The sequence below is a fragment of the Rahnella ecdela genome, assembly GCF_019049625.1.
Classification (GTDB): domain Bacteria; phylum Pseudomonadota; class Gammaproteobacteria; order Enterobacterales; family Enterobacteriaceae; genus Rahnella; species Rahnella ecdela.
The window spans coordinates 1-57,671 of sequence record NZ_JAFMOY010000128.1; the positions used below are offsets into that span (position 1 = coordinate 1).

53 protein-coding genes (1 of these 53 running past the window's edge) are annotated in these 57,671 nt (G+C 51.0%); 23 read left to right on the plus strand and 30 right to left on the minus strand.

Features of this window, described 5'->3' with window-relative positions; genetic code table 11:
* Window positions 1-98 precede the first annotated feature (98 nt).
* Entirely contained in the window at window positions 99-965 is an 867-nt protein-coding gene (locus J1784_RS14780) for a TolC family protein (protein WP_217149865.1), read from the minus strand.
* Between the two features lie 1,192 nt (window positions 966-2,157).
* On the opposite strand from J1784_RS14780, the gene J1784_RS14785 reads away from it, so the two are divergent.
* Entirely contained in the window at window positions 2,158-2,742 is a 585-nt protein-coding gene (locus tag J1784_RS14785; protein ID WP_217149866.1) for a hypothetical protein, read from the plus strand.
* Window positions 2,743-2,856: 114 nt separating this feature from the next.
* Here the strand turns inward: J1784_RS14785 and J1784_RS14790 are convergent, their stop codons facing one another.
* Together J1784_RS14790 and J1784_RS14795 are read right to left on the minus strand one after the other, a co-directional pair.
* On the minus strand, window positions 2,857-3,471 hold the full coding sequence (locus J1784_RS14790; protein ID WP_217149867.1) for a helix-turn-helix transcriptional regulator: 615 nt from the start codon (window positions 3,469-3,471) through the stop codon (window positions 2,857-2,859).
* 602 nt (window positions 3,472-4,073) lie between these two features.
* The gene (locus J1784_RS14795; protein ID WP_217149868.1) at window positions 4,074-5,270 is read right to left on the minus strand and encodes a BaiN/RdsA family NAD(P)/FAD-dependent oxidoreductase; all 1,197 of its coding nucleotides are present in this window, start codon (window positions 5,268-5,270) and stop codon (window positions 4,074-4,076) included.
* A 320-nt stretch (window positions 5,271-5,590) separates the two neighbouring features.
* Here J1784_RS14795 and pitA point away from each other — a divergent pair, with 320 nt between their 5' ends.
* Entirely contained in the window at window positions 5,591-7,096 is a 1,506-nt protein-coding gene (pitA, locus tag J1784_RS14800) for an inorganic phosphate transporter PitA (protein WP_217149869.1), read from the plus strand.
* A 96-nt stretch (window positions 7,097-7,192) separates the two neighbouring features.
* Here the strand turns inward: pitA and uspB are convergent, their stop codons facing one another.
* The gene (gene uspB / locus J1784_RS14805; RefSeq protein WP_013573525.1) at window positions 7,193-7,528 is read right to left on the minus strand and encodes a universal stress protein UspB; all 336 of its coding nucleotides are present in this window, start codon (window positions 7,526-7,528) and stop codon (window positions 7,193-7,195) included.
* 339 nt (window positions 7,529-7,867) lie between these two features.
* On the opposite strand from uspB, the gene uspA reads away from it, so the two are divergent.
* Window positions 7,868-8,308 (plus strand): universal stress protein UspA, encoded by a 441-nt coding sequence (gene uspA / locus J1784_RS14810; protein WP_014333460.1) that lies wholly within the window; start codon window positions 7,868-7,870, stop codon window positions 8,306-8,308.
* A 99-nt stretch (window positions 8,309-8,407) separates the two neighbouring features.
* On the opposite strand, the gene rsmJ is transcribed toward uspA, so the two are convergent.
* Window positions 8,408-9,154 carry a 16S rRNA (guanine(1516)-N(2))-methyltransferase RsmJ gene (gene rsmJ / locus J1784_RS14815; RefSeq protein ID WP_217149870.1) on the minus strand — a complete coding sequence of 249 codons (747 nt, stop codon included), beginning with the start codon at window positions 9,152-9,154 and terminating at the stop codon, window positions 8,408-8,410.
* 9 nt (window positions 9,155-9,163) lie between these two features.
* A complete protein-coding gene (gene prlC / locus J1784_RS14820; RefSeq protein ID WP_217149871.1) occupies window positions 9,164-11,224 on the minus strand; it encodes an oligopeptidase A in 2,061 nt (686 codons plus the stop codon).
* 181 nt (window positions 11,225-11,405) lie between these two features.
* On the opposite strand from prlC, the gene J1784_RS14825 reads away from it, so the two are divergent.
* The 4 genes from J1784_RS14825 (at window position 11,406) to J1784_RS26640 (ending at window position 14,487) form a co-directional block, all read left to right on the plus strand.
* Complete coding sequence (locus tag J1784_RS14825; RefSeq protein WP_217150037.1) at window positions 11,406-12,248, plus strand: 23S rRNA (adenine(2030)-N(6))-methyltransferase RlmJ; 843 nt, start codon at window positions 11,406-11,408, stop codon at window positions 12,246-12,248.
* Window positions 12,249-12,424: 176 nt separating this feature from the next.
* Entirely contained in the window at window positions 12,425-13,777 is a 1,353-nt protein-coding gene (gene gorA, locus J1784_RS14830; RefSeq protein ID WP_217149872.1) for a glutathione-disulfide reductase, read from the plus strand.
* Window positions 13,778-14,047: 270 nt separating this feature from the next.
* Entirely contained in the window at window positions 14,048-14,293 is a 246-nt protein-coding gene (locus tag J1784_RS14835; RefSeq protein ID WP_217149873.1) for a hypothetical protein, read from the plus strand.
* Window positions 14,294-14,352: 59 nt separating this feature from the next.
* Window positions 14,353-14,487, plus strand: coding sequence for a hypothetical protein (locus tag J1784_RS26640; RefSeq protein WP_274387329.1), 135 nt, complete (start codon window positions 14,353-14,355; stop codon window positions 14,485-14,487).
* Between the two features lie 57 nt (window positions 14,488-14,544).
* On the opposite strand, the gene cho is transcribed toward J1784_RS26640, so the two are convergent.
* Window positions 14,545-15,396, minus strand: coding sequence for an excinuclease Cho (gene cho / locus J1784_RS14840; protein WP_217149874.1), 852 nt, complete (start codon window positions 15,394-15,396; stop codon window positions 14,545-14,547).
* Window positions 15,397-15,530: 134 nt separating this feature from the next.
* Window positions 15,531-15,839 carry a putative antibiotic biosynthesis monooxygenase gene (locus tag J1784_RS14845; protein ID WP_217149875.1) on the minus strand — a complete coding sequence of 103 codons (309 nt, stop codon included), beginning with the start codon at window positions 15,837-15,839 and terminating at the stop codon, window positions 15,531-15,533.
* Between the two features lie 139 nt (window positions 15,840-15,978).
* Between J1784_RS14845 and J1784_RS14850 the strand changes: the two genes are divergently transcribed.
* A complete protein-coding gene (locus tag J1784_RS14850; protein WP_217149876.1) occupies window positions 15,979-16,887 on the plus strand; it encodes a LysR family transcriptional regulator in 909 nt (302 codons plus the stop codon).
* 70 nt (window positions 16,888-16,957) lie between these two features.
* Here the strand turns inward: J1784_RS14850 and J1784_RS14855 are convergent, their stop codons facing one another.
* Window positions 16,958-17,377, minus strand: a complete 420-nt coding sequence (locus tag J1784_RS14855) for a DoxX family protein (protein ID WP_217149877.1) — start codon at window positions 17,375-17,377, stop codon at window positions 16,958-16,960.
* Between the two features lie 66 nt (window positions 17,378-17,443).
* Window positions 17,444-18,085, minus strand: coding sequence for a hydrolase (locus J1784_RS14860; RefSeq protein WP_120507765.1), 642 nt, complete (start codon window positions 18,083-18,085; stop codon window positions 17,444-17,446).
* 327 nt (window positions 18,086-18,412) lie between these two features.
* Between J1784_RS14860 and J1784_RS14865 the strand changes: the two genes are divergently transcribed.
* Together J1784_RS14865 and J1784_RS14870 are read left to right on the plus strand one after the other, a co-directional pair.
* Complete coding sequence (locus tag J1784_RS14865) at window positions 18,413-19,243, plus strand: alpha/beta fold hydrolase (RefSeq protein ID WP_217149878.1); 831 nt, start codon at window positions 18,413-18,415, stop codon at window positions 19,241-19,243.
* A 217-nt stretch (window positions 19,244-19,460) separates the two neighbouring features.
* Window positions 19,461-19,643, plus strand: coding sequence for a 4-oxalocrotonate tautomerase (locus J1784_RS14870; RefSeq protein ID WP_120132848.1), 183 nt, complete (start codon window positions 19,461-19,463; stop codon window positions 19,641-19,643).
* Window positions 19,644-19,746: 103 nt separating this feature from the next.
* Here J1784_RS14870 and J1784_RS14875 read toward each other — a convergent pair whose 3' ends face one another.
* The 3 genes from J1784_RS14875 to msrA all read right to left on the minus strand — a co-directional run bounded on the left by J1784_RS14875 (window position 19,747) and on the right by msrA (window position 21,572).
* Entirely contained in the window at window positions 19,747-20,409 is a 663-nt protein-coding gene (locus J1784_RS14875) for a hypothetical protein (RefSeq protein WP_217149879.1), read from the minus strand.
* Entirely contained in the window at window positions 20,406-20,771 is a 366-nt protein-coding gene (locus J1784_RS14880) for a hypothetical protein (protein WP_217149880.1), read from the minus strand. The genes J1784_RS14875 and J1784_RS14880 overlap by 4 nt, the downstream gene beginning before the upstream one ends.
* A gap of 258 nt (window positions 20,772-21,029) precedes the next feature.
* A complete protein-coding gene (gene msrA, locus J1784_RS14885; protein ID WP_217149881.1) occupies window positions 21,030-21,572 on the minus strand; it encodes a peptide-methionine (S)-S-oxide reductase MsrA in 543 nt (180 codons plus the stop codon).
* 221 nt (window positions 21,573-21,793) lie between these two features.
* Here msrA and J1784_RS14890 point away from each other — a divergent pair, with 221 nt between their 5' ends.
* Both J1784_RS14890 and J1784_RS14895 read left to right on the plus strand, forming a co-directional pair.
* Entirely contained in the window at window positions 21,794-22,429 is a 636-nt protein-coding gene (locus tag J1784_RS14890; protein ID WP_120507768.1) for a carbonic anhydrase, read from the plus strand.
* A 183-nt stretch (window positions 22,430-22,612) separates the two neighbouring features.
* Window positions 22,613-23,737, plus strand: coding sequence for a GNAT family N-acetyltransferase (locus J1784_RS14895; RefSeq protein WP_217149882.1), 1,125 nt, complete (start codon window positions 22,613-22,615; stop codon window positions 23,735-23,737).
* A 12-nt stretch (window positions 23,738-23,749) separates the two neighbouring features.
* Here J1784_RS14895 and J1784_RS14900 read toward each other — a convergent pair whose 3' ends face one another.
* From J1784_RS14900 to J1784_RS14915, 4 genes are all read right to left on the minus strand, one after another.
* The gene (locus J1784_RS14900) at window positions 23,750-25,597 is read right to left on the minus strand and encodes an ABC transporter ATP-binding protein (RefSeq protein ID WP_217149883.1); all 1,848 of its coding nucleotides are present in this window, start codon (window positions 25,595-25,597) and stop codon (window positions 23,750-23,752) included.
* Between the two features lie 246 nt (window positions 25,598-25,843).
* Entirely contained in the window at window positions 25,844-26,233 is a 390-nt protein-coding gene (locus tag J1784_RS14905; protein ID WP_217149884.1) for a hypothetical protein, read from the minus strand.
* A 32-nt stretch (window positions 26,234-26,265) separates the two neighbouring features.
* Complete coding sequence (locus J1784_RS14910) at window positions 26,266-26,652, minus strand: hypothetical protein (protein ID WP_217149885.1); 387 nt, start codon at window positions 26,650-26,652, stop codon at window positions 26,266-26,268.
* Window positions 26,653-26,956: 304 nt separating this feature from the next.
* Entirely contained in the window at window positions 26,957-28,456 is a 1,500-nt protein-coding gene (locus J1784_RS14915; RefSeq protein WP_217149886.1) for an MDR family MFS transporter, read from the minus strand.
* Between the two features lie 83 nt (window positions 28,457-28,539).
* Here J1784_RS14915 and J1784_RS14920 point away from each other — a divergent pair, with 83 nt between their 5' ends.
* Entirely contained in the window at window positions 28,540-29,241 is a 702-nt protein-coding gene (locus J1784_RS14920) for a TetR/AcrR family transcriptional regulator (protein ID WP_217149887.1), read from the plus strand.
* Window positions 29,242-29,373: 132 nt separating this feature from the next.
* Entirely contained in the window at window positions 29,374-30,588 is a 1,215-nt protein-coding gene (locus J1784_RS14925; RefSeq protein ID WP_217149888.1) for an MFS transporter, read from the plus strand.
* On the opposite strand, the gene J1784_RS14930 is transcribed toward J1784_RS14925, so the two are convergent.
* From J1784_RS14930 to dcp, 3 genes are all read right to left on the minus strand, one after another.
* The gene (locus tag J1784_RS14930) at window positions 30,560-30,763 is read right to left on the minus strand and encodes an isocitrate lyase/phosphoenolpyruvate mutase family protein (protein WP_238485537.1); all 204 of its coding nucleotides are present in this window, start codon (window positions 30,761-30,763) and stop codon (window positions 30,560-30,562) included. The genes J1784_RS14925 and J1784_RS14930 overlap by 29 nt on opposite strands.
* Before the next feature lie 14 nt (window positions 30,764-30,777).
* Complete coding sequence (locus J1784_RS14935) at window positions 30,778-31,836, minus strand: bifunctional transcriptional activator/DNA repair enzyme AdaA (protein WP_217149889.1); 1,059 nt, start codon at window positions 31,834-31,836, stop codon at window positions 30,778-30,780.
* Window positions 31,837-31,986: 150 nt separating this feature from the next.
* Window positions 31,987-34,140: a peptidyl-dipeptidase Dcp gene (dcp, locus tag J1784_RS14940; protein ID WP_217149890.1), complete on the minus strand. Its 2,154-nt coding sequence runs from the start codon at window positions 34,138-34,140 to the stop codon at window positions 31,987-31,989.
* A gap of 187 nt (window positions 34,141-34,327) precedes the next feature.
* On the opposite strand from dcp, the gene J1784_RS14945 reads away from it, so the two are divergent.
* Complete coding sequence (locus tag J1784_RS14945; RefSeq protein WP_217149891.1) at window positions 34,328-34,984, plus strand: Qnr family pentapeptide repeat protein; 657 nt, start codon at window positions 34,328-34,330, stop codon at window positions 34,982-34,984.
* A 146-nt stretch (window positions 34,985-35,130) separates the two neighbouring features.
* Window positions 35,131-36,384, plus strand: coding sequence for a putative hydroxymethylpyrimidine transporter CytX (cytX, locus tag J1784_RS14950; protein ID WP_217149892.1), 1,254 nt, complete (start codon window positions 35,131-35,133; stop codon window positions 36,382-36,384).
* A 530-nt stretch (window positions 36,385-36,914) separates the two neighbouring features.
* Here the strand turns inward: cytX and ygjK are convergent.
* Together ygjK and ygjJ are read right to left on the minus strand one after the other, a co-directional pair.
* Window positions 36,915-39,296: an alpha-glucosidase gene (gene ygjK, locus J1784_RS14955; protein ID WP_238485538.1), complete on the minus strand. Its 2,382-nt coding sequence runs from the start codon at window positions 39,294-39,296 to the stop codon at window positions 36,915-36,917.
* The gene (ygjJ, locus tag J1784_RS14960; RefSeq protein WP_217149893.1) at window positions 39,296-40,378 is read right to left on the minus strand and encodes a protein YgjJ; all 1,083 of its coding nucleotides are present in this window, start codon (window positions 40,376-40,378) and stop codon (window positions 39,296-39,298) included. The genes ygjK and ygjJ overlap by 1 nt, the downstream gene beginning before the upstream one ends.
* Window positions 40,379-40,589: 211 nt before the next feature.
* Between ygjJ and ebgR the strand changes: the two genes are divergently transcribed.
* The 4 genes from ebgR to J1784_RS14980 all read left to right on the plus strand — a co-directional run bounded on the left by ebgR (window position 40,590) and on the right by J1784_RS14980 (window position 46,764).
* Window positions 40,590-41,570 (plus strand): transcriptional regulator EbgR, encoded by a 981-nt coding sequence (gene ebgR / locus J1784_RS14965; RefSeq protein WP_217150039.1) that lies wholly within the window; start codon window positions 40,590-40,592, stop codon window positions 41,568-41,570.
* 134 nt (window positions 41,571-41,704) lie between these two features.
* The gene (gene ebgA, locus J1784_RS14970) at window positions 41,705-44,761 is read left to right on the plus strand and encodes a beta-galactosidase subunit alpha (protein ID WP_217149894.1); all 3,057 of its coding nucleotides are present in this window, start codon (window positions 41,705-41,707) and stop codon (window positions 44,759-44,761) included.
* The gene (locus tag J1784_RS14975; RefSeq protein ID WP_217149895.1) at window positions 44,761-45,213 is read left to right on the plus strand and encodes a beta-galactosidase subunit beta; all 453 of its coding nucleotides are present in this window, start codon (window positions 44,761-44,763) and stop codon (window positions 45,211-45,213) included. The genes ebgA and J1784_RS14975 overlap by 1 nt, the downstream gene beginning before the upstream one ends.
* Before the next feature lie 51 nt (window positions 45,214-45,264).
* The gene (locus tag J1784_RS14980; RefSeq protein WP_217149896.1) at window positions 45,265-46,764 is read left to right on the plus strand and encodes an amino acid permease; all 1,500 of its coding nucleotides are present in this window, start codon (window positions 45,265-45,267) and stop codon (window positions 46,762-46,764) included.
* Between the two features lie 78 nt (window positions 46,765-46,842).
* On the opposite strand, the gene mqo is transcribed toward J1784_RS14980, so the two are convergent.
* From mqo to J1784_RS15015, 7 genes are all read right to left on the minus strand, one after another.
* Complete coding sequence (gene mqo / locus J1784_RS14985; RefSeq protein WP_217149897.1) at window positions 46,843-48,495, minus strand: malate dehydrogenase (quinone); 1,653 nt, start codon at window positions 48,493-48,495, stop codon at window positions 46,843-46,845.
* A 384-nt stretch (window positions 48,496-48,879) separates the two neighbouring features.
* Window positions 48,880-50,529: a malate:quinone oxidoreductase gene (locus J1784_RS14990; RefSeq protein ID WP_217149898.1), complete on the minus strand. Its 1,650-nt coding sequence runs from the start codon at window positions 50,527-50,529 to the stop codon at window positions 48,880-48,882.
* 288 nt (window positions 50,530-50,817) lie between these two features.
* Window positions 50,818-51,606, minus strand: coding sequence for an anti-sigma factor family protein (locus J1784_RS14995; RefSeq protein WP_217149899.1), 789 nt, complete (start codon window positions 51,604-51,606; stop codon window positions 50,818-50,820).
* Window positions 51,603-52,058: an RNA polymerase sigma factor gene (locus J1784_RS15000; protein WP_238485539.1), complete on the minus strand. Its 456-nt coding sequence runs from the start codon at window positions 52,056-52,058 to the stop codon at window positions 51,603-51,605. The genes J1784_RS14995 and J1784_RS15000 overlap by 4 nt, the downstream gene beginning before the upstream one ends.
* 80 nt (window positions 52,059-52,138) lie before the next feature.
* On the minus strand, window positions 52,139-52,681 hold the full coding sequence (locus J1784_RS15005) for a tetratricopeptide repeat protein (RefSeq protein ID WP_217149900.1): 543 nt from the start codon (window positions 52,679-52,681) through the stop codon (window positions 52,139-52,141).
* A 30-nt stretch (window positions 52,682-52,711) separates the two neighbouring features.
* Complete coding sequence (locus J1784_RS15010; protein WP_217149901.1) at window positions 52,712-53,308, minus strand: cytochrome b; 597 nt, start codon at window positions 53,306-53,308, stop codon at window positions 52,712-52,714.
* Window positions 53,309-53,408: 100 nt separating this feature from the next.
* On the minus strand, window positions 53,409-54,467 hold the full coding sequence (locus tag J1784_RS15015) for a GGDEF domain-containing protein (protein WP_217149902.1): 1,059 nt from the start codon (window positions 54,465-54,467) through the stop codon (window positions 53,409-53,411).
* 240 nt (window positions 54,468-54,707) lie between these two features.
* Here J1784_RS15015 and J1784_RS15020 point away from each other — a divergent pair, with 240 nt between their 5' ends.
* Window positions 54,708-55,454: a flagellar brake protein gene (locus J1784_RS15020; RefSeq protein WP_217149903.1), complete on the plus strand. Its 747-nt coding sequence runs from the start codon at window positions 54,708-54,710 to the stop codon at window positions 55,452-55,454.
* A 3-nt stretch (window positions 55,455-55,457) separates the two neighbouring features.
* Here the strand turns inward: J1784_RS15020 and J1784_RS15025 are convergent, their stop codons facing one another.
* Window positions 55,458-56,216 (minus strand): SDR family NAD(P)-dependent oxidoreductase, encoded by a 759-nt coding sequence (locus tag J1784_RS15025; RefSeq protein ID WP_217149904.1) that lies wholly within the window; start codon window positions 56,214-56,216, stop codon window positions 55,458-55,460.
* A gap of 126 nt (window positions 56,217-56,342) precedes the next feature.
* Here J1784_RS15025 and J1784_RS15030 point away from each other — a divergent pair, with 126 nt between their 5' ends.
* On the plus strand, window positions 56,343-57,242 hold the full coding sequence (locus tag J1784_RS15030) for a LysR family transcriptional regulator (RefSeq protein WP_217149905.1): 900 nt from the start codon (window positions 56,343-56,345) through the stop codon (window positions 57,240-57,242).
* Between the two features lie 84 nt (window positions 57,243-57,326).
* On the plus strand, window positions 57,327-57,671 hold the beginning of the coding sequence (yhjD, locus tag J1784_RS15035; RefSeq protein ID WP_217149906.1) for an inner membrane protein YhjD. 780 nt of this gene lie beyond the right edge of the window; only the first 345 of its 1,125 coding nucleotides appear in the window; the start codon lies at window positions 57,327-57,329; its stop codon lies beyond the right edge, outside the window.

Genomic DNA, 57,671 nt, shown 5'->3' on the forward strand with positions numbered 1-57,671 from the left:
CTTTTTATTCCGCCCTGGCCGGAGAGGTAATACTTCACGACAGCAATACGGAATTCCAGTGTGTAATTGGGCTTGCCCATAAATTGCACCTTACTCAGTTAGTGTCCAACTTTTGGGGTGCAGTTCAGATAGAGCGGCGCGTCCACTTGTAACTGGATTTGATTATTCCAGTAAGGATTATTATTCGTTTCGTAGCGCGTCCGGCTGGCCTGCAAACTCAACGTAGGTAAATAATTCGATTTAGCCTTACTGACTTCATAGGAGGCGGATTCCTGTTGTGTCTGAGCAAATAAAACCGTTGGGATTTTCGAATAATCGATATTTTCCGGCACTACCGGATTATCAAAATCACTCGCGTTAAATGGCTGATAATATTTCGCCTTCACACCGGTCAGCGATTCTAATTGTGCTTTCGCCGCCGATAAACTCGCCTGATATTGTTTAAGTGTTGAACGCATCCCTGAAATACGTGATTGAGCCTGCAATACATCGGAGCGGGTACTTAATCCCGCGTCCGCACGCAAGGACGACATTCTTCTGACATCTTCCAGCGCAAGGATATTGTCCTCAACCGTGCGAGTCAGATCCTGATATTTCAGGACGTCCAGATATGCGGTCGCGGTCTGTTCAGCAACGTCAGACAAGGTAGCCAGTAATTTATAGTGGTAGCTTTCCTGCGTTGATTTCTGCTGGCTGACATTAGCGTTCGTTTTGCCAAAATCATAAACCAGCTGAGAAAGCGTCAAACCATAAGCGGCCGCATTATTCAGGCTGTTAGAGAAATCCTGCTGGGTTGAGTTACCGGTATTCGCTGTCAGACCGACCTGCGGATACCACGCGCTTTGCGCTTCGCGGATCTGCGCCTGGCCGATCCCGAGCTGATATGCTTGCTGTGTCACGGAAGGACTGCGTGAAAATGCCTGCAAAATGGTTGATTTCAGATCAACCGAATCGAGCTCTCTCATTGCCGGCGCATTAGCCCATGCATTGACACTTTTTGTAACACTGGCAGGAACCGACACAGGCAATGTCAGAAATACAATCAAAACGCTTAACTGTATGGCAAAAATCCTAACCATCTTTTTCATCTGACACTCCTGTCATTTTCCTTGGGAGAACGTCCTCGCGCCGTCTTTGCGCAGTCCTCCAAACCCCTGCTCCATGTGACTTCTGAGACCATTATTACAATGTTTGCGCAGCAGAAAAAGTGGTCAAAAAATACGTAAACAGGTTGAAATACCATCCATATAAAGAATATTCCTATTAATCGCATTCATGAGATGAATGTGATTAATGTTATAAATCAGTATGTTGTTTTTAGAAAAAAATGGAAAAATCTGATCGTCTTAGAAGAGGATTTACAGGGGAAATTAGCTTCTTACCGGAGAAAGGTTTTACAAAAGTCAGTCATATCTTAGAAGAATTTGCAAAATCCTTACAAATAAACGCCTCTTATTTCCCGTTTAACAGTCATTCGTGGCCGTGATTTGATGAGAAAAGGAAGAATAAAATAAATCTTAACCTGAAGGTTAAAAAGAAACATTTTCTTAACAACGATTTAAATACAACGTAAAAATAACCGATAATAACGCGCCGAAATGATTAAAAAACGGCTAACAATCACCCCTAAGTATTATCAACACCCTTGATGACCAGAGAGATATAAAAACGTAACCGGTGAAGTATGGTGAGACGATATACTTTCGAAATTTACTGAATTCGAAAGCTCAGAAGAATTCATAAAAGGTTTGTGACTGACGGGATAACCTTCAGACAACAAATTTCAGTTCTGTTAATAGTTTTATTTTGAGAAGTTAGAGAGAACGGCGGATTTCTTTTCTGGTGTCTAAAAGTGTCAATTTTTGTACATTAACTTAAGAATGTTTAAGTATTAAACGACGAAATTAAAAATAATCCTAAATGTGTAATTTATTATGTTATCTAAACTAAAAATAACATCTATTATCAGCAGGTTGCGCAACTGGTTTAAAAATGTTTATTTACATGATAATGAGATGATAATTTTTGGTTACGTTGACGACTGCATTCTTACCCGATAGTATACCGGAAAGCTTATTTGGTAATAATAACGGAGATGTATTATCAGGTATACGCAATGATCTCTACGGAAGCCGCTGCATTTAAAGGAATGGATTAATGATGCGCATTGCACTTATTGACTCATGCACATTGACATATGTAGGATTAAAAAACCTATTTTCTTTAATCCACACAACTGCAGGCATAACGTTCAATCATATCAGTGCGGAAGCAGCGCTGGATAAAAACGCAGAAACATTCGACATTTATATCATAGAACCCGGAGAAATTGGCTTCGAGTTTAATATTGATAAATATATCTATAATTTAAAATCAATTACCAAGCAGGAAAGCAAATTCATCATCTTTAGCAACAACATCATTGTTAACAGCAAGTTAGCTGACTTTTGTTTATGCAAAGAAAACTCATTCTCAAAAGTTTACTTCTTCTTTGACAGCTTACTGCAAGGGAAATACGACGCGATCAGGCCTTTCGTCGAGGACTATTTACTGAGTAAAAACGAGGTCATTTTGCTGCGCTGTCTGTCTAAAAATCAACGCATGAAAAGCATTGAGAAGATCACCGCAATCCCAATATCGAACCTTTATTACTATAAATACAGTGCGATGAGAAAACTCAGTCTTAAAAGCACCAAAGAGTTGTTTCATTATCTTAACCGGGTACTCAATCACTCAGTCTGACACCAGGATTTTAGTATTTTGACCAACAAAAAAGCTATCGTGTAACGATAGCTTTTTTTATGTCTTATAACAGCGAAGTTTTAGATTACCCTGGTAAGCAGATCTGCGTGCTGGTTACTGCATCAGATACTTGTACAAATCAATCGAATTTTTAAGCCCTAATTTTTTCATCGCATTCCGTTTATGGGTACTGATCGTCTTATTGCTCTTCCCCATCTTTTCCGCCACACCGGAATTCGTCTTCATGCTTTTAATTTCACACAATACTTCACGTTCCATTGACGTCAGACACATTCTGGCTGGAACAAAGGCTTCATTTTTCTTTCTGTTTAAATAGGGACTGATAGTCATCTGATAATTAAGGTCAACGACGCCGGTAATGAGCATCTTTCTGAGCACCGTCAGTTCTTCCTGTTCAGAAATGAGCATATCAATATTCTCTTCAACAAGCCGTGTCAGTCTGTCGTATTGTTCAATCTTAGTGATCACAATAACGCGCGGTGGCTTATATAGAAAATCCATTCTCCGGAGGAACTTAATCACAGAGTTAAAGTTATCAACGTTATTATTTATCTCAATAATAATACAATCTACATTCATACCAATTCCCGACTCGTAGAAGTCATTCAATGACGAAAACAAATGCACTTTAGAATTGACGTGATGAAGAATCGAAGAGAGCGTCAGCATCTCATAATAACCAGAGTGGATAACAACCGTTTGCTTCATTTTTCATTCCGTTGGTAGTACTTTCCGTTGTAAATCCTTTCTGAGGAAAAATCCTAATCCTCCTGAATACGAAGCAATCTTAGTGGGGCCGTTTTGACATGTCGATAGCGGGGAAGCCGGGTGGGAAAACTTAGGAATTTTCTAAATTTATTATATAACTCTGTGAATCTCGAAGTTATTAAAAATTAAAAACCACTCCTTAACATTTTTATAGCACAAAACACCATGATATAATAATAACCAGTCACTTTGTCTATTTAAATTCACCGCGGATTATTTTGACTGTCTGATTGACAAGATTTTCAGGATCATTATGTTGAGCAGATAAATGGCAGATATTCAGTAAAACTCAATCCACATTAAACAAATCACAATATTTATTCACTTCGGTTAGGAATTTTATAGTTTTTTAAATGAAAAAAATCAGAAAAGAAGTTTGTTTAATTTTTAGCACAAAATAACAAGTCTTCTACGTAACAAAAGGGGGTATCCATCGCGAAATCACAGGGGGGCATTTATGATTATGAGGGAGATTGACCCGTTCAGCGCAAACGGCTGAACGGGGGATTACTGGCGTAAGCAATATCTTTTTGCTGGCAAGCTTAACGGAAAGCCACCAGATCCTGCGCACATGCCCAGGCAGAACTCCAGGCCCACTGGAAATTGTATCCGCCGAGCCAGCCGGTCACATCCACCACTTCGCCGATGAAATACAAACCGGGGACTTTCGCCGCCGCCATCGTTTTAGATGACAACTCTTTGGTATCGACCCCGCCGAGCGTGACTTCCGCCGTGCGATAACCTTCGGTACCATTTGGCTGCACCTGCCAGTTTTGCAGCTGCTCCACCAGTTCAGCTTGTTGCGGAACGTTCAGCTGTTTAAGCGTGACATCCGGCAGTTGCCCCAGAGTTTGTAAACATTCGACCAGACGCTTCGGCAGTTGCATCGCCAGCGTATTTTTCAGGCTCTGGTTCGGGTGATCCTGCCGCTGCGTATTCAGAAACGCCGCCAGATCTACATCAGGCAGTAAGTTAACGCTCACAAACTCGCCAGGCTGCCAGTAGCTCGAAAGCTGTAAAACGGCCGGTCCTGACATGCCGCGATGAGTAAACAGAATGCTTTCCCGGAAAACGGTACCGTCTTCGGCGGTCATCACCGCAGGCACAGAGACGCCGGAAAGCGTCTGTAAATGCTCGAGCAGCGGTTTATGCAGGGTAAAAGGCACCAGACCGGCGCGGGTCGGCAACACTTTCAGGCCAAACTGCTCCGCCAGCCGGTAACCAAATGGCGAAGCACCGAGCCCCGGCATGGAAAGTCCGCCGCTGGCCACAACAAGTGAGTGAGTACTCACAGTTGAGCCGTTCACTTTGATAATAAAGCCTTCTTCCGTTTTCTGAACGTCAGTGATTTCACTTCTCAGACGTACATCGACATTTCCCAGTTCGCACTCTTTATCCAGCATCGCCACAATCTGCTGCGCGGACTCATCACAAAATAGCTGACCGAGGGTTTTCTCGTGCCAGGCAATGTCGTAACGGTTGACCATATCAATGAAATCCCATTGGGTATAACGCGCCAGTGCGGATTTACAGAAATGTGGGTTTTCAGAAAGGTAAGCAGCGGGCTCGGCATAAAGGTTAGTGAAGTTACAGCGTCCGCCGCCTGACATTATAATTTTACGTCCGGTTTTTTTGCCATTATCCAGCAGCAGAACCCGGCAGCCACCCTGTCCGGCCTGTGCCGCACAGAACATTCCTGCCGCACCTGCACCAATGACGACCACATCAACCTGTTCCACTTTTGGCCTCTCTTTATGAATATTCGACTACGTTTTAGATAGGGTTTCCCCTTTCTGAAAGGGCGTTCTGCCCCTGAGTGGCGCGAATTGTAAGGGACAGACGCATCTTAAACCAGCCAGACAGCTTGCTTTCTGAACGTCGTAAGTAAATGTTTCAGCCAGCAAAGGAGGAATAACTTTTTGATAATTAAAAATTTAATTGAAACACGTCCGATTATTGGACTGTTTTTAGTCAAAAAAATGTCATATTTTCCTTTTCCCCTTACCCTGTTCTCGCAGATAATGCGCGGCGTTCATGACCACTAACTGGCGTAACAATTATGCTGCATCTATTTGCCGGGTTGGATATTCATACCGGTTCGTTATTGATTCTCGCGTTACTGTTTGTTCTGTTCTACGAAGCCATTAACGGCTTCCATGATACGGCCAACGCAGTAGCAACCGTCATCTATACCCGGGCAATGCGTTCGCAATTAGCGGTCGTGATGGCAGGGGTATTTAACTTCTTTGGCGTCCTGCTCGGTGGTTTGAGCGTGGCTTATGCCATCGTCCATTTACTCCCAACCGATTTGCTGCTCAATGTAGGTTCCGCACATGGCCTTGCCATGGTGTTCTCTATGTTACTCGCGGCGATCATCTGGAACCTCGGCACATGGTATTTTGGTTTGCCGGCGTCCAGTTCCCATACCCTTATCGGCGCCATAATTGGCGTAGGGCTGACAAATGCATTAATGACTCATACGTCTGTGGTCGATGCATTAAACATCCCTAAAATGATGGGTATTTTTGCTTCGCTGATTATCTCTCCGCTGGTCGGGATGATTATCGCCGGTACCATGATTTTCCTGCTGCGCCGTTACTGGAGTGGCAACAAGAAACATGCCCGTATCCATCTGACACCGGCGGAACGTGAGAAGAAAGACGGCAAGAAAAAGCCGCCATTCTGGACGCGTACCGGTCTGATTTTATCGGCTATCGGCGTGAGTTTCTCTCACGGCGCTAACGATGGTCAGAAGGGTATTGGCCTGATCATGCTGGTTCTGATTGGGGTAGCACCCGCCGGTTTTGTGGTGAATATGAGCGCGACTGGCTACGACATTACCCGTACCCGCGACGCCGTAACCCATCTCGGCCAGTATTATCAGCAACATGTTGATGCCGTGCCGCACGTGATTGCACAGACGCCGATGGTGCCTGCACCTGACGTGAATATCGCACCGACCAACGAGCCTAAAGTGTTCCACTGCGACAGCAGCCACGCACTTGACGCTATTGGCCGCGCGCAAACACTGCTGACCAATCTTCAGTCTTACAGCGACCTGTCACCGGAAGAACGCAGCCATATGCGTCGCCTGTTGATGTGTGTTTCTGATACTGCGGATAAAGTGGCCAAGCTGCCGGAAACCTCCGCAGCGGACAAACGCTTCCTCGGCGAGCTGAAAACAGACATTCTGCAAACTGTTGAATACGCGCCAATCTGGATAATCATTGCTGTCGCTCTGGCGCTGGCACTGGGAACCATGATTGGCTGGAAACGCGTGGCAACTACCATCGGTGAGAAGATTGGTAAGAAAGGCATGACTTACGCACAAGGCTTGTCTGCACAGGTGACAGCAGCTGTTTCCATCGGCGTTGCCAGCTATACAGGTATGCCGGTTTCCACCACACACGTGCTGTCATCTGCGGTTGCAGGGACCATGATTGTGGATGGCGGCGGTGTGCAGTCGAAGACGGTGAAGAACATCGCAATGGCATGGATCTTAACCCTGCCAGTGTCGATTGTGCTTTCCGGCGTGCTGTACTGGCTTGCGCTGAAGCTTATCTGATAGCTTTCTGAACGGCATTAAAAAGGCGACCATGCTCAGCAGGTCGCCTTTTTTGTTTCCTTTTCCACACATCCTCCCTCACGTTTGTTTCAGTTTCTAATACCAGATAAGCATTGCTAACATGCTGATTAATATTAATCCAACCAGTGCAGTTGTCAGGATAAACTGACCGCGGACCCGTTCACAACGGCGGATAAACTCAGGATCGTGATGTTCAACATAGCGCTGAGCATAAATATAACGCACCAGTCTTATCTGCTTGCTGGGCTGACCGTGCGATGTGAAAAACCCTCCGCCATCGACGTACTGATACAGCAGCGGATCGCACCCCCGCAGAACCACCAGCAATGCGCGCAAGGAAGAGTAATAGCGCAGCATATTCACGACACACACAAAACATAAAGCCCAAAACAGCGCAACGGGACTGATCATGATTCCCCCTCAAGGCGAACTGACACCGCGCAATGCACCGCCAAAATAGCTGCGCATACCCGACGTTTCGCCCTGCCTTTCCGCAATTTCACACCCCCGGGCAAACTGCGCCCGCCCTCTTTTCGTACCACAGAAGATTGCCAAAGCAGCAGAAGCCTGCATTATTGAGTGTAGGAAACGAATCCCGAACTGTTCATATTATTTGCATCTATAGATGCCCGGATTTGGAAATGGGATCTGTATGCTTGATTTCTCTCACCATTTTGGCGCTATACTGAAGTCATGACATTCGCATGATGCTGATATTGCTATTAACCGACTTATGGAAGGAGTTTTCTTATGGCTTACAAACACATATTGATTGCTGTTGACCTCTCACCTGAGAGCAAAGTTTTAGTCGAGAAAGCGGTTTCCATGGCGCGTCCGTACAACGCCAAGGTGTCCCTGATCCACGTCGATGTGAACTATTCTGACCTGTATACCGGTCTAATCGACGTCAATCTGGGTGACATGCAGAAACGCATTTCCGAAGAGACTCACCACGCGCTGAATGAACTGTCGCAAAACGCCGGTTACCCGATTTCAGAAACCCTGAGCGGCAGCGGCGATTTAGCGCAGGTGCTGGTGGATGCCATCAACAAATACGGCGTGGATTTAGTGCTGTGCGGCCATCACCAGGATTTCTGGAGCAAACTGATGTCGTCTGCGCGCCAGCTGATCAACACTGTTCATATCGACATGCTGATCGTGCCTTTGCGCGATGAGGAAGAAGAAGCGTAAGACGTATTATTGCCTTAACGCTGACATAAAAATGCCCGCAGGTGAAAACCGGCGGGCATTTTTTATGACGATAATGGAACTGGCTAAAGCGGCAGCGCGTTACAGCGGCGTATAAATATCAAATCTGTGACTCTTGGTCACAACAGCGGCCTGTGCGGCGATATCGGCCATTGGAGGGGCGTAGTCCGGGCGTTTCACCACAATGCGTTTGGTCGCTAAGCGGCGTGCTGGTTCCAGCAGACCGTCGGCATCTTCATCCGGGCCCACTAATCCCTGAAACACCCGCATCTCTTTCTTCACCAGCGCACTTTTTTGTTTGTGCGGATACATCGGGTCGAGATACACCACTTCCGGCTTTGGCGACAGTTCAGAAAGCGCGGTCAGGCTGGAGGCATGCAGCAGTGTCATGCGTTCACGCAGCCACGGGCCAATCTCCGCATCGCGATAGCCACGCGCCAGCCCGTCATCGAGCAATGCCGCGACGACCGGATTACGCTCCAGCATCCGCACTTTGCAGCCCAGAGACGCCAGTACAAACGCATCGCGGCCCAGTCCTGCTGTCGCATCCACAACATCCGGCAGGTAGCTGCCTTTGATACCGACGGCTTTAGCTACCGCTTCACCGCGTCCGCCGCCGAATTTGCGACGATGCGCCATCGTGCCACCGACGAAATCGACAAAAATCGCGCCGAGTTTTGGTTCGTCGCGTTTGCGTAATTCCAGACGTTCAGGCGTCAGCACCAGCGCCATAATGGCATCCGGATCGGACGTCAGATTCCAGCGCTGCGCCAGAACAGATAAGGCGCCTTCATCGGCGCCTTCTTCACACAGTAAACACACACTCACAGGCAGAGATTATCCTTTGATTCCGTAGTGGCGCAGCATAGCATCCAGCTGCGGCTCACGCCCGCGGAAGCGTTTGAACAACTCCATCGGCTCTTCAGAACCCCCACGCGACAGGATGTTATCCAGGAACGACTGACCGGTTTCGCGGTTGAAAATTCCTTCTTCTTCGAAGCGGGAATAGGCGTCCGCAGACAACACTTCCGCCCACAGATAGCTGTAGTAACCGGCCGCATAACCGCCGGCAAAAATGTGGCTGAAGGCATGCGGGAAACGCCCCCATGACGGTGACGGCACCACGGCAACCTGTTTCTTGATTTCTGCCAGCGTTTGCAGGATTTGCGCGCCTTTGGTCGGGTCATATTCCGCATGCATACGGAAATCGAACAGACCGAACTCCAGCTGACGCAGAATAAACAGTGCTGCCTGATAATTTTTCGCCGCCAGCATTTTATCCAGCATCTCTTTCGGCAGCGGTTCGCCGGTTTCGAAATGACCGGAGATAAACGCCAGTGCGTCCGGCTCCCAGCACCAGTTTTCCATAAACTGACTTGGCAGTTCGACGGCATCCCACGGCACACCGGAAATACCGGCTACGCCCGGGGTGTCGATGCGGGTCAGCATATGATGCAGACCGTGACCGAATTCATGGAACAGCGTGGTGACTTCGTTGTGCGTGAACAGCGCCGGTTTGTTGCCGACCGGGCCGTTAAAGTTACAGGTCAGATACGCGACCGGTTTTTGCAGTTCGCCGTCCGCTTTGCGCATGCTGCCAACGCAGTCATTCATCCAGGCGCCACCGCGTTTATGCTCGCGGGCATACAGGTCGAGATAGAAGCTACCGCGCAGGTCGCCGGTTTCGTCGAACAGGTCGAAGAAACGCACGTCTTTATGCCAGGTTTCGACGTCTTTACGCTCTTTGGCGGTGATGCCGTAAATACGTTTCACCACTTCAAACAGCCCTTCCAGCGCACGCTGTTCGGGGAAGTAAGGGCGAAGTTGCTCGTCGTTGATGGAGAACAGATGCTGTTTCTGTTTTTCACCATAGAACGGCAAATCCCACGCTTCCATTTCATCCACGCCGAAATGTTTTTTAGCGAAAGCGCGCAGCTGCGCCAGCTCCTGCTCGCCCTGCGGACGCGCACGTGTTGCCAGACCACTCAGGAAGTCGATCACCTGTTTCGGGCTTTCGGCCATTTTAGTGGCGAGCGACATATCCGCGAACGAATCAAAACCTAACAACTGAGCCAGTTCGTGGCGCAGCGCCAGTTCTTCAGCCATCACTTCGCTGTTATCCCACTTACCGGCATTCGGGCCCTGATCTGACGCACGGGTCGCGAACGCACGGTACATTTCTTCGCGCAGCTCACGGTTTTCGCCGTAAGTGATCACTGGCAGATAGCTCGGGATATCCAGCGTTAACAGCCAGCCTTCCTGCTCTTTCGATTCCGCCAGCGCTTTCGCCGCGGCCAGAGCGCTTTCCGGCAAGCCTTTCAGGTCATTCTCATCCGTGATGAGTTTGCTCCATCCCATCGTGGCATCGAGCACGTTGTTGCTGTAGGTCGAACCCAGTTCAGACAAACGCGCGGAAATCTCGCCATATCGTTTTTGTTTGTCCATCGGCAAACCAATGCCGGAAAGCTCAAAATCACGCAGGGCGTTATCAATGGCTTTTTTCTGTGCCACGGAGAGCGTGGTGAAATGTTCGCTGTCTTTTAAATCACGGTACGCCTGATACAAACCGGCGTGCTGACCGGTCCAGGTGCTGAACTCAGACAGAATTGGCAGGCATTGCTCGTAAGCCTCGCGCAGTTCCGGGCTGTTTTTCACTGCATTGAGATGACCGACCGGCGACCAGATACGGCCCAGAAGATCGTCACTTTCGGCCAGTGGCTGACACAAATTTTCCCACGTATAAGGCGCGCCCTGCGCAACGACGCGTTCAATCGTCTGACGACTTTCTTCGATCGCAGATTTCATCGCAGGGACAATATGTTCAGGCTTGATCGCAGAGAAAGGTGGCAGGGAGAACGGTTTTAAGAGCGGATTCGACGCGTTTTGCTGTTCAGTCATAAGGCCAGTCCTTCGTAATAGCGTTTGGGGCTGATGCGCCTGTGGCGCACCACGCCGTGAATTCGGGTCGTCTTAAAGATGACGTAACTTCTAACATGCGGTCAAGTTATCGGGAAATCAATGGGTGGCGGCGGGATAGTCTTTAATGGATAATGCCGCGAAGCCGCAGGAGAAGCCGCACATGTTGAGTTACCGCCACAGTTTTCACGCAGGCAACCATGCCGACGTATTGAAACACACCGTTCAGAGCCTGATCATTGAATCTCTGAAGGAAAAAGATAAACCCTTCCTTTATCTCGACACCCACGCGGGTGCCGGGCGCTACCAGCTGAGCGGCGAACACGCCGAACGCACTGGCGAATATCTGGAAGGCATCGCGCGCATCTGGCAGCGGGACGATATTCCTGAAGAACTGTCGGCATATATGTCGGTCGTCAATCACTTCAACCGCAATGAGAACCTGCGTTATTACCCGGGTTCGCCGCTGATTGCCCGTCAGCTGCTGCGCGAAGACGACAAACTGCATCTGACCGAACTGCACCCGAGCGATTTCCCGCTGCTGCGCAGTGAATTCCAGAAAGATGACCGTGCCCGCGTTTCGCGTGCCGACGGTTATCAGCAGCTGAAAGCCCAGCTGCCGCCGCTTTCACGTCGTGGTCTGATCCTGATGGACCCGCCGTACGAAATGAAAACCGATTATCAGGACGTTGTAAAAGGCATTCAGGAAGGCTACAAACGTTTTGCCACCGGTACTTATGCGCTGTGGTATCCGGTCGTTATGCGCCAGCAAATCAAAAAAATGCTGCGTGATCTCGAAGCGACCGGCATCCGCCGTATTCTGCAAATCGAACTGGGCGTGCGTCCGGACAGCGATCAGCGCGGCATGACCGCTTCCGGCATGATTGTGATTAATCCGCCGTGGAAACTCGAGCAGCAGATGAACAACGTGCTGCCGTGGCTGCTGAAAGTGCTGGTACCTTCCGGCACCGGTCACACCACGGTTAACTGGGTAGTGCCTGAGTAAGTAAAGCTTTTCCCCTCGCTGAGGCCTTTTTCTAAGGTCTCAGCTATCAAACCTATTGCAGCCATCGATCCAAACTTTGCGACAAAACGCATTCACGCGCTAAACTCACAGACAATTTTTAAGATTAGCGACGCTGGTATGGCGTTCTTCATTTTTGACAACTCATGGAAAATCCGATGACCAAACATTATGACTATCTGGCAATTGGCGGCGGCAGCGGCGGTATCGCATCAATCAACCGTGCAGCCATGTATGGGAAAAAATGTGCGCTGATCGAAGCTAAAGAGCTGGGCGGCACGTGCGTCAACGTGGGTTGTGTCCCGAAAAAAGTCATGTGGCACGCCGCGCAAATCGCTGAAGCGATCCGCAATTACGGCCCGGATTACGGCTTTGATACCACCGTTAACAGCTTTAACTGGAAAACGCTGGTCGCCAACCGTACCGCCTACATCGACCGCATTCACACCTCGTACGACAACGTACTGGGCAAAAATAAAGTGGACGTGATCAAAGGTTTTGCGCGTTTCGTTGATGATCATACCGTTGAAGTAAACGGTGAGAAGATCACTGCGGATCACATCCTGATCGCCACCGGTGGCCGTCCGAGTCACCCGGATATTCCGGGTGCAGAATACGGTATCGATTCAGACGGTTTCTTCGATCTGACCGAAATGCCTAAACGCGTTGCGGTTGTCGGCGCAGGTTACATCGCAGTAGAAATCGCCGGTGTGATGAACGCGCTGGGTGCCGAAACGCACTTGTTCGTGCGTAAACACGCCCCGCTGCGTACTTTCGATCCGCTGATCGTGGAGACCCTGGTTGAAGTGATGGAAACCGAAGGTCCGGCGCTGCATAAAGAATCCATTCCGAAAGAAGTGGTGAAAAATGCCGACGGCAGCCTGACGCTGAAACTGGAAAACGGCAAAGAGTTTGAAGTCGACAGCCTTGTCTGGGCGATTGGCCGCGAGCCGGAAACTGACAACTTCAACCTGAAAGCGACTGGCGTGAAAACCAACGACAAAGGTTATATCGTCGTCGATAAGTTCCAGAACAGCAGTGTAAAAGGTATTTATGCAGTGGGCGATAACACCGGTGCGGTTGAACTCACCCCTGTTGCCGTTGCCGCAGGCCGTCGTTTGTCTGAGCGTCTGTTTAACAACAAACCTGACGAGCATCTCGATTACAGCAACATCGCCACCGTCGTGTTCAGCCACCCGCCAATCGGCACGATCGGTCTGACCGAACCACAGGCGAAAGAGCAGTTCGGCGAAGACAACGTGAAAGTGTACAAATCTGCTTTCACCGCGATGTACACCGCTGTGACACAGCACCGCCAGCCGTGCCGCATGAAACTGGTGTGCGTCGGTGCTGAGGAGAAAATCGTCGGCATCCACGGCATTGGTTACGGCATGGATGAAATGTTGCAGGGCTTCGCGGTCGCACTGAAAATGGGCGCAACCAAGAAAGACTTCGACAACACCGTCGCTATCCACCCGACCGGCGCGGAAGAATTTGTGACCATGCGTTAATTCGCATTACGCAGTAAAAAATAAAGGCCTGAGATTTTTGATCTCAGGCCTTTTTGCTTTCCGTCATTGAGTTCAAGGATTTTCAATATGAATTTTTAATAAAAGTAAAAAAACTTAAAATTTAAAACCTTTTGAATTCATGTTGATATATAGAAAACCTTAAAAAACCCAACTGAACTAGTTGCTTAGCTAATTAAAGCAGCGCTTCAAAACCTTATATTAAAAAAAGACAGCACAATTCCCGTGCTGACATTAGAAGGAATTAATGACATGCCTAATTCAGATTGGAAATTAGTGAACACCGGTTCCAATGAGTCGTATGAATTAAAGCACTGGCTCGATAAAAATGAATATTCAACGTGTAAGGATAATTTCGATACGTTGAGTAAGGTCATTGGCGAAAAAATAAAAAAAGGCCATTCAGATAAAATTATTAAGTGGTCTGAACTTAATTCTGCACTAAAGACCCAGCCACATTGGTTCAGCGATTTGGCTCCCATGGTACACCAAAAGTAATAACACACTCTCTTAGCAGTCATTCCCTTGCTAACTTAAAATATACTTAGGAGATTGAGATGAGTATTAAAACCGGGCCAAAACCAATTGCTGAATCAACAGGAAAAGAAGACAAAAGACAAAGAGTCACACCAGAAAACAAACCTAAACATCCGGACTTGAAAGAACATCATCACAAGAAAGATGAATCATAGACAATTCGTATTTTCCTGTTACGAGTGGGCGAATTGCTCACTCGTTTTTTATTCCCCTCAATCCAATAAAATAATCTTCGGGCTGTCTGCCGCGAACATCGGCTTGCAGAGAATTTTATAACTGTCGCGGTCAAAATGCGGCACGGCGATGTCAAACTCTTTTGCGGCTTCCAGCGTTTTTACCGTCCCCAGATAGAACCAGTGATTAATGACGTGATAATCCGTCTGGCCTCTGGCTTCTTCAACAATCGCGATTCGCCCCGGATATGGCCAGCTGCGAATTTTCAGCGCGCTGAGCGCTTCCCGCAGACGCGCCTGATGAGCCTCCGGCGATTCTTTACCGCAACACACACCGGCGCATTTCCCCAGCGAGAAGCGGAAACACGCCCGGTTTTTGGCCAGTTTTTCCAGCCCCAGCGCGCCGTAACACAGCTTTTCCTGATCGGCGATATCACGAATTTTTTCAATTGCCGACATCTTCGTTTTAAACAGACCAAACAAGTCTTCGCTATGGGAGAAATCCACGTCGTCACTAAAGACAATTTGCGCGCTTAATTCCTGAAGCCTGATTGAACAAAGCTTGCGGGCGTTACGCAGACGCTTATTAAACAGCGGACGACGGGTTTTAATCAGGTCCGATTCCAGCAGCAATGCGCCGACTTCACCGATCGTTTCGATGTGTTCGATATCGCGGGTCATGTGCAGAAGTTTAGCTTCGGCGGGATTGCGAAAATGCGACATTACGCGGCTGCGGATATTCACGCTTTTGCCGATATACAGCGGAAAAGCGTTATCGTCGCCGTAAAAAATATAGACGCCGCTGCCATTGGGTAAGTTTTCTAAGGTATGACGAAGATGTTCAGGGTACTGATAGAGCTCGGTAAAAAGCTCTTTTTCGGGATTCCACAAAATAGCTGACCTGTTTTCTCTGCTCACTTCTTCAATAAAAATTCCGTATGAAAAACAGGCGAATCATACTGTCGATTTATACAGCCTTCAACCTTTACAGGACAAACTTTGTGTAAATTTAGGGCGATGGGAAATTATGCCTGCGTGCGCATCTCAATATATTCCTGCCCGCTCAGTAAGTTGGCTAAGGTCGCCTCACGGATTTCACGCTGATCAGATTGTATCCACTGATACAAATTATCAATGTTATCGAAGCGCACCAGCAGCGTGTAAATGGTTTCGCCATGAACTGGCCGCAGCATTTTAACACTCTGATAACCGGTAAACCTTGCGGCATCGACCATCAGGTTTTCCAGCCATAAATCGTATTCCGCCAGCTTATCCCGCTGTACGCCGTGGGTCATCACCAGGGTAATGTGGTCAGGTTGATGAGGATAAGTCACAGGATGTTCCTTCTGATTAACCGGTGTTCTGGTTAACTGAATGTTGCGTTATATTCATAAACGATACGAAATCGGCACGGCTATTGATAACGGAAATATTTTGGGTAGTTGTTAAACAATTTTTGGGGTGGGGAAAATAATGCGATTAAGCCTTGAAGCGCTGCTGATCCTGGATGCGCTGGACAGACACGGCACCTTTGCCGCAGCGGCCGCCAGACTGTTTAAAACCGCTTCAGCACTGAGTTATACCGTGCAGAAAATGGAAAGTGACCTGAACATCAAACTCCTGGACCGCTCCGGTCATCGCGCCACATTCACCCCTACCGGTCGACTGATGCTGGATAAAGGCCGCGTACTGCTACGCGCCGTCAGCGAGCTGGAGCAACAGGCGCAGTACGTCGAAAGCGGCTGGGAAAGCAAACTGACCATCAGCGTTGATGCTTCCGTGCCGTTCGCGCTGCTTGCGCCGCTGATCGACCGCTTTTACGCAGAGCATCAGCATACCCAGTTATTATTCCGTCACGACGTGCTCGCCGGTTGCTGGGAAGCGCTGAGTTATGGCGAAGCTGACATTGTATTTGGCGCCGTGCAGGAACCGCTCACGCGCAGCGGCATTGAATACCGCCCCATCGGCTGGCTGGAATATGTGTTTGCCGTTGCACCGCATCACCCTCTCGCCTCGATGCCGGAACCGCTGGTGCGCGAGCAAATCCGTCAGTATCGTGCGGTGGTGGTTCACGACACGTCCCGTCACAGTACAGGCGCTGATTTACGGGTACTCGATGAGCAGAAAATGCTCAGCGTTCATGACTTTAATGCCAAAGTTCATGCGCAAATTGCCGGGCTGGGTTGCGGCTATCTGCCGCGTTATCTGGCTGCGCCGCACCTTGAAAGCGGTGCGCTGGTGGAACGCCGTCTCGATACCGAAACCCGCCGTGATCAGGCGTTTATGGCCTGGAACGAAAATGCCACCGGCAACGCTGCCATGTGGTGGCGCGAGAATTTGCAGAATTTTGAAGGTATTGCCGCGGTGTACAGCCAGAAATGAAAAACAAAAAGCCGCTAAATGCGGCTTTTAACTGCGACTGCCGTACTGAAAACAGTGATACATCTGACCTTTATTTTCTCCCCTTCAGGTCATCCCACGCGACATAAATAAAGGCGCCAGCCAGGCCGATGTGCTCGAAGAAACCGTTCATCATCATGGCGCGTTCGTGGCCGGAAACCTGCCAGTAAGCATTCGCCATAAAATTAGCGCTGAAAGTAAACAGCGCCAGAGCCAGCGCACCTGCCCAGCGCAAACGACCGGAAAGGATCAGCGCGGAAGCGCCCAGTTCCAGCACAATGACCGCAGCAGCCATGGGTGCGGCGGGGGATAAACCGAAATGCTGCATCTCGGCAATCGCACCGGGAAAATCGAAAAGTTTGACGAAACCACCCTGCAAATAGGCAGCACATAAGGCCAGTAAAGCCACCCAGCGGATAGCCGCGAAAGGAATAACAGGTGCCGACAGGCTGGAAACAGGGGCATGACGCATGATGTCTCTCCTGCCGGAACCTGCCTGGGCACGGTTCCGGCTTATCGATTATTAATACCAGAGGTATTACGCTTTACGCTGCGGGGCTTTATGCACCATGGTGTAGGCATAATCGACGCCCATACCGTACGCACCGCTGTGTTCACGCACCAGATTCATCACATCGTCGTACGTCTCTTTGCGTGACCAGTCGCGCTGGTATTCCAGCAGAACTTGCTGCCAGGTTACCGGCACCGCACCGGCCTGCACCATACGGTCGATGGAACGTTCGTGGGCATCCACACTGGTGCCACCGGATGTGTCGGTCACCACATACACTTCATAGCCTTCTTTCATCGCCATCAGGGCCGGGAAAGTCAGACACACTTCGGTCCACAGTGCGGAGATAATCAGTTTTTTACGCCCGGTCGCTTCCACCGCTTTTACGAATGCGGCGTCTTCCCAGGAGTTCATGGAGGTACGTTCAATCGGCTTCACATCCGGATGCACCGCCAGTAATTCCGGCCAGATATAGCCGCTGAAGCTTTCCGTTTCGACCGAGGTGTAAATCACCGGCACGTTAAAAACTTTGCCTGCTTTAGCGAGGGCGACAGTATTATTTTTAAGCTGCTGGCGATCGATATTCGCAACGCCGAATGACATCTGTGGCTGGTGGTCGATGAAAATCAGGGTGGAGTTCTGTGGGTCAAGCAGATCGAATTTAGACATTTTCATTTCCTCTCAGAGTGCATTGTTGGGTTGTGTGTTTTATTTAACGTTGTGTTGTTGTGCTGCTGGAATTAACAATAGGTTAGGACTTCAAAAGCGGATAGCGGAAAGAATTTGGCAACTTGTTCAGATTTTTTTGACAGACATCCTTCTCTATAAACTGTCGTAAAACCTCATTACTTTCATACCGATAGAAACACCAAAAAATTTTAACGACTTGTCAAAAATAACCCATTATCAATATTTACCTGCCACGCCTAATGTTGTTTGCAACACAACGCACAACCCGTTTAAAACCTGCAAATTAACCGCTGAGGAAATATAAAAATGAGCACATTCAATACACAAGACGGCACTCAAATTTATTTTAAAGACTGGGGCAAAGGTAAACCGGTGTTATTCAGTCACGGCTGGCCGCTGGATGCCGACATGTGGGACAGCCAGATGAATTTCCTCGCCGAACGCGGTTACCGTGCTATCGCCTTCGACCGCCGGGGTTTTGGGCGCTCAGAACAGCCGTGGGAAGGGTATAACTACGATACGTTCGCTTCTGATATCAACGATCTGCTTGAACATCTTGACCTGCACGACGTCACGCTGGTCGGCTTTTCAATGGGCGGCGGCGATGTCACCCGCTACATCAGCCGTTACGGCACAGAACGCGTCACCAGCCTGGTATTGCTCGGCGCGGTCACACCGCTGTTTATCAAAACTGACGATCATCCGCAGGGCGTGGATAAAGCCGCCTTTGACAGCATTAAAGCCGGTTTGCTGAAAGACCGCGCACAGTTCATCAGTGATTTCGCTACCCCGTTCTATGGCACCAATCAGGGTATGACCGTTTCTGACGGCGTGATGACGCAGACACTGAACATCGCGCTGATGGCGTCGCTGAAAGGCACGGTCGATTGTGTTACCGCCTTCTCTGAAACGGATTTCCGCCCGGATATGGCGAAAATCACCGTGCCGACGCTGGTAATTCACGGCAGTGCGGATCAGATTGTACCGTTTGAAGCCACCGGCAAACTGGCGGCTGAGATGATCAAAGGCGCAGAGCTGAAAGTGTACGAAGGCGCCCCGCACGGTTTTGCCGTCACGCATCAGGATCAGCTGAACGACGATTTGCTGGCATTCCTGACTAAAATTACTCACCAGTAAGTCATGCCAGCCGTAGCAAAGACGCCATCCGCTACGGTTTCTGAGGCATCAAAAAGCCAGAACGCAGGTTCTGGCTTTAGTTTTTTTCCGCCGCCATGACCCGGATCTTTAACTTTTCTTTTCAATTCATTAAGCGCAGTACGTCTTTATTCTTTACCCTCCATACGTAGAATGGTTTTTGCCCCCGCCGTGAGGGCTTAATGACTAAGGATTTACTATGCCGATGATCCGTTTGGAAATGCTGCCAGGCCGCACTGCTGAGCAGAAACGCGACTTTGCCCGTGAAGTCACCCGCCTGGCGGTAGAAACGCTCAAATGTAAGCCGGAAAGTGTGGATGTGGTGATCACTGAAATACCAAAATCACATTGGGCAAAAGGGGGTGTGTTACCGGAAGAATAATCGGCAGAAATGAATCGTCGTCAATAAGACGGGTATTGCGTTGCCGTCACAGACAAAAAAGCCAGAACAGGGGTTCTGGCTTATACGCAAACAATTTGTGCCTTCAGTTTTGAACAATGTTTTTCACTTCGGGCGGCGTCGTCTCCGCGGATTTCTCCACAGATTTTACTTCCTGATCTTTCACCTTCGCCTGCACCACAGCTCGCTCTTTTTTCGCAGTCGGTTTTTTATGGTCTGACTTCTTGTGACTTTTTTTCACCTGATGCGCTTTTTGGGTGACGGGTGCAACTGGCTTCCGATCTGCTTTCCCTGTCACTGGCGTGACAGCAGACTCAGAGGAAGCCGTCTCCGTTTTCGCAGGTTCCTGTAAAGTGTTGCCGGCCTGAGGAGTCTCAAAATCGGATTTTGGGAGTTCCTGACCCGTTACGACGAGATCTGCCCCCAGAGTAGTAGGCATCGATTTTGGCTGCACACTGATGGTTGTATGTATTCGCTCACCAGATTTTTTGTGTTTTACCTTGGCTTTCTTTGGCAACTTTTTAACCGGTGAAGACGTCTTTGTTGCTACTTTCGGCGCTTCAATATTTTTTGGTTGCTCAGTCAGCGCAGGCGAGGTTTTGATTTCCTCTTGGACCACCGGTTGTTCAGAGGACGGGATCAGATGTTCCTGCTTAAGCATATCCAGCAACTCTAAATTATCAGCCCGGGCTCCCTGAAATGCGGTCAGCAAGAAAATAAAAAAAACAGATATTATTTTGTTCATCATATTTTATTAATTTCCTGGGAGCGCTGGTCCATATTTTTAAATACGGCACCTTTCACGCGTGCACAGATCATCTTTAATTTTGATTGCAATTCAATATTAAGAATTTCCTCGGAGTCTTTATTAATTGCTCCGTCATTTTTCCTGTAAACATCGTATGCATTAGTCAGTTGCGTAAACTGTGCCTGGTAGATGGCAAAATCATTGGGAGAAAGGCGCTGCAACGCTTTGAACTCATTAATACATGTCACACCTTCTCTTTGCGCAATCGGGGTGTTATTTTTTGTAGGATCGGTTTTATTTACGCAACCTGTTAATATAATTAAAGTTGCTATAGAAAATGCTGCTAATTTTAAACCATTCATTATTTATACGTTCCTGTAAGTTTATCCAATTAAAACGCGGCATTATCGTTTCTTTAATTGCGGCCTGTAAACGTACAGTTTCTTAATAATGATTTAAGTTCTACTAAACTACTAAACAGTTTCTTTTAATTCAGGTGGTTAAGTTAATAAGGGGACGCTTTATAGAAAAATTTAGAAAAAAATTGTTCTGGAAAAAACAAAACAGGGTAAAAAATGACTTTACCCTGATTATAATTAACTCAATCACACCTGCCCGAACTATCCTTGTAAAGATTTCGTGCGCTGCGCAAAACTCTTGCGCAGTTTTTGTAATTTCGGTGGGATCACTGCCATGCAGTAACGGTTTTGCTGCCCTGCGCCATCCCAGTAGTTCTGATGATAGCCTTCGGCCACATACACTTCACCCAGCGGTTCGATGCTGGTGACTATCGGGTCGCTGTGATCGTGCTGCGCGCGAAGAATTGCCGCTTCCGCATCCGCCTTTTGCTGTTCGTTAGCCGGGAAAATCGCCGAACGGTATTGTGTACCGACGTCGTTGCCCTGTCGGTTAAGCTGGGTCGGATCGTGTGTAACAAAGTGGATATCCAGCAGATCGCCGTAGGTCAGTTTATCCGGATCGAAACCGACACGGATGGCTTCCGCATGGCCGGTCGTACCGGTGCAAACCTGTTCATAATTTGGATTCGGTCGACGCCCGCCGGTATAAACACTTTCCACCGACTCCACGCCGATGACGTCTTTGAACACCGCTTCTGTACACCAGAAACAGCCGCCACCGAAAATAGCGTATTCGATTGTCATACAGACTCCTTCACTCAGGGGGTAGAGGAAATATGGGGACGGATAATGCTGAGATAAAGGTATGGCATTAAAAAAACAGAATGTGAAATTCTTCTAGCCGGTAAAATTATATTATTTTGCTTCAGATTATTTCCCTGTAAATAGTGATGATATTGCGTCTGATTGATCTGCTTTTTTTTTCGTGGCAGACTCACTGGCATTGAAATACATGGAATTCCCCTATGAAAGACGTAATTGAAGGTTTCCTCAGATTCCAGAAAGAAGCGTTCCCCCAACGCTCTAAGCTCTTCAAAAAGCTCGCATTAAACCAAAATCCTAAGACACTTTTTATCTCCTGTTCTGACAGCCGTTTAGTACCGGAATTAGTCACGCAGCGTGAACCGGGCGAACTGTTTGTTATCCGTAATGCCGGTAACATTGTGCCGCCCTTCGGGCCGGAACCGGGCGGCGTTTCTGCCACGGTCGAGTACGCGGTGATGGCGCTGGGCGTAAAAGATATCGTGGTCTGCGGACACTCAAACTGCGGCGCAATGAGCGCAATCGCTAACTGCACCTGTCTGGATCACATGCCTGCGGTCGCACACTGGCTGCGTTATTCTGATGCGGCGAAAGCCATCAATGAATCCTTCGAACACGAATCGCCTGAAGCGCGTGTTAACGGTATGGTGCATCAGAACGTGGTCGCGCAGCTGAGCAATTTGCGCACCCACCCTTGTGTGGCAGTGGCGCTGGCAAAAGGTGAAATTACCCTGCACGGCTGGGTATATGATATTGAATCGGGTTCAATTGAAGCCTTCGATTCCAAAAGCAGCACCTTTATTTCACTGTCAGATAATCCTGAAGTCAGGGCCAGCTGATAAGAAATACCGGCATGATGTCGTGCCGGTATTTAATGCGAAACAGGTCTAAATCGGTTCCGCATTATAAACCGGCAATTTAACTAAATTTATCATTTCATCCGCACCTTTAAGCCGACAATATTTCCCCACCTGAACGACACTTAACCGTTTTCTCCTTCAATGCCATAGCGAGAATAATTCATGCCTGTTATCACGTTGAACCGTCTGGCCGATTGTCCTGCCGCACAGTGGGATGCGCTGGTGCCTGCGCAACAGCCTTTCCTCAGCTATGCATTTTTATCCGCCCTGGAAGACAGTGGCAGCCTGGGGCCAAATTCTGGCTGGCGTCCACAACATCTTCTCTGGCAGGAAAACGGCGAAATCTGCGCCGCCATTCCCGGCTACCGCAAACGCCATTCTTATGGTGAATATGTGTTTGATCAGGGCTGGGCGGATGCCTGCCAGCGTTCTGGCATCGCTTATTATCCGAAGTGGCTCGGCGCAGTGCCATTCAGTCCGGTGACCGGCGCACGGCTGCTGGGCGATGAGTCTGCTGCCACCCATCTGTTAAAGGCGATACCGGATTATCTTGAAGAAAACGGCCTGACCGGCGCGCATATCAATTTTACCGACGAGCGCGCTAACCGGATAATCGGGGCAGAACCCGTCTGGCAACACCGGCAGGGTTTGCAGTATCACTGGCAAAATCGTGACTATCGCGATTTTCAGGATTACCTCGACGCACTCACGTCGCGTAAGCGCAAACAGTTTCGTAAAGAGCGCGAACAGGTGGCGTCGCAGGGCATCGAATTTATCTGGCGGGAAGGCGCACAGGTGACTGAAGCGCAATGGGATTTCGTCTATGCCTGCTACAGCAACACCTATCATATCCGCGGCCAGTCGCCTTATCTGACCCGCGCGTTCTTCAGCCTGCTGGCAGAACGTATGCCGCAAGCAATCCGCGTGGTATTCGCGCAGCAAAATGGGCGTGATGTGGCGATGGCGTTCAGTTTAATCAGCGGCGATACGTTTTACGGACGCTACTGGGGCTGTCTGGCAGAATTCGACCGGCTGCATTTCGAAACCTGTTTCTATCAGGGAATGGAATACGCGATTGCCAGCGGACTGAAACGGTTTGATGCCGGCGCACAGGGCGAACACAAATTGCTGCGCGGCTTTGAGCCGGTGATCACCGACTCCTGGCACTATTTACGCCATCCGGGTTTACGCGATGCGGTGGAAGATTTTTTAGTGGAAGAACGTGCCGGCGTGCAGCGCTGGGCGGAAGAAGCCCGCGAAGTGCTGCCCTACCGGCACGACGTCTGATAAGTACAGGCTTTAATCCATGCCGACAAATCCGCCGGTCTGATGCTGCCACAGGCGTGCGTAAAGTCCGCCGTGCGCCAGCAGTTCGGCGTGATTACCCGTCTCGACAATCTGCCCTTTTTCCAGCACCACCAGACGGTCCATTTTGGCAATCGTCGATAAGCGGTGCGCGATGGCAATCACCGTTTTACCGCCCATCAGCGTCTCGAGACTTTCCTGAATCGCCGCTTCCACCTCAGAATCCAGCGCTGACGTGGCTTCATCCATAATCAGAATTGGCGCGTTTTTCAGTAACACGCGCGCAATAGCAATACGCTGACGCTGACCGCCGGAAAGCTTCACGCCGCGTTCGCCGACATGGGCGTCCAGCCCGGTTCTGCCCAGCGAATCATACAGTTGCGGTATGAATTCATCGGCACGCGCCTGACGGATTGCCAGCTGCAACTCCTCCTCCGTCGCGCCCGGCCTGCCGTACAGCAGATTATCGCGGATGGAACGGTGCAGCAGCGAGGTGTCCTGGGTGATCATGCCGATTTGCGCGCGCAGGCTTTCCTGCGTGACGTCGGCAATATTTTGCTGATCAATCAGAATGCGACCGCTGTCGATGTCATACAGACGCAGCAGCAAATTCACCAGCGTGGACTTCCCTGCGCCGGAAGGCCCGATCAGGCCGATCTTCTCGCCGGGACGGATGGCCAGATCCAGATTGGGGATCACCCTTCCGCCTTCCCCGGAATTCTCTTTGCCGTAATTAAACTGGATGTGATCCAAGTGGATCGCCCCCTGATCCACTTTCAGCGCTTTCGCTTGCGGTTTATCGGTGACGCTCAGCGGCTTCGCGATCGTGTGCAGGCCATCCTGCACCATACCGATATTTTCGAAAATACCGTTGACCACCCACATGATCCAGCCAGACATATTCACGATACGAATCACCAGACCGGTCGCCAGCGCGATAGCCCCGACGCTAATCAGCGATTGCGTCCACAGCCACAGAGCCAGACCGGTAGTGCTGACAATCAGCAGCCCGTTCAGCGTGGTGATCGACACGTCCATTCCGGTAACCAGACGCCCGGCCAGCTGGGTTTTCTCCGTCTGTTCAGTGATGGCTTCGCGGGCATATTTCTGCTCGAGATCGGTATGCGCGAACAGTTTCAGCGTGGTGATATTGGTATAACCATCGACGATGCAGCCCATCAGTTTTGAACGCGCTTCCGACGACTGCACCGAGCGTTGTTTCACGCGCGGCACGAAATAACGCAGGCACACGCCATAACCAAATATCCAGATAATCAGCGGGATCATCAGCCGCCAGTCCGCTTCGGCAAACAGGAACAGCGCACTGGCGGCGTAAATCACCACGTGCCAGATGGCGTCGACCGCCTGCACCGCAGAATCGCGCAGCGAGTTACCGGTCTGCATAATGCGCTGGGCAATACGTCCGGCGAAATCACTCTGGAAAAAGTTCAGGCTCTGTTTGAGGACATATTTATGATTCTGCCAGCGGATCATGCTGGTCATGCCGGGACTGATAGTCTGGTGAACCAGCAAATCATGCAGCCCGATAAATACCGGCCGCAGGATCATCGCCACCGCCGCCATCCACAAAAGCTCGCCCATATGGTCGGTGAAAAAACTGCCCGGCGGTGTGTCTTTGGTCAAGTCGATAATCTGGCTGAGATAGCTGAACAGCGAGACTTCAATCAGCGCACCGATCAGCCCCACCACCAGTAAAATTGCGAAACTCGGCCAGACCTGGCGCAGATAATAAAGATAGAAAGGCAGAACCTGATCCGGCGGCTCAGCAGCCGGTGCCTCACGGAAGATGTCGATCATTCGCTCGAAACGGCGAAACAGCATGGCGCACCTCTTAAGTTGTTCATCGTCAAAGCTGTCCTGCTTTGATGTTCTGGTTCGTAGAATCTGACAGAACCTATAAGAGTAGAGTATTTCTACCGTTCGCCCCAGAAATTAGTATTCTTTTCGCTGATAGATAAGCCAAATAAATATTTGGCTTATCTATAAAATAAAATTAGATTACAGATAATGCTCGAGAGTTATTAAGGGAGTAAATAGCACCAATGGCATTTACAAATAATTCTAAAATTAATGCATAACACCTTGATCAGTAGCAATAACTTTATTTTTATAAAAAACTTTTAAATTCCATACCTCTTCTGATACATTCCCCTTAGAATAATCAGGATTCAGAACGTAACTATAACCACCGTTATCAAATATATACCCCTGGAAATTGTAGTTATGAGAATTGAACATTACACGACCTTTCAGACGCAGTCTTGCCCCCGTTTTTTTATTAATTCCATCGTAATCCACATCATCACATGTCATTTCGCCTTCAGGACAATTGAATTTTAAATCGATATCAAAATGCTGACCTTCGAAATCAGGTAACCCGGGATGAAGTCTGTAGGTATTCGCATAACAATTCATGCTAAATAATAATATAAAGATTGCTGGCGTTGATTTTTTCACTAATTTTAAATTCCTTTTTAACCCGACGGATATCAATACATACTTCCTTCATCACTTGCTATAAATTCACCGTTACACGTCACATTCAACACCCACCACTCTGTAGATTTTGCCGAAGGTGAATAATCAGCCGTCAACATATACAAATATTTCCCATTTTCGAACTCATACCATTGGTGATCCTTCGTCGGGATAGATAAAAGTCTGCCAGTCAGATGAAGCTTCTCTCCTGTCTTCTTGCTTATGGCGTCATAGCTCACGTCGTTACATGTTACACTGCTTTCAGGACAACGCGCTTTCAGTTCTATCTCAAATTTTTCTCCCTGAAATGAGCGAATACCAGGGTGCAGCTTATGGCCTTCTGCATGAGCGCATACTGAGAACAAGGTAATAAAAGAAAAAGCTTTCAATGTTCCCATCGTACATAGGCTCCTCTGAGGAATAAGTTCTCGCCAAAATAACCGACGTTCCTGCTTAATGATGAAGGAATTTCAATATCCTTATTGTTATGAATTCACGCACCGTGAATTATATTTCACAGCGAGCCGGTTGTGATAAAACATTCATTAAATAAATAGTTTACTAACAATGAATAATAACAGGAAAAAGAAAGGAAGGTATTTTATAAATATCAGAACTGAGATAACTGCGGAGATTATTGAGTATTCTTTCTGCGGCATGAGTAATCAACTCATCGCCGCAAAAAGAAATTTAAACCAGTCACTATTTCTTCAGCACCGCATCTTTTTGCAGCAGTGAAAGGACAAACGCCAGCACCATCACGCATGCGGCAATCAGATACACCGAGTGCAGCGCAGAACCGAAAGACTGCAAATAATCATCGCGGATGGCGGCCGGGAGTTCCTGCACGGCCTGCGCGCCCATCGAACGCGGAAGGACTGTGCCTTCGGGGATCCGCGCTATCAGCTGATCACGCAGAACGTGAGTGAAAATCGCGCCAAACATCGCCACACCGATGGAACCGCCAATCGAGCGGAACAAGGTGACGCCGGACGTCGCCACGCCCATCTGTTTCATCGAAACCGAGTTTTGCACCGCCAGCACCAGCACCTGCATCACCATCCCCAGACCGAAACCGAGTACGCCGATATAGAGATACAACATATGCACCGGCGTACTGACTTTCAGAAAGCCCAGCAGCACCATGCCGGCGAAACTCAGCAACGTCCCGATAATCGGGAAGATGCGATAACGACCGATGCGGCTGATCAGACGCCCGCTGATAATCGAACTGACCAGCAACGCCCCCATCAGCGGCAGCAATTGCATCCCCGCTTGCGACGGCGACGAACCTTTCACTACCTGCAAATACAGCGGCAGGAAAGTCATCGAGCCCATCAGCGACATCCCGATGATGAAACTTATCGCGCAACTGAGCAGGAAGGTGCGGTCGCGGAACAGGCCCAGCGGAATGATCGGCTCTGCCGCCAGTGTCTCTTCATAAATAAAGCCGCCCAGCGTCACCAGTCCGAAGGCCAGAATGCACCACAGCTGCGGATCGGACCACTGATACACCGTGCCGCCTTCGCTGGTGAACAAAATGATGCAGGTCAGTGCCGCCGCGAGATACCCCGCGCCGAGAAAATCGATTTCATGGCGGATACGCGCGCTTTGCGATTTCAGCGCCACGCCGATAACCAGCAGGGCAAAAATACCCAGCGGCAGGTTGATATAGAAAATCCAGCGCCAGGAAATATGTTCAACCAGAAAACCGCCGATCAGCGGCCCGATGACTGTCGCCAGACCAAATACGCCGCCGAACAGGCCCTGGTATTTCCCGCGTTCTGACGGCGGAATGACATCGCCGACCGCTGCCATGCTGACCACCATCAGCCCGCCGCCGCCCAGCCCCTGCAGCGCGCGCATCAGGATTAATTGGGTCATGTTTTGCGCCAGTCCGCACAATACCGAACCGATAAGGAACACGACAATCGCCGTTTGCAGCACGATTTTGCGCCCGAGCAGGTCACCAAACTTACCGTACAGCGGCACCACTATCGTGGAAGCCAGCAGATAAGAGGTCACAACCCATGAAAGCTGATCAAGCCCGCCGAGTTCACTGACGATGGTCGGCAGCGCGGTTGACACTATCGTCTGGTCAAGTGCGGCCAGCAGCATCACCAGCATCAGCGCGGAGAATAGCAGCTTTATCGAAGGCTTCTGTTCCGTCACATCGCTCTGTGCCGAATTTATTGTCGTCATGATGACATCCTGACTTGTAATTAATTAACTGTATAATTAATATTGAAGCATCAAATTCATCTGGTCAATGGATCAAACCCCTTATGGCAGACAGAAAAATCTCAGAAATGGCAGGATCCGCACAAAAGGATCAAAATGAAGCCACCACGCCTGCCCGTCGTCCGGGTCGCCCGCGCAGCGCCAAGCAAGGTGAAGATAAGCGCGAACTGCTGCTGGATGCCGCCCTGAAACTGTTTGCCCAATACGGCATTGCCGAAACGCCGCTGAGCATGATTGCCAAAGAAGCGGGCGTCACCACCGCCATGCTGCATTACTATTTCAAAACCCGCGAACAGCTGCTGGACGTGATGATTGATGAACGTTTTCAGCCGGTTCGCGCCGGTTTTACCGACATTTTCGAAACTCACGCCGACGATCCACTGATGGCGATCACCAACATGGCGCAGTGTATGATTGATGCCGCAGAAAAATATCCGTGGGTGGCGCCGTTGTGGGTGCGCGAGGTGATCAGTGAAAGCGGCATGCTGAAAAAACGCATGGAAGAACGTAACGGCGACAAGAACCGCAAAATTGTGCAGGAATGCATTACCCGCTGGCAGGCCGAAGGACGGCTGAATCCGGATCTGAATCCGGCATTACTGTTCATTTCACTGTTCGGGCTGACGCTGTTCCCGATGGCCTCAATGAAAATGCGGCAGGAAGGTGCGTCGCCGATTTCTCCCGATATGTTGCGTAAACACGTCGCTCTTTTGCTGTTCCACGGCGTTGCACCGCAAAAGCCGTAAGCGAAATTCTGGCAAGCGCGGGGATAGCCGCGCAACTCTCTTAAATCCCTCTTTTTTGTAATGAAAAATACTGCGCAGACTCCTTTATCATGTAACGAAATTGTTGCTGTTACTCAGGGAATGCCGTTTAACATGAAGGGAATGCCACCGCTGATCCTCGCTCTGCTCACCAGTTCGTTAGTACTTACTATCGGACGGGGAGTCACGCTGCCGTTTATGACTATTTACCTGACTGAGCACTATCATCTGCTGCCGAAAAGTGTCGGGATTATTCTCGGGGCCAGTCTGGCGATCGGTATTCTGAGCAGTCTGTACGGTGGCTATCTGGTGGATAAATTCAATCACCGGACGCTGATTACCGTCTCCGTCAGCCTGTTTGGTCTGAGCTTTTTACTGCTGCCGTTTCTGCCCAATGTGACCGGTGTGCTGCTGGTTCTGGCATTGCTGAATGCCTCTTACGCCCTGCTCAGCATTACGCTCAAAGCCTGTATCGCCAGCTGGTTGCCGGTGGAAAAGCGGGTGAAAGCCTTTTCGATGAACTACACGCTGGTCAACGTCGGCTGGGCGGTGGGATCTTCGCTGGGTGTCTGGCTGGCGGGTTTCAGCCCGATGCTGCCGTTTGTGATATCCGGTGTTCTGGCGCTGGGCACCGTGATTTCCCTGACCTGGGGATTGCGTAATATTCCACATAATCCGCCGCAGACGTCGATTGAACAAAAACCGTTGCCCAAACCTAATCTGCGCCAGACGCTGAGCATTCTCGCGCACGACCGCCGCCTGATTTACTTCACCCTGGGCAGTACGCTGGGATCGATTGTATTCGGGCAGTTTGCCGGTTATCTGTCGCAATATCTGATTCTGGTCTCGAACGCTGCGTTCGCGTACAAAATCATCGGCGCGGTGATGATCACCAACGCCGTGATTGTTATCGCTTTCCAGTACGTATTAAGCAGCCGGATGAAGCAAAATACTCTGCTGAAATGGCTGCTGCTCGGTACCCTGTTCTTCATCATTGGCCTGATTGGCTTTATGACCGCCGGACAATCGGTGCTGTTCTGGGTGATCGCCATGGCGATTTTCAGCTTCGGTGAACTGATCGTCATTCCGGTGGAATACATGTTTATCGACTTTATCGCACCGGAAAACATGAAGGGCAGCTACTACGGGATGCAGAACCTGAGCAATCTCGGCGGCGCAATCAATCCGGTCATGTGCGGTTTTCTGCTCAGTTACGCCGCACCTCCGGTGATGTTCATCGCACTGATCGCCTCCGCGGTTGGCGGTCTGGTGTTCTTCTGGATGGGGCACCGGCTGGCGGCTAATACAGCGCGCGCGCCTGTTGTTTAAGGGTTTCCATCAGTCCGACATAAGGATAAGGGCCGTAGCTCAACCGACTGATACCCGCCGCAGTGAGTTCAGCCAGCGGCGGCGTCAGGCTGCTGGCCATGATGTTGTATAAAACGACCGGATTATATTTCTGGTGAAGCTCTGAAAATGACACTGCCTGACTTTGCTGACTCATACCCTGCTCCTCGTTTAGCGGCTTAGCGCCATTCTTCGTTCGTGTTCAATCAGCCATCGCTTGCGCCATAATCCGCCGCCGTAACCGGTCAGCGAACCGTCGGCACCGATTACGCGATGACAAGGGATCAGAATTGAAATCTGGTTAGCGCCATTTGCCCTGGCGACGGCGCGGGACGCCGTTGCCTGCCCGATATCTGCCGCCAGCGCGGAATAACTGCGCAGTTCGCCCGCCGGAATGGCTCTGAGCGCATCCCAGACTTTACGGGTAAACACCGAGCCGAACTCTGCCAGGGGCGTGACAAACGTCTGTTTCCCGCCCGCGAAATATGCCGCCAGTTCCTGCCCCGCCTGAACAATCAGCGCGTTGCGGCCAAAAACGATTTCAGATGACGTCAGCTGTTTCAGCCGCTCAATTTCATTGGGCAGTGCCGGGCGGTCAATAAACTCCAGCAGATAAAGGGCATCGTGGCTGGCAATCGCCAGCATCGAACCGATCGGCGTATCCAGCCAGTCAGCTTTAAGAAACTGATGCTTTCTGACCTGACTGGGATTGAGCCCGATTTGCCGGGTGATGGCCGCACGAAATCCGCTGCCAGATTCAAAACTGGCATCCAGTTGTGCCTCAATCACCTGCTCCCCTCCGGTCAGCGCATCGACACCTTTCCCTACCCTGCGCAGGCGTGCCATCTCCAGAAAAGTGATGCCAAATTGCCGCTTAAAAGCCCGGCGGACGGTGGAAGGGTCGACGTTCAGCGCCTGTACATCGCCTTCGCTCCATCTTTTGTCAGGCTCATTTTCCAGCGCAGTCAGCAATTTCAGCACCAGCGGATCTTTTTCACCGCCCTGCATCAGCGGGCGGCAGCGTTTGCACGGCCGGAATCCGGCTTCCAGCGCGCTGACCATCGACGGATAAAACACCGAGTTCTCTCGCTTGGGTTTGCGGGCCGGACAGGTCAGCCGGCAGAAAATACCGGTGCTTTTCACGCCGACAAAGGCAAAGCCGTCATAGGCCGGATCACGGGCAATCAGCGCAGCATAAAGGACATCATCGTCAGGCAAATCGAAGAGCATGATTTCACTCGCAGACTGTAAACATGAGGAAAAGCATAGGGGAATTTGAGCAGGAGAAGCGACGTTTTTCGGGCGTTGATTTAACTCTTTCCGTTAACGCTTTCCGGCAAGAGTGTCCGTGCCCGGCGCGATACCGGGCACGGATATTTTTTACTCTTCCAGACCGCGGTTTTTCAGCATCGGTTCAATCGACGGTGCTTTTCCGCGCCAGGTTTCATAGAGCTTTTCGAGGTCTTCGCTGTTACCGCGTGAGAGGATCTGATCACGGAATTTCTGGCCATTTTCCCGCGTCAGGCCCCCCTGTTCAGTGATACCCGCAAACGCGTCATCGGCCAACATTTCGGTCCACAGATAGGCGTAATAACCGGCCGCATAGCCGTTACCCCAGATGTGCTGGAAATAGCTGGAACGGTAGCGTGGCGGCACATACGCCAGATTCACTTGGTCTTTTGCCAGCGAATCCGCCTCGAACTTATCGACATCCTGCTGCGGCACGTCTGCACTCAGGCTGTGCCAGTGCATGTCCAGCAACGCAGCGGCCAGAAGCTCGGTCATGTCATAACCCTTGTTGAACTTGCTGGCCTTCTCGATTTTGTCCTGTAACGCCTGCGGCATCACTTCACCGGTCTGGTAGTGTTTAGCGAAATGAGTAAACACTTTCGGATCACTTGCCCAGTGCTCGTTAAACTGCGACGGAAATTCGACAAAATCGCGCGGCGTCGCGGTGCCGGAAAGCCCCGGGTATTCCTGACTGGCAAACAGGCCGTGCAGCGTATGACCAAACTCATGGAACATGGTGATGACGTCATCCCACGACAGCAGCGCCGGTTGCCCCGCCGCCGGTTTCTGGAAGTTTGCCACGTTGTAAATTACCGGCTTGTTGCCCAGCAGTTTCGACTGATCGACATAGTTGCTCATCCACGCACCGCCGCCTTTATTATCGCGCTGATAATAGTCGGCATAGAACAGCGCCATCGATTTACCGTCTTTATCGAACACTTCGAAAACCCGCACATCGGGGTTATAGACCGGCAGGTCTTTGCGTTCCTTAAAAGTGATGCCATACAGCAGGTTAGCGGCATAAAACACGCCATTCTCTAGCACATTGTTCAGCTCGAAATAGGGTTTGATCTGCGCGTCGTCCAGATCATATTTCTCTTTGCGTACCTGCTGCGCGTAATGCTGCCAGTCCCAGGCAGCCATTTTGAAGCCGCCCTTCTGTTTATCGATTTCCGCCTGAATATCCTGCGCCTCACGCTGTGCGCGGGCGGTCGCTGCCGGCACAATTTTGTGCATAAAATCCAGCGCGGCCTGCGGCGTTTTCGCCATCTGGTCTTCCAGCTTCCACGCCGCATAGCTCGGGAAACCCAGCACCTGAGCCTGCTGCGCACGCACTTTTGCCAGCTTCGCAATCAGTTCGCGGGTGTCATTCGCATCGCCCTTTTCGGCGCGATTAATGGATGCTTCATACAACGCCTTTCGCGTATCGCGGTCATCCAGCGACTGCAATAACGGCTGCTGAGTCGTATTTTGCAGCACCAGAAGCCAGGCGTTATCCAGCTTACGGTCTTTGGCGGCCTGCGCGGCAGCCGACAATTCGGCCTCGCTAAGCCCGGAAAGCTGCGCTTTGTCCTTCACCGTCAGCCCGCCCGCTTTGGTCGCGGCCAGTAATTTGTTGGTGAACTGGGTACTGAGCGTCGCGGCCTGCTGATTCAGCGCCTTAAGTTTGTCTTTATCTGCATCGGAAAGATTGGCACCTGCGAGCTCAAAATCTTTAAATGTCACTTCAATCAGGCGTTGCGATTCCGGCGAAATTTTCAGGCTGCCACGCTGGTCATACACCGCTTTCAGGCGTGCAAACAGTTTGCTGTTGAGATGGATACTGTCATCCATCGCGGCCAGTTTTGGCGACGTATCTTCGTCAATTTTTTGCAGCGTGTCGTTGGTGTTCGCGCCGGTCATCGCGCCAAAAATATTTTGTACGCGTTGCAGCATGACGCCGGATTTTTCCAGCGCCACATAGGTATTTTCAAACGTTGGCGGCGCGCTGTCGCTGGCAATTTTATCCACTTCAGCGAGTTTCTGGCGGATGCCTTCGAGAATGGCCGGTTCATAATCGCTGTCTTTATAGAGATTAAATTGCGGCGCCTGATATTCCAGCGGGCTGGATTTTAGAAATGGGTTATCGGCATTGATGGCGTGATTCATAGCATGCTCCTGCGTGGCGGGCTGCGCGGTTTCCGCAGCCCCTGCAAACTGGCTGACAGCCAGGCTGGTTGCCAAAAAGAGAGATGACAAACGCATTTCAGTCTTCCTTATCTGAGTGAGAGAAGTGCTCCGTTAAGTCCTTGAGAATAGACCTCACTTGCCGATCCGGCAAAAGGCAAACGTAGGTAAATCGTGTTATTACGAGGCGGATTCCATATTTTCACTAAATGTTTTCTGTCAGGATACCGGCCTTAGCAGGGCATAAAAGAAGACAGAGGATCCGATGATCAAAGACCAGACTTTCAGAGACCAGCGTTTTAGCATGAGGCAATTTACCGGCGAAACGCTGGAGAATTGCCGCTTTTACCGTTGCCGTTTCGACAGCGCCGATCTCTCAGAAACGGCCTTCGTCGATTGTCTGTTTTACGATGATGAAGAACAAAAAGGCTGCTCTTTTCAGCATGCAAAATTGCAGGATGCCAGTTTCAAACGTTGCGACCTGACGATGGCGGATTTTAAAAACGCTCAGGCACTGGGTTGTGAAATCCGCGAATGCAAAGCCACCGGCGCAGATTTCAGCGGCGCAAGTTTTATGAATATGATCACCTCACGCACCTGGTTTTGCAGCGCGTTCATGACCAAAAACAACTTCAGTTACGCCAACTTCAGCAAAGTCATTCTGGAGAAATGCGAGCTGTGGGAAAACCGCTGGACCGGCGCGAATGTACAGGGCGCTAACTTCAGCGGCTCCGACCTCTCCGGCGGCGAATTCACCGAGTTCGACTGGAATAACGTCAATATCACCCATTGCGACCTGACAAACTCAGATCTGGGCGAACTGAACATCCGCAAAGTCAGTCTCGATGGCGTGAAAATCGACGACTGGCAGCAAAGCCATTTGCTGGAAAAGCTGGGGGTGATTGTGATTCATTCGAAATGAGAGGTTTTGAAATAGCGGTATGCGAAGTGACAGGGATTGAATTATGCATTTTGAAAACCGAAAAGTGCGCTTCTCCCCCACCCGTCATCAGAATCTCATCACTCTATGCTATAAAAGGCATTCGCTTTAGCCACTAAATTAACCTCATGAAAGATAATAGTATTTATTCTCCACAGTCGTCTGTGCCGGAAAAATCACGGGTGCTGGGCTGGTCTGATTTATTCTCGTTGTGGTTCTCGCTCGGTATGGGCCTGATGGTGTTGCAGGCCGGTGCGATTCTGGCGCCGGGTCTGGGGCTGGCGGGTTCGCTGGCGGCAATTGTGCTGGGTTCCGCTGTCGGCGTTGCGCTATTGGCGCTGGTCGGGGTGATCGGCGGGCAGACGGGCATGTCATCCATGGCGTCGCTGAAACTGAGCCTCGGCAAACGCGGCGTGGCGTTGCCGGTGCTGTTCAATCTGATCCAGCTGATCGGCTGGGGCGCATTCGAAATTGTGGTGATGCGCGATGCCGCCAGTCTGCTGGCGAAACGAGCCTGGGGCGACGGCAGTTTTTGGTCGAATCCCACTCTCTGGACGTTTATTTTCGGCGTCGTCGCCACTTTGCTGGCGGCCAGCGGGCCACTGGCGTTTATCCGCGTGGTGCTGCGCCGCTGGGGCATCTGGTTGCTGCTGGCGAGCTGCGCGTGGCTGACCGGTTATCTGTTCCTGCACGCGGATCTATCGACGCTGTGGCATAAGGCCGGAGACGGTTCAATGCCGTTCGCGCTGGCCTGCGATATCGTGGTGTCAATGGCGTTTTCCTGGCTGCCGCTGGTATCGGATTACACCCGTTTCGGCAAATCTGCGCGGCAGAATTTCTGGGGAACCGCCTGCGGATATTTCCTCGGTAGCGTGTGGATGATGTCTCTCGGTGTCGCTTACACCCTGGCTTTTGTCAGCACATCGACCGATGCCAATGCGCTGCTGCTGGCGCTCTCAGGCGTTGCGCTGGGTATTCCGCTGCTGCTGATTCTGGTAGATGAACACGAAAATGCCTTTGCGGATATTCACTCAGCGGCGGTTTCTGCGGGTACATCGGTGCCTGTCAGCGTCGGTAAACTGACGCTCGGCATCGGTCTCCTGTGTACGCTGATTGCCTGGTCGGTGCCGCTGACGCAATACGAAAACTTCCTGCTGCTGATTGGTTCGGTATTTGCGCCGCTGTTCGGCGTGGTGCTGACACATCATTTCGTGCTGCGCCGTCAGACGACCGAAAACCTGAACCTGCGTTCTGTCGCGGCCTGGTTTATCGGTATCGCGGTCTATCATCTGATGGCAAATCTGCTGCCTGATGTCGGCGCGACGATTCCGTCGCTGCTGGTGGCAGGGCTGGTGTGCTGGGGATTAGGGCGCAAAGGCTGAACTAAGAAAACCGCCCCTCAGGGCGGTTCCTTAATTACTACAAACCAGATCCTATGTTGACGTTAATCTTGATGTCAGAAACGTTAACGTTCCATCCACCATTCTCAGTCGTCATCAAAGAACCCAGCACAACGATCAGTGCATAAATACACTTTTTCATTGTTGCGGCCTTTTACAACCGCGTTTCACCAATAAGCACCGGGACCGACTGGAGAAGAACAAACAGCATCTGGACTGATTGTCCCCGCGGTACTCAAGTGCTAATTTCAAGCCCGGTGACCCGCCGCTAAACGGGCAAACTAGCCCCGCGCAGATGCTACCATCATGCCTATGATATTTGTAAGGTTATTGATCATAATTTAAGCTTGCGGGGAATTCTTCACTTAGGTATATTTATCCGGTCTGGGCTGCTTGTCCCGCTTATTTAAGCAAATGAAAATTGAGAAAGCTTAGCGCTAACTGAACTTCCTCAACATAAAAACCGCTCTCTGAAGCGGTTTTTTTGTGCCTGAAATTCAGCCCTTATTCCCTCATTTCCCCTGCCCGAAAAAATCGTTGTACAGCATATAAAGATGCGCTGCACTCCACGAGAAGTTAGGTGCGCCCTGTTGCTGCCCGTTGAGCGGATTGTAGTTTTCCCGTATAGGCGCATCCGAAACCAGACCATCGGCGTGATCAAAGAAGGCCTGTGCCATTTTCACGGCATCTTCGCGGTAACCGTATTGCTCCATGCCTTTCAGGCCGAAATACAACTGATCAACCCAGACACGCCCGCGCCAGTAGATGTCTGCGCCGAACGCGGGATTGGTCAGAGCGGCGGTGCCGAGCGGCACATAGGTATTGAACTCGCGCACATCTTTCATCACTTTCACGACGGCGTCGGCATGCGCCTGCGTCGCTGCGCCGTTAAACAACGGTGACCAGCCTTCCGGACCTTTTCCGCGCTCCGTAATCGGTTTGCCCGCGCAGCCGTTGGCCAGCGGTTTGTCTTCAATCCGGATGTCATAGAAGAAACCGCTGCGGCTGTCGAACATGCAAGTGTTGATATATCCGGCCAGTTTGACGGCTTTTGCACGAAAATCTGCGGCTTCAGATTTATTGCCTAAAATGTCAGCGATTTCAGCCATGTATTTGTTATCGCTGTACATGTAGCTGGCTTCATCGACCGATTCCTGTAACAACGAATATCCCAGCAGCGTTCCGTCATCCGAACGGTTTTCGGCGAATTTGACCTGCCAGTCCTGTTTTTTGCCGCCATTTTTGATGTATTTTGCCAGCTGATCGGCGTCGATAAATCCAAAGGCTGCCGCATCATCCCGCCCTGACTCCCAGGACGCCGCCACCTGTGCCGGGATTTCGATACTGTCGTACTGACCAGATTTCACCACGCGGTCGTAGTTTTGCAGCCCGGATTCGGACTGCTCTTTCTGCCCTTCCCTGACGGTAAACAGCATTTTTCCGTCAGCGGTGTTATGCGCTTTGTCGCGCGTTGCGCCATATTCCGGCACGCCGTTATGGTTGTGGTCACGGTTGCGCAGCCACCAGTCGTGATAAGCGACCAGTTTCGGGTACATCTCCGCCAGCCATTGTTTATCACCGGTCGTTTTGTAGATTTCCATAACCGACCATGCGGCCAGGCTCGGTTTGGTGTTGCGCTCATTCCAGTTGGTGCCGTCGCCGCCACGTTCAGGGCCCGGGTTATAGGCAATCAGATCAGGCACAAAACCAGCATCCCACGGACGAACCGCGTCGCCGGGCTGGATCTGAAAGGCAAACACTGCGCGGATATTGTCTTTCGCCACATCGGGGTTGAAATGCGCCATCGCAAACGCCTGTTTCCAGGTATCCCACGGCCAGGTCTGATTGCCAGAGAACCAGCGGCCGGTCACCGAAGGCGTGACTGAATCAAACTTCATCGCACCCGCCGCACCGCGCCAGTTGCCGGTTAATGTTTCAATGGCTTTCACCGCCACGCGTTCCTGATCTTTCGTCGCTTTCGGGTTAGTCAGACCGGTATTCAGATAGCCTTCCCAGCGTTTTTGCGAGGCATCCAGATAGGGCTGCGGATTCGCCAGAATATCCCGGATTTTCGGTTGTTCTTTCTGAATCTCGGCGGCCGTCAGCAGATGCGAATAGGTGGTGTAAATCGTGGTGGAACCGGTGATTTTAGCTTTGCCGGTAAACCGGTGGCCATTGATTTCGGTCTGCATCGGCAGGGTTTTGTGGATCTGATATTCGGACTCGCCGGACGTCATCAGGCTGGATGCCTCACGTACCTTGCCGAAAGTCACTCGCAGGCCATCAGCGACCGGCAGGATCTGGCGCGTATACCCCGGATATTCCTGTTCGATGGTTTTATCCGATGGCGGTTTTCCTTCCTGAGCGCGGAGTTTTTCCAGCAGTTCGCCGTCCCAGACCAGTTCGAGCGGCGAATCAGTGGCGATTTTAGTTTCAAGCAATGAAGTGCGTGACGTCACAAAACGCAAGGTCATTTCGATGCGGATGCCGGGCGCAGTCAGCGTCTGGATGAGCGCGCCGGGAATGCTGTAAGCGTTCATGCTCAGCGCGACTTTTTGCCCGGCTTTATACACCGTCAGCCGGTCAAAATTATCGGCCATAAAATTGATATATTCTTCGGTCAGCAGCGCCGGGCCAGGAAATCCGCCCATACCTTCCGGTCCCACCGGAAGTAAATGTCCGTGCCAGGCACCGTCATCAAATAAAGGATTAAAACGCTGATGCTCATCGAAATCATAATCGAGCATATATTGCGGCGCACCGGAGCGGTTAATGACGTTTTTAAAAGAATCAGCCCGTAAACTATTGGCCGTTTCTGCCAGTGCATGTCCGGAAATAAATAAAGCAGCACAGATAAGTAAACTGAGCGGTCGGTGCGGATTAATATATTTCATTATGATTTGCCCCAATAAAAATATTGCATAAGAAATACCGAGTTGCTGGCACCGGTATTGTCATTGCTCATATAGAATTTGCTGTCTAATGCCGTCGCGAACCGGCCACCATAATATTCGTACCAGATACCAGCCTGTGCGTAAGACGTGGTGGTGTCGAATGTATTATCCCGAGAGTGTTCGGCGTAACTGTACGCGGTCGACAAATACAGACCGGTGGTTGCTTCCACCATTGCGCTGACCATCATTCCTGATTCGTGGCCGGAATGGCTGCTGTCGCCCTTGCCGGTGTGATGCCAGACGCGCCCTGCCAGATTTTTGCCCTGCAACCCAGCGAGGAATAACTGACCGGTGCCATCGGTAAGCTCCAGGCCATTAAGCAGCGTCAGTCCTTCTGCTAAATCATATTGCGTATAGCCGTTGACCATCGACTGATACGTGTATTTATCTGAATAACGGTCGTATTTTCCGAAATGAAGTAATGCGGTGCTCTCATTTACACGGCTTTGCGGTGCCGCAGTCACGCTGTAGCGAAACTTGCCGGTCAGGTTCTGCACCTTTACGGCCTGCGTTAAATCGCGGGTATTGGGGATCACATAGCCGTATTCCGGCGTGAAATCGCCCCACCATTGCAGATCATCCAGCGAGGAATCGTTGCGCATACTCAGGATAAATTCGGTGCCCTGATCGGTTCGGTAACCGCCGTAAAAACGGTTCAGGCCGCCCTCGAATCCGCCCCAGCTGTGATCGGGCACCCAGGCGTTTCCCTGATGATCGGCCTGCACCGTCCAGCCTTCGCCATAAATAAGCCCGAACCATTTACCGTGTTTTATTTCCAGGCCGCCTTCGATATATGTTCCGTCGCTGTATTTATGCTGATCTTTACCGTCTAAATACACGCTGCCACCGCCCCCCATTTCGCCATAAAAACGATAGGCGGTGGCGTCGCGGCTGGCCGGTGTTATTTCGGGCGGCGTTAATTCATTGTGTTCGGCAGGAATAACCGTTTCCTGCGCCAGTAAATCCATTGGTAAGAAGAATAATAAAAGTAAGAATATTATGTTGAGTGATGTGTTCTTCATCGTTATGCGCTTCACTGTTTGATTATTATGAATAGGAAAAGCAGAGGTCAAACGCATACTAGTAAATATTTTACTAAAATATACTTAAAATTAGGTAAATCGTTAACTCTGTCACAGTGAGATTTTGCAGGCTGGCGGGCAGGTGAGCAGTGTACATAAGCCGCTGATCACATTAAGCTACGGCTTTGGTTTACCTGATTATGAGACGCTGATGGCTACTTTGAAGGAAATCGCTGAGGCCGCGAACGTATCCGTTGCGACGGTTTCACGTGTGCTCAATGACGATCCGAGCCTGAGCGTGAAAGCGCAGACCCGCCAGAAGATTTTAGAAACGGCGGAACGCCTGGAATATAAAGTTTCTCCCTCCCGGCGCAATGCCACGCAGCGCATGACGTTTGCCGCATTGTTCACTTACCGGCAGGGGCTGGAAATTGATGATCCTTATTATCTTTCCATGCGCTATGGCATTGAAACACAATGCGAAAAACTGGGTATCACCCTGATTTCAGGCTATGACTTTACCGGCGAAAAGGCACTGCCTTCTGCCGACGGTTTTCTGGTTATCGGCCAACCTCAGACCGCGCTGCATACACAGCTCTCACAACAATCCACACCGGTTGTTTTCATTGATGGCGTGATGGAAGACCCGCAGTCTGACTGCGTTAACGTAGATTTATTTAAGATAAGCCAGAAGGTTATCGACTTCTTTATCGGCCAGGGATATTCCCGGATTGGCTTTATCGGCGGTCGCGATCATCCTGAATTCCCGGATCAGCGCGAGCAGGCCTTTGTGGAATATGGCCGTCTGAAAAATGTCGTCCAGCCAGACGATATCTGGTACGGCAATTTCACCAGCCAGTCAGGCTATCAGTGTGCGAAGAAAATGTTGCAGCAAAATGCGCCTTATCCTCCGGCTTTGTTGATTGCCACCGATACCATTGCCCTGGGCGTGACCCGCGCGTTGCTGGAACATGGCGTTAAAATCCCCGAGCAAATCGCGCTGATCAGCGTCAACGACATTCCGACAGCACGCTTTGTCTTCCCTTCTTTATCGACGGTTCGCATCCATTCCGAAACGATGGGCGCTCAGGCGGTTAACCTGCTGACCGAACGACTGCGCGATGAACGCACTGTGCCGCTGTCAGTATTTGTGCCGGGAACGCTGCAACTGCGCGACACCACCCGCCGGTAAAATTTAACGGCATGATCCTCAGACCGATTTTTTATTTTTTGTGATCTCTCAGACAATCAGTAAAACTTTTTAGTTATTTTTACTAAATATTTACTATCTTCTCTCCCATAGAAACACGTCTCAGGAGAGATCACGTGAATAATTGGGAAAATATCGACAAGCAGTCCGAAAATCGTTTACCGCCACGCGCCTCCTTTTTCAGCTATGAAAATCCACAGGATGCGCTGCGTTTCGATCGCGCCGCCAGCCAGTATTTTCAGTTACTCAGCGGCAACTGGCGGTTCCACTTTTTTGAGCATCCGGCGTTAGTCCCGGAAGAATTCTACCGTCAGCCGATGACGGAATGGGGCAATATCACCGTCCCCGGCATGTGGCAGATGGAAGGCCACGGCCAGCTGCAATACACTGATGAAGGTTTTCCCTTCCCTATCGACGTTCCTTATGTTCCCACGAATAACCCGACCGGCGCCTATCAGCAGCGTTTTACCCTTGATGCGGCCTGGGCAGGCAAACAAACGCAGATAAAATTTGACGGCGTCGAAACCTATTTCGAAGTGTATGTGAACGGGCACTACGTCGGATTCAGCAAAGGCAGCCGCCTGTGTGCAGAATTCGATATCAGCGCCTGCGTGACACCCGGTGAAAATCTGCTGTCGGTGCGCGTTTTGCAATGGGCAGATTCAACCTATATCGAAGATCAGGATATGTGGTGGATGGCAGGGATTTTCCGCGATGTCTATCTCACCGGCCAAAATCCTGTTCATCTCAACGATTTCACCGTGGTCACCGCGTTCGATGAAAACTACTGCGATGCCGTGCTGAGCATCGATGCCGTATTGGCTAATACTCGGGAGCCGGTCAGCGGTTATCGCCTGCACGCGCAGTTATTCGACGATGGCGTCTGCGTGGCGGAGTTGTCGGCAGAGAATCTGAATATCGGCGATGAAACACGCTGTCGCCTGGACATTCCGGTCAACCATCCGCGCGAGTGGAATGCCGAACATCCTGAGTTATATCAGCTGCTGCTAACACTGTATGACGACGCGGGTCAGATGATTTGCGTCGTGCCGCAGCGCGTGGGTTTTCGTGATATCTGCGTGCGCGACGGGCTGTTTTACGTCAACGGACGTTATCTCAAGCTGCACGGCGTAAACCGACACGATCACGATCACCGCAAAGGGCGCGCGGTCGATATGGCGCGGGTTGAGCGCGATATCATCCTGATGAAACAACACAACATTAACTCGGTACGCACCGCACATTACCCGAACGATCCTCGCTTTTACGAGTTGTGCGATATTTACGGTTTATTCGTGATGGCCGAAACGGATCTGGAAAGTCATGGTTTCGCAAACGTCGGCGATCTGAACCGCATCACCGACGATCCGCGCTGGGAACATGCTTATGTAGAGCGTATCGAGCGTCACGTGATGGCGCAAAAAAATCATCCGTCGATCATTATGTGGTCGCTCGGCAACGAATCAGGCTATGGCTGCAATATCCGCGCAATGGCGAAACGCTGCAAAGCGCTCGATCCGACGCGTCTTATTCACTACGAAGAAGACCGCGACGCCGAAGTGACCGACGTCATCAGTACCATGTATTCCCGCGTGCAAATGATGAATGCGTTCGGCGAATATCCGCACGCCAAACCGCGCATCATCTGCGAATACGCTCATGCAATGGGCAACGGACCCGGCGGATTAGCCGAATATCAGGCCGTTTTGAATCGCCATGACAGCCTTCAGGGGCATTACATCTGGGAATGGTGCGATCACGGATTGCTGGAAACCGGTGAAAACGGTCAGACGCGTTATACCTATGGCGGCGATTACGGCGATTACCCGAACAACTACAACTTCTGCATGGACGGACTGATTTACCCCGATCAGACGCCCGGCCCTGGCCTGCGGGAATATAAACAAGTGCTGTGCCCGGTAGAGGTCAGTCTTAGCGGCGATGCGCTGCGCATCAGAAACCGTTACTGGTTCAGTTCGCTGGAAGACATCACGCTTTCACTGACTGTTCAGGTCGCCGGACACTGCCTGGAAACCCGTGAAATATCCCTGCCGCACCTGCAACCGGGCGAATGCGAAACACTGGTGCTGCCTGAATTTTCTGCCAGCGGGCAGGAAGTTTTCCTGAATATCGGCATCCGCAAAAACAGCCAGACCGCGTACAGCGAAGCGCAGCATTCTCTCGGGCATTACCAGATGCTGTTGCAGGCAGCGCTTCCCTCAGCCGCAAAACCCGCGCCACAAAAAGCCGCAACGCTGTTATGTGATGAGCAAAAACATCAGTTTATTATCAGCGGCGAGGGTTTTGGGCTGGCATTTTCCCGTCTGGATGGCGAACTGAAAAGCTGGCAAGTGGATGACGAAGAAATCACCGGCCGTGCGCCGACACTCAATTTCTTTAAGCCGGTCATCGACAACCATAAACAGGAGTTCGAAGGCCTCTGGCAGCCTAATCATCTGCATATCATGCAGCAACATTTCCGGCAGATGCGCTGGGAACGGCAGCAGGACGATGTGGTGATTGAAGTGCACAGCATCATTGCGCCGCCTGTTTCCGATTTTGGCATGCGCTGCACTTATCGCTGGCGGATATCGCCTCAGGGCGTCGTCACCCTCGATTTATCCGGCACGCCTTATGGTAATTTCGAGTCTATTATCCCGAAAATCGGCCTCGATTTTGGCGTCAGCCGTCGTTTTACGCAGGTGGAATATTACGGTCGCGGGCCGGATGAAAACTATCAGGACAGCTGTCAGGCCAATCTTATCGGTCATTATCAGCAGCCGGTAAATCGCTTATTTGAAAATTACCCGATGCCGCAGGACAACGGCAACCGTCAGGATATCCGCTGGCTGAGCCTTCGCGATGACGAAGGAAAAGGGATTTTCATTCAGCCACGCCAGCCATTGAATTTCAGCCTGTGGCCGTACAGTTCGCAGATGCTTCAACAGGCGCAGCATATCGACGAACTGATGCCGGACAACTGCCTGACGCTCAATCTCGACCACAAAATTTCCGGGCTCGGCTCCAATTCCTGGGGTTCTGAAGTGCTCGATTCTTATCGCGTGTATTTCTCGGCGTTCCGCTACGGCTTCACGATGGTGCCGTTCAGCAAGAAAGACACAGACAGCCTGCACCTGGCGGAATTCACCTTTCATGCAGGGGAGGAAAACTGATGATTATTCTCGACTCTTTAACTGAATTTCAGCGGCTTTACCGCAGCGGTAAAAAATGGCAGCGCTGCATGGAAGCCATTAATAACCTGGAAAATATCCGTCCCGGCGTTTTCCATTCCGTCGGCGATTCGCTGGTTTACCGGCTCGCCAGCGGCAGTGAAAAACAGCCGTCGGAATTCGAAGGCCACCGCCGTTATTTCGATGTGCATTATTACCTTGAAGGCGCAGAGGAAATCGAGTTTTCCGCGAAATCGGCCCTGCACTGCGTGACATCTTATGACGATGAAACCGATCGCGAATTTTTTAGCGGTCAGGGTGAAACAATAAAAGTGAGTAATGGCGACGTGATCATTTTTGAAAACCACGAAGCCTGCCGGTTCAGGCCGGAAAAAGACCTCAGAAAAGTCATCTTAAAAGTGACCGTCGAAGAAAGTTATTTCGTTAATAAATAATAAAAAAACAAGAATCACTTACCCTACAAACATCGCAGTTGGAGAGTATTTATGGCCGGGTCCAGTCGAAATACCATAGGCAAATTTGGGTTGTTATCCATGACATTTGCCGCCGTGTTTAGCTTCAATAACGTCATCAACAATAACATCCAGTTAGGCATCGCCTCGGCACCGGTATTTCTGGTGGCGACCCTCATTTACTTTATTCCGTTTTGCCTGATCATCGCCGAATTTGTCTCGTTAAATAAGAGCTCGGAAGCCGGTGTTTATGCCTGGGTGAAAAGCGCCCTCGGCGGCCGCTGGGCATTTATGACCGCCTATACCTACTGGTTCGTGAATTTGTTTTTCTTCACGGCGCTGCTTCCCCGCGTGATCGCGTATGCGTCTTACGCATTTTTAGGGCACGATTATATTTTCACGCCCTTCACGACCGCGATTATCAGCATCTGCCTGTTTGCCTTTTCCACGATGATTTCCAACAGCGGCGCGAAATTACTCGGGCCGATGACCTCGGTCACATCGACATTAATGCTGCTGCTGACGTTCTCCTATATCGTGCTGGCGGGCGCGGCGCTGATGGGCGGCGTGGAACCGGCGGATCCGATTAACGTTCAGGCCATGACGCCGCATTTTAACTGGGCATTTTTGGGCATAATTGCGTGGATATTCCAGGCTGCGGGCGGCGCGGAATCGGTCGCTGTGTACGTGAATGACGTCAAAGGCGGCAGCCGTGCTTTCGTGAAAGTCATCATTATTTCCGGGCTGGTGATCGGCGTGCTGTATTCCATCGCCTCGCTGCTGATTAATGTATTTGTGGCACAATCTTCGCTGCATTTTACCGGCGGCACGGTGCAGGTATTTGAAGGTTTATCCGCGCACTTTGGATTACCGGCAGTGCTGATGAACCGCTTTGTCGGCGTGGTTTCGTTTACCGCGATGTTTGGCTCATTGTTGATGTGGACGGCCGCACCGGTCAAAATCTTCTTTACTGAAATTCCCAAGGGGATTTTTGGTGAGAAAACCATTCGTCTGAATAAACATGGCGTTCCGACACGCGCGGCGTGGATCCAGTTTCTTATCGTTATTCCGCTGATGTTAATTCCAACGTTAGGTTCTGACAGCGTGCAGGATTTAATGAATACACTGATTAACATGACCGCCGCCGCCTCGATGCTGCCGCCGCTGTTTATTATGCTGGCGTACCTGAATCTGCGTCTTAAATACGACAGCGTCGAGCGCGATTTTAAGATGGGTTCCAGAATGCAGGGGATCACCATCGTCAGTACGCTGATTGTGATTTTCACCGTCGGATTTATTGCCTCTACCTTCCCGACCGGTGCCAGTATTATCACCATTGTATTTTATAACGTCGGCGGGCTGGTGCTGTTCCTCGGCTATGCCTGGTGGAAATACAATAAATATTCCAAAGGGCTGGACGATAAAACCCGTTATCACGAAGACACGCCGCTGGCGAGAATTGTGCTGGAATCTCAGAATGAAACGGCGCGGGTGAAGAAAGAGAATATGGCAAAGTCGCTTTCCGGGGCGTAAAACTCCGGTGCATAAAGAGGAAATAAAGACATAAAAAAACCGCCTGAAAAGGCGGTTTTTGTTTTTCTGCTCCAGAACTTACAGCGCAATATCCGCAGTCTGTTTCGGCTCTTGTTTCGCCTGAACGTCGAGCGGCCGCAGCTGAACCACATCGGCCACCGGCGTGGTGATCATCGACGGCGTTTCCAGTTGCAGAATGCGGCTGGTTTCCAGCAGTTCTTTTTCGGTCGCGTCGATATTGCCATTCAGTTTGGTGCCATAAGACGGGATGATCTCCCGGAATTTGGCCTGCCATTCGGCACTGGCGGCTTTCTCTTTAAAAACGGTTTCCAGCAGTTTCATCATGATAGGCGCTGCGGTAGAGGCACCCGGTGACGCACCCAGCAAGGCGGCAATACTGCCGTCTTTCGCGCTGACGACTTCGGTGCCGAGACGCAATACGCCCCCGTGCTTGCCATCTTTTTTGATGACCTGCACGCGCTGTCCCGCCACCCAGCGTTTCCAGTCTTTCTGCTCGGCTTGCGGGAAGAACTCCTTCAGCGCGGCATGACGGTCTTCATCACTGAGCATGACCTGCCCGACCAGATATTTCACCAGATCGAAGTTGCCCATACCCACGCGGGTCATCGGTAACAGGTTGGAACTGTTGACGCTGCCGAACAAATCCCACAGAGAACCGTTTTTCAGGAATTTACTGGAGAAGGTGGCGAACGGCCCGAACAGCAGAACCTGTTTGCCATCAATAATACGGGTGTCGAGATGCGGAACCGACATCGGCGGCGCGCCCACGGCAGCTTTGCCGTAAACCTTCGCCAGATGACGTTTCACCACATCCTGATTTTCAGTCACCAGGAACTCGCCGCCGACCGGGAAACCGCCATATTCACGCGCTTCCGGAATGCCGGATTTTTGCAGCAGCGTCAGTGAAGCGCCGCCCGCGCCGATGAACACAAATTTTGCATTCACGACATGGTGCTTGTGACTGTGTTTGAGATCGCTAATCGTCACGCGCCAGCTTTTATCCGGATTGCGCTGGATGTCGCGCACTTCCTGACCGTTTGCCAGCGTGAAATTGGATTTTTTCTGCAACGCCTCAACCAGCTGGCGGGTGACTTCGCCGAAGTTCACGTCGGTGCCTGCGGTGGTGCGGGTCGCGGCCACTTTTTGCGCCGGATCACGGCCTTCCATCACTGCCGGGATCCACTGTTTGATTTGTTCCGGGTCTTCTGAATATTCCATCCCGCGGAACAGGGTACTTTCCTGCAACGCAGCGAAGCGTTTGCGCAGGAAATCGATGTTGTCATCGCCCCAGACAAAGCTCATGTGCGGCACGCTGTTAATGAACGAGCGCGGATTATTCAGCACGCCTTTCTGAACCTGATACGCCATAAACTGACGGGAAACCTGGAAGGCTTCGTTGATCGCCACCGCTTTGGTGATATCGACAGAACCGTCGGACATCAGCGGGGTATAGTTCATTTCTGCCAGTGCGGAATGGCCGGTACCGGCGTTATTCCAGCCGTTGGAGCTTTCCTGCGCCACACCGTCCATGCGTTCAATCATATGGACTGACCAGTCCGGCTCGAGTTCCTGGAGGTAGGTCCCCAGGGTTGCACTCATAATTCCGCCGCCGACCAGCAATACATCAACGGATTTTTCGTCTTCTGCGGCCGCAGGCTCGCTGGCACCCAGTGAGTCACGGTTGAGAAGCATACCAAGTATCTTTCTCATGACGTCTGTTTCTCTAAATGTTCAGTTCTGTTTTTGGCGATTCATTTAAGAATATTGTTATGTGTCGAACAAGAAATTAGCAAAAAAACACGCGGGATCGTTACTGAAACTTCATTTTTTAAACTGCTGGCTACGAATATAACATTATCACTACATAATTTAAAAAAGGATTTAACCTTTAAAAAAAACAGGCAAACGGGATAATGGACAGCGCTTCAGGCCGCGTCACTACTGGATTTAAGGAGTCATGAAAGGGAGTTTTGAAGGGCTTTGGGACGTACAAAGAACGAGCTATTCGTGCTAAATCGCATTTTAAAGCGAAAGTGGGATGTTAAAAAGGCGCGGCTGCCCGCGCCTTCTGAACGGTTTTGTTAAGAACTCAGATTACAACGCAACATCCGCAACCTGCTTCTGCTCTTCACCCTTCTGTGGAGCAGAAGAATTGTCCGCTGCCGGAGCCGGTTCCGCCGCTTTTGGCTGCGGATTATCCAGCATCAGAACGCGGCTGGTGTCGCCCAGCTCTTTCTCGGTCGCGGCCACGTTGCCGTTAAGTTCAGTGCCGTAAGAAGGGATGATTTCCTTCAGTTTTGCCTGCCATTCCGGCGTCGCCACTTTGTCTTTAAACACTTTTTCCATCAGGTGCAGCATGATAGGTGCCGCGGTGGAAGCCCCCGGAGAAGCGCCCAGCAGCGCGGTAATGCTGCCGTCTTTCGAACTCACCACTTCGGTGCCGAGGCGCAGAACGCCGCCTTCTTTCTCATCTTTCTTGATGATCTGCACGCGCTGACCGGCTTCCCACAGACGCCAGTCTTCTTTCTTCGCATCCGGGAAGTATTCACGTAACGCATCGAAACGGTCTTCGTCGGAGAGCATTACCTGGCTGACCAGATATTTCACCAGATCGAAGTTGTCGATACCCACATGGGTCATCGGCATGATGTTGGAGAAATTCACGCTGCCGAACAGATCCCACAGGGAACCGTTTTTCAGGAATTTGCTGGAGAAGGTCGCAAATGGCCCGAACAGCAGAACCTGTTTGCCATCCAGAATACGGGTGTCGAGGTGCGGAACGGACATCGGCGGAGAGCCGACAGAGGCTTTACCGTACACTTTAGCCAGATGCCGCTTCACTACGTCCGGGTTTTCAGTCACCAGGAATTCGCCGCCGACCGGGAAGCCGCCGTAGTTATCCGCTTCCGGAATGCCGGATTTTTGCAGCAACGTCAGGGACGCGCCGCCGGCGCCGATAAACACGAATTTCGCTTTGATGACGCTTTCTTTACCGTCGTTTTTGAGATCAGCAACGGTCACGTTCCAGGTGTTATCCGGATTACGTTTAATGTCGCGGACTTCATGGCCGAGGCTCAGCGAGAAGTTTGGTTTCTTCTGCAGGGACGCCACCAGCTGACGAGTGATTTCACCGAAGTTGACGTCGGTACCAATCGGAATTCGGGTCGCAGCAACTTTCTGCGCCGGATCACGTCCTTCCATCACCAGCGGGATCCACTGTTTGATTTGCGCCGGATCTTCTGAATATTCCATCCCGCGGAATAGCGTGCTTTGCTGCAATGCCGCAAAACGTTTACGCAGGAAATTAATGTTGTCGTCACCCCACACAAAACTCATGTGCGGCGTGCTGTTGATGAACGAGCGCGGATTATGCAGTACGCCGTTCTCAACCTGATAAGTCCAGAACTGACGGGAAATCTGGAAGGATTCATTGATTTCAACCGCTTTGGAGATATCGATACTGCCGTCGGCTTTTTCCGGCGTGTAGTTCATTTCTGCCAGCGCAGAGTGGCCGGTACCGGCATTGTTCCAGCCATTGGAGCTTTCCAGCGCCACGCCGTCGAGGCGCTCCACCATGTTGATTGACCAGTCTGGTTCTAATTCCTGAAGGTATGTCCCCAGCGTCGCGCTCATAATGCCGCCGCCGATCAGTAACACATCAACGGGTTTTTCATCTTCTGCCCGCGCCGACTGGCTGAAAGCCACCACGTTAAGGCAGAGGATCATGGCAAGTATCTTTCTCATGACGTCTGTTTCTCTGAATGTTTAGTTTTAGTTTTGCAGGTGAAAGCTATCCAAAATTCCCTGGATAAACGAAATCAACAACCCGGTGAGCGGGAAATAAGCGATTATTTCCACAGAGTATGAAAGGACAATAATGGGGAGCAACGAAACAGCGGTGCGGAACGACAAATCAACCACATAAATGTTAACGATTACTCATATTATCGAGATTTCGTAAACAATTTAACATCGTGGTTACGTGTATTAAAAATTGTTTAATACTTTAAATAATTACATAAGTTAGTTCCGTTACGAAACTACCTGCCTGATATTGGCCTGCAACGCCACAGCGTGCGTGGCCATGTCATCCGCCGGACTGTGGCCGATCAGCATGAAGTTGTAGCCGGCGTGGCGCCAGTAAACCACGTTCATCCCGCGGCGGATTTCGCTTTCCTGAGCGGTTGTCCCGCGATGTTCGCTGCGCGTAATACATAGCGCCATCGGGCCATATTTCCGGTCGAGATAAGTGATTTGCGCAATATCGTAATCGTCATAATGCAGCATCCGCGCATCTTTCAGGCTCGCGCCCTGCACCGCCAGCGCCGCTGGCGTTAACGCAATGCCTAAGGCATTCTGCACCCGCGAAAGCTGCGTTTGTTGCTGTCCGGCGGAGTCATAAACATCCGCCAGCGTCTGCGCGGTATACAGCGACATGTAATCCGCCACGCGCGCGCGCCAGTTATCGTCGGAGGTAAACAGCGTGGAATAACGCCCGGCCAGCAACCCGACGGCAAGAAAACTTACCGACGCGGCGAGCAGTGCGCGACGGCTGAAACGGCGCGAAGTCGCCACCGGCGTATCAGGAATAGCATCCAGCGCGGCCTGTAATTTACCGACCGGCGCTTCCTGCAACATCGCGCCAAAGGCATCGTGGAACGGTAAATTGCTGCGCGACATCTGCACCAGCCGCTGCGCCAGCACGTCATCCTGCGCCAGTTGCCCTTCAAATTGTGCGCGCTGCGGTTCGCTTAACTGATTGTCGAGATAAGCGACCAGCGTTTCATCGGTATAAGGCGCAGACGGGATTTCACGGGTCATTTTTTCTCTCCCTGCTGCGGTTGTGTGGAGGCACCGGCATCTTTTGCCAGCGTCAGCCGTGCAGCTGCCAGACGGCTCATGATGGTGCCCGCAGGCACGCAAAGCGTCACTGCCGCCTCCTGATAGGTAAAACCTTCGACGTACACCAGAAACACCGCGTTACGCTGGGCTTCGGGCAGACGGTTCACCCGCTGCATCACCTGCATATGCCAGTGCCGTTCATCGAAAGACAACGTGTCGGCGGGCGCATCCGTTTCTCCGGCATCCACAAATCCCTGCCCCTGACGGACGTGCTGCGCCCTGAGTTCGTTAACCCATATCGAGTGCAAAATCGAAAAGAGCCAGCGATCTGCGCCGGTGCTGTCAGCCACTTGCGCGCAGCGTTCCAGCGCCCGCACGCAGGTGGATTGCACCAGATCGTCTGCCACATCGTGCTTGCGCGATAACACCATCGCGTAGCGCCACAAACGTGACAGGCACTGGCTCAGTTCAGAACGTAAGTCTGCCGGTGAGATTTATCGTTTCTCCGTATTCAGGATTCCGGATGACCGTCGATGGCGGCGCTCAGGTCGCGATATTCTTCGCAACCGGTGCCGCATAATCCTTTGATAGTCGCCAGCTGGGCTTTAGCGAGATCCGGACGCCCTTTAATCATATAAGCCTCGCCGAGATATTCCCGGACTTTGGCGTAGTTCGCGTCAATCGCAATCGACTTCTGATAATAGCTGATGCCTTCGTCGGTGCGCCCGAGTTTACGCGTGGCATAACCGCGGTAGTTCCAGGCTTCTTTGGTGTTTTTATCTTTAAGCGTATCCAGCACGGTCAGCGCTTCCTGATAACGGCCAGTTTTTGCCAGATGATAGGCGTACTGCGTTTTATCCTGATCGGAAATCATGCTGCTTTTATCCACCATGCAGCTTTTGGTTTTGCTGTCATAGATTTGTCCTTTCGGGCAGTCAGGCGTTTTCTTCGCATCAGAATCGTCGCCCATCGCGTTTGCCGCCGCGCTGAAAAACAGCAGATTGCCAGCCAGACACACAACCGCCAGCGCCTGTATTACCGTTTTTGTCTTCATGATGATGTCCTGTAGGAATTAACTGATGACTTACGGGCGGCCTGCGCTGCCCGGTAACATGCGGCGCAGAATGCCGTCGCGGAGAACGTAATGGTGGAAAAGTGCCGCCAGCGCATGAACGCCCGCAATGATGATCAGCGCCCAGGCGACGTTGTTATGCAGCGAACCGAAGGTTTTGGTCATGATGCTGTCGAAATTGAATACGTCAGGAATAGGGAATAAGCCGAAGAAATAGAACGGCTCCGCCTGCGACCAGCGGAATAAAAAGCCCAGAATGATTTGCGCGACCAGCAATAAATAGAGCGCCAGATGCGTCAGATGCGCGGCGGCTTTCATCAGCGCCGGCATGGCGACCGGTTGCTGTTTACTGCGACCGGTGCTGACGGTAAACAACCGCCAGATCAGACGCCCGGTGATAATCGCCGCCAGCAAAATCCCGACCGAGATATGTACCGATTGCAGCCCTTTGCGCAGCGGTGTGCCACGTTCGAGGACTTCCCAGATATGCGCGCTGGCAAACAGGAAAATCACGGCCAGCGCCGTCAGCCAGTGCAGCAAAATAGTCAGCCCGTCGTAACGGCTGCGAAGAACCGGAGATGGCGTGGAAGTTGAAGTTAATCGTTGCATAGAAACAGTGCCCGTAAGTGTTCGATATAAGGTAAACACCTGAGCACCGGTTTCTATTCGGTCGAAATGAAAATATTTTTAAGCGGCAAAGAGAAGGGAATCAGACACTGGTCGTTTTGTTGCGACCCGTCTGTTTGGAGTGATAGAGCGCGCCGTCCGCCACCATAATGTTTTCCTGCAAGCTTTTAGCGGGCTGATAGCTGGCGACGCCTAGCGACACAGTGATGTGAAACGGCGAACCCTCCGCGCTGGTAAAAACGGTTTTTTCTACCGCGCGGCGGATCCGCTCGCAGCATTTCACGCATTCATACACGTTGCCGCTGGCAATCAGAATGACAAATTCCTCGCCACCAAAACGCGCCAGCACATCGTCATTACGCAGCATCATGCGCGCGACATTCGCCACGCGAACCAGCACGTCGTCGCCAACCACATGACCGTAGGTGTCGTTCACTTTCTTAAAGAAGTCGATATCCAGCATCGCCAGACCGAAAGCTCTGTGATTTTTCTGCATCGCCTTCAGGTGCTCTTCCAGCCCCATGCGGTTAAACGTTTTGGTGAGAAAATCCATCGAGGAGTTTTCTTTTTCACGGAAAAACTCGCTGACGTAGCGGAATTTTCCGCCCAGCCCGTGATAACAGATAAACAGGCTGAACAGCGTGACCAGCTGATAGGTCAGCGAGCGCCAGATAGTCGCCCATGAATCCAGATACGGCACCGACACGAGGAGACGGATCACCAGCACGATGGAAATCGCGATGGCGAATGTTTTGATGTTGTTGTCTTTCCACGGCCTGAAATAGCAAATACCGGCAATCATCACCATCACAAACAGGTTATCGATGGTAAACATGCCGGTGAGGAAAAACTTCAGCACGAACGCACATAACACACTGAGCCAGCCGACATAAAACACACATATCACCAGCGGGATCATCTCAAAGCTGTAATACACGGAGTCACTCAGGCGGAATAAATCGTGGTCGAGATAGGCGGCGACGGCTCCGCACAGCAAACCGAAGAGAATGCGTTTGTGGACGGGTGATTTCGGGCCCAGCGGGCTATCGCTGCTGAGGAAAAAATAGAAAAAAACCAGGCTGGCGTATGTCACACAAATATTCATATATAACGAGTTCAGTGACGTAATAACCTGATCCATAACTCTCCTGTCGCAATTCGCAAATGAATGGCCTTCAGTAATCTGAAAGATAGCCTATATATAAAGTGAGGGAGGCGCACATGACGTGCCCGCAGCCCTGAATTTCCCTTTGGGAGCATCAAAATACCCGTTATTACACAATAAAGTTTTGTCCTGAGTGGCCGATAATCCGTATTGGGCGCCTTTATACGTCAACGGCTGCGCCATCAATTTGCATTTATTTCTTATGAGGTGTGGCAGGTGAGCGAAGTATCTAAAGAGTCGTTTGCTAAGCGGAACACGCTGGCAATCTTGTCCGTTCTGCGTGACTTAAAGAAGAACCAGACACTGGTCATGGTCAGCCATTCGCGCGGGCAGTTTATCAGCAAAATTCTGGACGTCGATGCTGACCACCATCAGTTTTTATTCGATCTGGGCAGCTCAGATTATGAAAATAGTCTGGCGATGGAAGCCGATACGCTGAATTTTGTGGCAGAACCGGCAGGCGCGAAAGTTGAATTTTCATGCAGTAAAGTCCGCCAGGTGGCGTACGAAGGTTTACCCACTTTCACCTGTGATATCCCGCCCGTGTTGTATTCCATTCAGCGTCGTGAGTATTTCCGCGTGAATGTGCCGTGGCTGCCGGATTATCGTTGCAGCGGAAAACTGCCGGATACCAGCGAATTTGCTTATCGCGTCAGAGATATTTCCCTCGGCGGGCTGGGGCTGGAGATTGACGGCATGACGCCGCCGGAAATCAATTCAGGCGCGGTGCTGAAAGATTCCCTGATTGAACTGGCTGAACTTGGGAAATTCAAAGTGGATTTGCAGTATATCGGGGCGATGGCACGTAAATCGGTGAGCAATAAAGGTGAAACCGTCAGCACGCAGCGGCTGAGCTTTAAGTTTCCGAATTTATCGCCCGCGCAGGAGCGTGACCTGCAACGGGCAATATTCGAGCTGGAAAAACAACAACATATGAAAGCGAAGCGTTTCCAGCACGATTAAGGTCTAGATAAACATACCGCCTGAAGCTTCCACACGTTGGGCGGTCATCCAGCCTGCTTCATCACTGAGCATCATCACCACCATTCCGCCAATATCGTCCGGCAAACCGGCGCGTCCCAGAGTCGTGTTCCCGGAGACAATTTTGTTCACTTCCGGGTTATCACGCACCATGCCGCCGCTAAAATCAGTTTCAATCGCTCCCGGTGCCAGTACGTTAACGGTGATGCCGCGCGCACCCAGCTCTTTTGCCTGATAGCGGGTCAGCACTTCAACTGCGCCTTTCATGATGGCGTAAGCCGAAGAGCCCGGCAGGGCGAAACGCGCCAGTCCGCTGGAAATATTCAGAATGCGGCCGCCGTCGCTTATCAGCGGCAGCAGTTTTTGAGTCAGGAAGAACGGCCCCTTCAGGTGGACATTCATCATCAGGTCAAACTGCTCTTCAGTGGTATTCGCAAAAGACTCATGAAGACCGACACCGGCATTGTTGACCAGAAAATCAAAAGTGTCGCGCTGCCAGACCTGTTGCAGCTGAGTTTTCACCTGCGCCACGAAAGTGTCAAAGCAGCCGGACTCGCCGGTGTTCAGTTGCAGCGCAACGGCTTTTCCGCCCAGCGCTTCGACAGTTTGCACCACCGACTTCGCCGCATCCGCCTGGCTGTGATAAGTCAGAATGATATCAACATTGTTTTTTGCCAGCTTTTCAATGGCATTCTTGCCTAATCCACGGCTTCCGCCTGTCACAATAGCGATTTTACGATTCATTTCAGACCTCTTTGGCTTTATGTCACTACGACACTGATTGAAACATAGCCTATTGGATTACGACAGTGCGATAAATGGTTCATAATGAGTTTCACTGTCTCACAACCAACAACAATCGGGCAAAATGTGGATAAAATTCAATCAATGCAGGTTTTCGTACGCGTGGCGGAGCTGAGCAATTTTACCCGTGCGGCGGAAAGCCTCGGTTTACCCAAAGGCAGCGTGTCCAGACTGGTGCAACAACTGGAAACGCGGATGTCAGCGCGTTTGCTGCACCGTTCCACGCGTCGCGTGCAGCTGACGCAGGACGGTCAGGTGTTTTATCAACGTTGCAAAGAACTGCTGGCGAATATGGAAGAACTGGAGTCGATGTTTCAGTCCAATCCTGCCAGCGTCAGCGGAAGGTTACGGGTCGATATGTCCACCGGTATGGCGACGCACCTGGTTTTACCGCGTCTGGCTGAATTCCTTAACCGTTATCCGGCGCTGGAAATAGAGCTGAGCTGTACCGATCATCGCGTGGATGTGGTGCGCGAAGGGTTTGACTGCGTGATCCGTTCAGGCACGCTGAAAGATTCCGGGCTGATCGCCCGCCCGCTCGGGCAGCTCAGCGTGGTGAACTGCGCCAGTCCCGGTTATTTGCGCCGCTACGGAACGCCGGATCACCCAGACCAGCTGGCGCAGCATGCGATGGTGCATTACGAGCAGACGCTCGGCAGCCACACATCCGCCTTTGAATATCTCGACGGCAAGCAGGTTAAATCGGTGAAAAGCGGCGGTGCAGTAACGGTCAACAGCACCGAAACTTACGTCTCAGCTTGTCTTGCCGGTTTGGGTATTATCCAGGTGCCGCTGCTCGGCGTGCGTGACGCGCTGGCAAGCGGTCAGCTGGTGAGTATATTGCCGCAATTTCGTGCGCCGCCGATGCCGGTCACGCTGGTTTATCCTCACCGGCTGAATCTTTCCCGCCGCGTAAAAGTGTTTATGGACTGGCTGACGGATATCACCCAAACGTTCATTGCCTGACCTTTAGGACGCCTCTGGCATATCCCTCACCGCTCAGGGGTCTATACTTAAGGCTGGATGAATTTTTAAGGACAACATGGATCAATGCCCATCACCTCTAAACAAGAAACAAAAACTCAGGAAAAATCCGAGCCGCTGATTAATATCAAAACCGGCAATTCTACGGTGGATAAAAACATCGGCAGATTTTCACGACTGGTGGAATACGTTCAGTCCTGGGGCTGGGTCGCGCACCTGCTGCGTACAACCGAGCGCTTTAACGACCGCCTCGGCAGCCAGTTTGGCGCGGCTATTACCTATTTCTCCTTTCTTTCGCTGATTCCGATCCTGATGGTGTCTTTCGCCGCCGTGGGTTTTGTGCTGGCCTCCAATCCTGACCTGCTGGCGGAGCTGATTAACAAAATCGTTAACAGCATCAGCGACCCGAAT

What these genes read in the sequence shown, in the direction of transcription:
- J1784_RS14780 (WP_217149865.1), bottom strand. Translation starts at nt 965, where the DNA reads ATGAGAGAGCTCGATTCGGTTGATCTGAAATCAACCATTTTGCAGGCA.
- J1784_RS14785 (WP_217149866.1), top strand. Translation starts at nt 2,158, where the DNA reads ATGATGCGCATTGCACTTATTGACTCATGCACATTGACATATGTAGGA.
- J1784_RS14790 (WP_217149867.1), bottom strand. Translation starts at nt 3,471, where the DNA reads ATGAAGCAAACGGTTGTTATCCACTCTGGTTATTATGAGATGCTGACG.
- pitA (WP_217149869.1), top strand. Translation starts at nt 5,591, where the DNA reads ATGCTGCATCTATTTGCCGGGTTGGATATTCATACCGGTTCGTTATTG.
- uspB (WP_013573525.1), bottom strand. Translation starts at nt 7,528, where the DNA reads ATGATCAGTCCCGTTGCGCTGTTTTGGGCTTTATGTTTTGTGTGTGTC.
- uspA (WP_014333460.1), top strand. Translation starts at nt 7,868, where the DNA reads ATGGCTTACAAACACATATTGATTGCTGTTGACCTCTCACCTGAGAGC.
- prlC (WP_217149871.1), bottom strand. Translation starts at nt 11,224, where the DNA reads ATGACTGAACAGCAAAACGCGTCGAATCCGCTCTTAAAACCGTTCTCC.
- J1784_RS14825 (WP_217150037.1), top strand. Translation starts at nt 11,406, where the DNA reads ATGTTGAGTTACCGCCACAGTTTTCACGCAGGCAACCATGCCGACGTA.
- gorA (WP_217149872.1), top strand. Translation starts at nt 12,425, where the DNA reads ATGACCAAACATTATGACTATCTGGCAATTGGCGGCGGCAGCGGCGGT.
- J1784_RS14835 (WP_217149873.1), top strand. Translation starts at nt 14,048, where the DNA reads ATGCCTAATTCAGATTGGAAATTAGTGAACACCGGTTCCAATGAGTCG.
- J1784_RS26640 (WP_274387329.1), top strand. Translation starts at nt 14,353, where the DNA reads ATGAGTATTAAAACCGGGCCAAAACCAATTGCTGAATCAACAGGAAAA.
- J1784_RS14850 (WP_217149876.1), top strand. Translation starts at nt 15,979, where the DNA reads ATGCGATTAAGCCTTGAAGCGCTGCTGATCCTGGATGCGCTGGACAGA.
- J1784_RS14855 (WP_217149877.1), bottom strand. Translation starts at nt 17,377, where the DNA reads ATGCGTCATGCCCCTGTTTCCAGCCTGTCGGCACCTGTTATTCCTTTC.
- J1784_RS14860 (WP_120507765.1), bottom strand. Translation starts at nt 18,085, where the DNA reads ATGTCTAAATTCGATCTGCTTGACCCACAGAACTCCACCCTGATTTTC.
- J1784_RS14865 (WP_217149878.1), top strand. Translation starts at nt 18,413, where the DNA reads ATGAGCACATTCAATACACAAGACGGCACTCAAATTTATTTTAAAGAC.
- J1784_RS14870 (WP_120132848.1), top strand. Translation starts at nt 19,461, where the DNA reads ATGCCGATGATCCGTTTGGAAATGCTGCCAGGCCGCACTGCTGAGCAG.
- J1784_RS14875 (WP_217149879.1), bottom strand. Translation starts at nt 20,409, where the DNA reads ATGATGAACAAAATAATATCTGTTTTTTTTATTTTCTTGCTGACCGCA.
- J1784_RS14880 (WP_217149880.1), bottom strand. Translation starts at nt 20,771, where the DNA reads ATGAATGGTTTAAAATTAGCAGCATTTTCTATAGCAACTTTAATTATA.
- msrA (WP_217149881.1), bottom strand. Translation starts at nt 21,572, where the DNA reads ATGACAATCGAATACGCTATTTTCGGTGGCGGCTGTTTCTGGTGTACA.
- J1784_RS14890 (WP_120507768.1), top strand. Translation starts at nt 21,794, where the DNA reads ATGAAAGACGTAATTGAAGGTTTCCTCAGATTCCAGAAAGAAGCGTTC.
- J1784_RS14895 (WP_217149882.1), top strand. Translation starts at nt 22,613, where the DNA reads ATGCCTGTTATCACGTTGAACCGTCTGGCCGATTGTCCTGCCGCACAG.
- J1784_RS14900 (WP_217149883.1), bottom strand. Translation starts at nt 25,597, where the DNA reads ATGCTGTTTCGCCGTTTCGAGCGAATGATCGACATCTTCCGTGAGGCA.
- J1784_RS14910 (WP_217149885.1), bottom strand. Translation starts at nt 26,652, where the DNA reads ATGGGAACATTGAAAGCTTTTTCTTTTATTACCTTGTTCTCAGTATGC.
- J1784_RS14915 (WP_217149886.1), bottom strand. Translation starts at nt 28,456, where the DNA reads ATGACGACAATAAATTCGGCACAGAGCGATGTGACGGAACAGAAGCCT.
- J1784_RS14920 (WP_217149887.1), top strand. Translation starts at nt 28,540, where the DNA reads ATGGCAGACAGAAAAATCTCAGAAATGGCAGGATCCGCACAAAAGGAT.
- J1784_RS14925 (WP_217149888.1), top strand. Translation starts at nt 29,374, where the DNA reads ATGAAGGGAATGCCACCGCTGATCCTCGCTCTGCTCACCAGTTCGTTA.
- J1784_RS14930 (WP_238485537.1), bottom strand. Translation starts at nt 30,763, where the DNA reads ATGAGTCAGCAAAGTCAGGCAGTGTCATTTTCAGAGCTTCACCAGAAA.
- J1784_RS14935 (WP_217149889.1), bottom strand. Translation starts at nt 31,836, where the DNA reads ATGCTCTTCGATTTGCCTGACGATGATGTCCTTTATGCTGCGCTGATT.
- dcp (WP_217149890.1), bottom strand. Translation starts at nt 34,140, where the DNA reads ATGCGTTTGTCATCTCTCTTTTTGGCAACCAGCCTGGCTGTCAGCCAG.
- J1784_RS14945 (WP_217149891.1), top strand. Translation starts at nt 34,328, where the DNA reads ATGATCAAAGACCAGACTTTCAGAGACCAGCGTTTTAGCATGAGGCAA.
- cytX (WP_217149892.1), top strand. Translation starts at nt 35,131, where the DNA reads ATGAAAGATAATAGTATTTATTCTCCACAGTCGTCTGTGCCGGAAAAA.
- ygjK (WP_238485538.1), bottom strand. Translation starts at nt 39,296, where the DNA reads ATGAAATATATTAATCCGCACCGACCGCTCAGTTTACTTATCTGTGCT.
- ygjJ (WP_217149893.1), bottom strand. Translation starts at nt 40,378, where the DNA reads ATGAAGAACACATCACTCAACATAATATTCTTACTTTTATTATTCTTC.
- ebgR (WP_217150039.1), top strand. Translation starts at nt 40,590, where the DNA reads ATGGCTACTTTGAAGGAAATCGCTGAGGCCGCGAACGTATCCGTTGCG.
- J1784_RS14975 (WP_217149895.1), top strand. Translation starts at nt 44,761, where the DNA reads ATGATTATTCTCGACTCTTTAACTGAATTTCAGCGGCTTTACCGCAGC.
- J1784_RS14980 (WP_217149896.1), top strand. Translation starts at nt 45,265, where the DNA reads ATGGCCGGGTCCAGTCGAAATACCATAGGCAAATTTGGGTTGTTATCC.
- mqo (WP_217149897.1), bottom strand. Translation starts at nt 48,495, where the DNA reads ATGAGAAAGATACTTGGTATGCTTCTCAACCGTGACTCACTGGGTGCC.
- J1784_RS14990 (WP_217149898.1), bottom strand. Translation starts at nt 50,529, where the DNA reads ATGAGAAAGATACTTGCCATGATCCTCTGCCTTAACGTGGTGGCTTTC.
- J1784_RS14995 (WP_217149899.1), bottom strand. Translation starts at nt 51,606, where the DNA reads ATGACCCGTGAAATCCCGTCTGCGCCTTATACCGATGAAACGCTGGTC.
- J1784_RS15000 (WP_238485539.1), bottom strand. Translation starts at nt 52,058, where the DNA reads ATGGTGTTATCGCGCAAGCACGATGTGGCAGACGATCTGGTGCAATCC.
- J1784_RS15005 (WP_217149900.1), bottom strand. Translation starts at nt 52,681, where the DNA reads ATGAAGACAAAAACGGTAATACAGGCGCTGGCGGTTGTGTGTCTGGCT.
- J1784_RS15010 (WP_217149901.1), bottom strand. Translation starts at nt 53,308, where the DNA reads ATGCAACGATTAACTTCAACTTCCACGCCATCTCCGGTTCTTCGCAGC.
- J1784_RS15015 (WP_217149902.1), bottom strand. Translation starts at nt 54,467, where the DNA reads ATGGATCAGGTTATTACGTCACTGAACTCGTTATATATGAATATTTGT.
- J1784_RS15025 (WP_217149904.1), bottom strand. Translation starts at nt 56,216, where the DNA reads ATGAATCGTAAAATCGCTATTGTGACAGGCGGAAGCCGTGGATTAGGC.